Origin of the sequence: Vibrio sp. NFR (assembly GCF_027587095.1) — a bacterium.
GTDB classification, from domain to species: Bacteria; Pseudomonadota; Gammaproteobacteria; order Enterobacterales; family Vibrionaceae; genus Vibrio; species Vibrio harveyi.
This window is the reverse complement of sequence record NZ_JAPPTN010000001.1, coordinates 403,701-461,371: the sequence shown is the minus strand read 5'-3', so window position 1 is coordinate 461,371 and position 57,671 is coordinate 403,701. Positions and strand designations below refer to the sequence as shown.

Annotated in this window: 42 protein-coding genes and 1 pseudogene (2 of these 43 cut by a window edge); 18 read left to right on the top strand and 25 right to left on the bottom strand. The window is 45.8% G+C overall.

Annotated elements, in window-relative coordinates:
• Window positions 1-336: the beginning of a methyl-accepting chemotaxis protein gene (locus tag OH463_RS02060; protein WP_154203801.1), read on the bottom strand. It extends 1,305 nt beyond the left edge of the window; only the first 336 of its 1,641 coding nucleotides appear in the window; it begins with the start codon at window positions 334-336; its stop codon lies off the left edge, out of view.
• A 508-nt stretch (window positions 337-844) separates the two neighbouring features.
• Between OH463_RS02060 and OH463_RS02055 the strand changes: the two genes are divergently transcribed.
• Window positions 845-2,173, top strand: a complete 1,329-nt coding sequence (locus tag OH463_RS02055; protein ID WP_269990389.1) for a sphingomyelin phosphodiesterase — start codon at window positions 845-847, stop codon at window positions 2,171-2,173.
• Window positions 2,170-3,129 carry a hypothetical protein gene (locus tag OH463_RS02050; RefSeq protein WP_049535727.1) on the top strand — a complete coding sequence of 320 codons (960 nt, stop codon included), beginning with the start codon at window positions 2,170-2,172 and terminating at the stop codon, window positions 3,127-3,129. The genes OH463_RS02055 and OH463_RS02050 overlap by 4 nt, the downstream gene beginning before the upstream one ends.
• Window positions 3,130-3,314: 185 nt before the next feature.
• Here the strand turns inward: OH463_RS02050 and OH463_RS02045 are convergent, their stop codons facing one another.
• Window positions 3,315-3,869 carry a hypothetical protein gene (locus tag OH463_RS02045; RefSeq protein ID WP_009699822.1) on the bottom strand — a complete coding sequence of 185 codons (555 nt, stop codon included), beginning with the start codon at window positions 3,867-3,869 and terminating at the stop codon, window positions 3,315-3,317.
• A gap of 194 nt (window positions 3,870-4,063) precedes the next feature.
• Window positions 4,064-5,086, bottom strand: a complete 1,023-nt coding sequence (gene trpS / locus OH463_RS02040) for a tryptophan--tRNA ligase (protein ID WP_009698207.1) — start codon at window positions 5,084-5,086, stop codon at window positions 4,064-4,066.
• Window positions 5,087-5,882: 796 nt separating this feature from the next.
• Here trpS and katG point away from each other — a divergent pair.
• From katG to OH463_RS02025, 3 genes are all read left to right on the top strand, one after another.
• Window positions 5,883-8,063: a catalase/peroxidase HPI gene (gene katG / locus OH463_RS02035; protein WP_269990387.1), complete on the top strand. Its 2,181-nt coding sequence runs from the start codon at window positions 5,883-5,885 to the stop codon at window positions 8,061-8,063.
• A gap of 421 nt (window positions 8,064-8,484) precedes the next feature.
• On the top strand, window positions 8,485-9,363 hold the full coding sequence (locus tag OH463_RS02030; protein ID WP_045488142.1) for an NAD(P)-dependent oxidoreductase: 879 nt from the start codon (window positions 8,485-8,487) through the stop codon (window positions 9,361-9,363).
• 535 nt (window positions 9,364-9,898) lie between these two features.
• Complete coding sequence (locus OH463_RS02025; protein ID WP_269990385.1) at window positions 9,899-10,216, top strand: lipase; 318 nt, start codon at window positions 9,899-9,901, stop codon at window positions 10,214-10,216.
• 70 nt (window positions 10,217-10,286) lie between these two features.
• Here the strand turns inward: OH463_RS02025 and OH463_RS02020 are convergent, their stop codons facing one another.
• The 4 genes from OH463_RS02020 to OH463_RS02005 all read right to left on the bottom strand — a co-directional run bounded on the left by OH463_RS02020 (window position 10,287) and on the right by OH463_RS02005 (window position 14,666).
• The gene (locus OH463_RS02020; RefSeq protein WP_005450846.1) at window positions 10,287-12,044 is read right to left on the bottom strand and encodes a sodium:solute symporter family transporter; all 1,758 of its coding nucleotides are present in this window, start codon (window positions 12,042-12,044) and stop codon (window positions 10,287-10,289) included.
• 617 nt (window positions 12,045-12,661) lie between these two features.
• Complete coding sequence (locus tag OH463_RS02015; protein ID WP_005388506.1) at window positions 12,662-13,285, bottom strand: bifunctional 4-hydroxy-2-oxoglutarate aldolase/2-dehydro-3-deoxy-phosphogluconate aldolase; 624 nt, start codon at window positions 13,283-13,285, stop codon at window positions 12,662-12,664.
• A 78-nt stretch (window positions 13,286-13,363) separates the two neighbouring features.
• Entirely contained in the window at window positions 13,364-14,296 is a 933-nt protein-coding gene (locus OH463_RS02010; protein WP_269990384.1) for a sugar kinase, read from the bottom strand.
• Between the two features lie 34 nt (window positions 14,297-14,330).
• Window positions 14,331-14,666: a cupin domain-containing protein gene (locus OH463_RS02005; protein WP_005450851.1), complete on the bottom strand. Its 336-nt coding sequence runs from the start codon at window positions 14,664-14,666 to the stop codon at window positions 14,331-14,333.
• Between the two features lie 421 nt (window positions 14,667-15,087).
• On the opposite strand from OH463_RS02005, the gene OH463_RS02000 reads away from it, so the two are divergent.
• Together OH463_RS02000 and OH463_RS01995 are read left to right on the top strand one after the other, a co-directional pair.
• Window positions 15,088-17,253 carry a heparinase II/III domain-containing protein gene (locus OH463_RS02000; RefSeq protein ID WP_269990383.1) on the top strand — a complete coding sequence of 722 codons (2,166 nt, stop codon included), beginning with the start codon at window positions 15,088-15,090 and terminating at the stop codon, window positions 17,251-17,253.
• A 2-nt stretch (window positions 17,254-17,255) separates the two neighbouring features.
• Complete coding sequence (locus OH463_RS01995) at window positions 17,256-19,421, top strand: heparinase II/III domain-containing protein (RefSeq protein ID WP_269990382.1); 2,166 nt, start codon at window positions 17,256-17,258, stop codon at window positions 19,419-19,421.
• A gap of 477 nt (window positions 19,422-19,898) precedes the next feature.
• On the opposite strand, the gene OH463_RS01990 is transcribed toward OH463_RS01995, so the two are convergent.
• The 3 genes from OH463_RS01990 to OH463_RS01980 all read right to left on the bottom strand — a co-directional run bounded on the left by OH463_RS01990 (window position 19,899) and on the right by OH463_RS01980 (window position 22,988).
• Window positions 19,899-21,188 (bottom strand): MATE family efflux transporter, encoded by a 1,290-nt coding sequence (locus tag OH463_RS01990; protein ID WP_017188222.1) that lies wholly within the window; start codon window positions 21,186-21,188, stop codon window positions 19,899-19,901.
• Window positions 21,189-21,375: 187 nt separating this feature from the next.
• Window positions 21,376-22,092, bottom strand: coding sequence for a FadR/GntR family transcriptional regulator (locus OH463_RS01985; protein WP_005450855.1), 717 nt, complete (start codon window positions 22,090-22,092; stop codon window positions 21,376-21,378).
• A gap of 119 nt (window positions 22,093-22,211) precedes the next feature.
• Window positions 22,212-22,988 (bottom strand): SDR family NAD(P)-dependent oxidoreductase, encoded by a 777-nt coding sequence (locus OH463_RS01980; protein WP_005450856.1) that lies wholly within the window; start codon window positions 22,986-22,988, stop codon window positions 22,212-22,214.
• A gap of 368 nt (window positions 22,989-23,356) precedes the next feature.
• On the opposite strand from OH463_RS01980, the gene OH463_RS01975 reads away from it, so the two are divergent.
• The 4 genes and pseudogenes from OH463_RS01975 to OH463_RS01960 all read left to right on the top strand — a co-directional run.
• Complete coding sequence (locus OH463_RS01975) at window positions 23,357-24,076, top strand: FadR/GntR family transcriptional regulator (RefSeq protein WP_005450857.1); 720 nt, start codon at window positions 23,357-23,359, stop codon at window positions 24,074-24,076.
• 177 nt (window positions 24,077-24,253) lie between these two features.
• Window positions 24,254-26,116 (top strand): putative nucleotidyltransferase substrate binding domain-containing protein, encoded by a 1,863-nt coding sequence (locus OH463_RS01970; protein ID WP_049535736.1) that lies wholly within the window; start codon window positions 24,254-24,256, stop codon window positions 26,114-26,116.
• Window positions 26,116-26,832: a 3'-5' exonuclease gene (locus OH463_RS01965; protein WP_047513402.1), complete on the top strand. Its 717-nt coding sequence runs from the start codon at window positions 26,116-26,118 to the stop codon at window positions 26,830-26,832. Before OH463_RS01970 ends, OH463_RS01965 begins: the two co-directional genes overlap by 1 nt.
• Before the next feature lie 18 nt (window positions 26,833-26,850).
• Window positions 26,851-26,997: pseudogene (locus tag OH463_RS01960) on the top strand (DMT family transporter); the annotation flags it as partial.
• Window positions 26,998-27,146: 149 nt separating this feature from the next.
• On the opposite strand, the gene OH463_RS01955 reads toward OH463_RS01960, so the two are convergent.
• A complete protein-coding gene (locus OH463_RS01955) occupies window positions 27,147-27,863 on the bottom strand; it encodes an oligogalacturonate-specific porin KdgM family protein (protein ID WP_005450860.1) in 717 nt (238 codons plus the stop codon).
• 69 nt (window positions 27,864-27,932) lie between these two features.
• Window positions 27,933-29,192 (bottom strand): alginate lyase family protein, encoded by a 1,260-nt coding sequence (locus tag OH463_RS01950; RefSeq protein ID WP_005450861.1) that lies wholly within the window; start codon window positions 29,190-29,192, stop codon window positions 27,933-27,935.
• A 1,414-nt stretch (window positions 29,193-30,606) separates the two neighbouring features.
• Here OH463_RS01950 and OH463_RS01945 point away from each other — a divergent pair.
• The 4 genes from OH463_RS01945 (at window position 30,607) to OH463_RS01930 (ending at window position 36,100) form a co-directional block, all read left to right on the top strand.
• Window positions 30,607-32,385 carry a sodium:solute symporter family protein gene (locus tag OH463_RS01945; protein ID WP_005450862.1) on the top strand — a complete coding sequence of 593 codons (1,779 nt, stop codon included), beginning with the start codon at window positions 30,607-30,609 and terminating at the stop codon, window positions 32,383-32,385.
• A gap of 65 nt (window positions 32,386-32,450) precedes the next feature.
• Complete coding sequence (locus tag OH463_RS01940; protein ID WP_269990381.1) at window positions 32,451-34,067, top strand: polysaccharide lyase 6 family protein; 1,617 nt, start codon at window positions 32,451-32,453, stop codon at window positions 34,065-34,067.
• 179 nt (window positions 34,068-34,246) lie between these two features.
• Entirely contained in the window at window positions 34,247-35,203 is a 957-nt protein-coding gene (locus OH463_RS01935) for an AEC family transporter (RefSeq protein ID WP_009698219.1), read from the top strand.
• An 87-nt stretch (window positions 35,204-35,290) separates the two neighbouring features.
• On the top strand, window positions 35,291-36,100 hold the full coding sequence (locus OH463_RS01930; protein ID WP_017819114.1) for a fumarylacetoacetate hydrolase family protein: 810 nt from the start codon (window positions 35,291-35,293) through the stop codon (window positions 36,098-36,100).
• A 64-nt stretch (window positions 36,101-36,164) separates the two neighbouring features.
• Here OH463_RS01930 and OH463_RS01925 read toward each other — a convergent pair whose 3' ends face one another.
• The 3 genes from OH463_RS01925 to OH463_RS01915 all read right to left on the bottom strand — a co-directional run bounded on the left by OH463_RS01925 (window position 36,165) and on the right by OH463_RS01915 (window position 39,661).
• Window positions 36,165-36,866 carry a DUF1028 domain-containing protein gene (locus OH463_RS01925; RefSeq protein ID WP_239923842.1) on the bottom strand — a complete coding sequence of 234 codons (702 nt, stop codon included), beginning with the start codon at window positions 36,864-36,866 and terminating at the stop codon, window positions 36,165-36,167.
• 22 nt (window positions 36,867-36,888) lie between these two features.
• Window positions 36,889-38,280: a YfcC family protein gene (locus tag OH463_RS01920; RefSeq protein WP_009698222.1), complete on the bottom strand. Its 1,392-nt coding sequence runs from the start codon at window positions 38,278-38,280 to the stop codon at window positions 36,889-36,891.
• Window positions 38,281-38,413: 133 nt separating this feature from the next.
• On the bottom strand, window positions 38,414-39,661 hold the full coding sequence (locus OH463_RS01915) for a M20 family metallo-hydrolase (protein WP_269990378.1): 1,248 nt from the start codon (window positions 39,659-39,661) through the stop codon (window positions 38,414-38,416).
• A 517-nt stretch (window positions 39,662-40,178) separates the two neighbouring features.
• Here OH463_RS01915 and OH463_RS01910 point away from each other — a divergent pair.
• The gene (locus OH463_RS01910; protein WP_050935199.1) at window positions 40,179-40,925 is read left to right on the top strand and encodes a FadR/GntR family transcriptional regulator; all 747 of its coding nucleotides are present in this window, start codon (window positions 40,179-40,181) and stop codon (window positions 40,923-40,925) included.
• A gap of 28 nt (window positions 40,926-40,953) precedes the next feature.
• Here the strand turns inward: OH463_RS01910 and OH463_RS01905 are convergent, their stop codons facing one another.
• The 3 genes from OH463_RS01905 to OH463_RS01895 all read right to left on the bottom strand — a co-directional run bounded on the left by OH463_RS01905 (window position 40,954) and on the right by OH463_RS01895 (window position 46,873).
• The gene (locus OH463_RS01905) at window positions 40,954-41,406 is read right to left on the bottom strand and encodes a MarR family winged helix-turn-helix transcriptional regulator (protein ID WP_005446725.1); all 453 of its coding nucleotides are present in this window, start codon (window positions 41,404-41,406) and stop codon (window positions 40,954-40,956) included.
• A gap of 1,166 nt (window positions 41,407-42,572) precedes the next feature.
• Window positions 42,573-45,734 carry an efflux RND transporter permease subunit gene (locus OH463_RS01900; RefSeq protein WP_017188233.1) on the bottom strand — a complete coding sequence of 1,054 codons (3,162 nt, stop codon included), beginning with the start codon at window positions 45,732-45,734 and terminating at the stop codon, window positions 42,573-42,575.
• Between the two features lie 2 nt (window positions 45,735-45,736).
• Window positions 45,737-46,873: an efflux RND transporter periplasmic adaptor subunit gene (locus tag OH463_RS01895; RefSeq protein ID WP_017188234.1), complete on the bottom strand. Its 1,137-nt coding sequence runs from the start codon at window positions 46,871-46,873 to the stop codon at window positions 45,737-45,739.
• A gap of 498 nt (window positions 46,874-47,371) precedes the next feature.
• On the opposite strand from OH463_RS01895, the gene OH463_RS01890 reads away from it, so the two are divergent.
• Both OH463_RS01890 and OH463_RS01885 read left to right on the top strand, forming a co-directional pair.
• A complete protein-coding gene (locus OH463_RS01890; RefSeq protein WP_253650206.1) occupies window positions 47,372-47,998 on the top strand; it encodes a winged helix-turn-helix domain-containing protein in 627 nt (208 codons plus the stop codon).
• Window positions 47,952-48,374: a hypothetical protein gene (locus OH463_RS01885; RefSeq protein WP_050923014.1), complete on the top strand. Its 423-nt coding sequence runs from the start codon at window positions 47,952-47,954 to the stop codon at window positions 48,372-48,374. Before OH463_RS01890 ends, OH463_RS01885 begins: the two co-directional genes overlap by 47 nt.
• Before the next feature lie 62 nt (window positions 48,375-48,436).
• On the opposite strand, the gene OH463_RS01880 is transcribed toward OH463_RS01885, so the two are convergent.
• The 7 genes from OH463_RS01880 to OH463_RS01850 form a co-directional block, all read right to left on the bottom strand.
• Window positions 48,437-49,333 carry an alpha/beta hydrolase gene (locus OH463_RS01880; RefSeq protein ID WP_154203061.1) on the bottom strand — a complete coding sequence of 299 codons (897 nt, stop codon included), beginning with the start codon at window positions 49,331-49,333 and terminating at the stop codon, window positions 48,437-48,439.
• 17 nt (window positions 49,334-49,350) lie between these two features.
• A complete protein-coding gene (locus OH463_RS01875; RefSeq protein ID WP_269990375.1) occupies window positions 49,351-51,270 on the bottom strand; it encodes a TonB-dependent receptor domain-containing protein in 1,920 nt (639 codons plus the stop codon).
• A gap of 145 nt (window positions 51,271-51,415) precedes the next feature.
• On the bottom strand, window positions 51,416-52,354 hold the full coding sequence (locus tag OH463_RS01870) for a LysR family transcriptional regulator (protein ID WP_020195661.1): 939 nt from the start codon (window positions 52,352-52,354) through the stop codon (window positions 51,416-51,418).
• Between the two features lie 196 nt (window positions 52,355-52,550).
• Window positions 52,551-54,188, bottom strand: coding sequence for a methyl-accepting chemotaxis protein (locus OH463_RS01865; protein ID WP_017819109.1), 1,638 nt, complete (start codon window positions 54,186-54,188; stop codon window positions 52,551-52,553).
• A gap of 183 nt (window positions 54,189-54,371) precedes the next feature.
• Window positions 54,372-54,848 (bottom strand): hypothetical protein, encoded by a 477-nt coding sequence (locus tag OH463_RS01860; RefSeq protein ID WP_269990373.1) that lies wholly within the window; start codon window positions 54,846-54,848, stop codon window positions 54,372-54,374.
• Between the two features lie 163 nt (window positions 54,849-55,011).
• Entirely contained in the window at window positions 55,012-56,775 is a 1,764-nt protein-coding gene (locus OH463_RS01855) for an ABC transporter permease subunit (RefSeq protein ID WP_422455902.1), read from the bottom strand.
• Window positions 56,776-56,779: 4 nt separating this feature from the next.
• Window positions 56,780-57,671, bottom strand: partial view of an ABC transporter substrate-binding protein gene (locus OH463_RS01850; protein WP_269990370.1) — the 3' portion only. 623 nt of this gene lie beyond the right edge of the window; only the last 892 of its 1,515 coding nucleotides appear in the window; the start codon falls outside the window, past its right edge — the gene reads right to left on this strand; it ends in the stop codon at window positions 56,780-56,782.

Sequence of the window (57,671 nt, the reverse complement as noted above, 5' to 3'; positions counted from 1 at the left end):
AGGAACATCACTTGCCATCATGCTTTGCATCTGTTGTTCAGACTCGCGATAAAACGCTTCCAGACGTTTGATTTCCTCTTCAAAGGCGCGCATTTCTTCCACATTTCGCGCCATTGCAACATCTCTAATTGCAATCGCACGGTCATGAACACTACCTCGATAGTTAATGGCATAGCGCTGCTTCACAGAGTTGACATCCGTAACCTCAGATAAGGTCATATCAATAAAGTTAACTTTCTGAATTCCGACAACCGTAAGTATCGCCATAAGCGCCACTAATGTACCGAAGCCAAGCGCCAAACGGGTTCTCACTTTTAACTGAGCAAGGGACTGCATTTCGTTCTCCTGATAGCAAACGAGATAAGTGAGGCAACTTCGCTGGTTACCTCTCATTTTAATTTTGTGCGAAAGAGAACAGACCTTGTTGTTCTGACAAAAATTCCAAACTAAATGAGAATTCATCACAGGCATGTTCTATACGCTATCCCGATCACATATTTGAGTTTGAATAAGCAGTGGAATCAGAAGGTTAAGTTCAATACTTTATTATGCGAAACAGAATGGTTTGCGGGATTATTACAACCTAACCTGTCAACGTCTAATCGGTTGCATCAATAAAAGCGATAGGTACCATCGAACAATAAAGATAAGAAATAATTGTTGTTTAACAAGTGCTTAATAAATGTCTGATTCGGTCACCTCATATTTTCCAATTTCCACTTGGAATCTGGATCACAACTCATCAACAAATTCGGTCAAAAGATAATCTGTCATCCATATTTAACGTGCTAGTCATATTTATAAATAAGAATTATTGCTCTAACACAACTTATGGATAAACAAGATGAAATTTACGCAGTGGAGTCTTTTGCTAAGCGGTTTAGTGGCATTACCAAGCTTGGCAGATACGGACGTATACCTCACTAATAACTCGGACCAACCGTTAACCATTCAAGTGAAGCACGAAGGCAGCGATTTACTGAAATACGGAGAGGAATGGCAGCAACATGTGCAAGTGCTTGGTCCTTGGGAAACCAAATCCGTACTCAGCTTTAACCGCTGGGAAGGGGTTAAGTCTGGTCAGAATTATCGCTTCGAGACTGTGGTGTCTAACCCGCAAGGTGAAAGCGTTACGCTTAACCAAGTCATGGAAGGTCATTGGTACAACTCGACCATTGAGTACGGTTTATCTGCAGCAGATGTGGATTTAACGCTGAAAGATGATCGTAATATTCACCGTTCTAGCACTAGTGCCTTTGGGTCTCGCCCTTCTGAATTGGCTTTTAAATCCGCAAGCACTGCGCGCTATGACGATTTGTACTACACCATTACTCCAAACAAAATCGATGAAGTCGTCGATACTGATGAACAAAATCTCAAGTTGATGACTTATAACATTTGGGCGCTGCCTGCAATTGCTTCACATATTGGTGACCGTTTTGAACTCATTCCCGATTATGTCAAAGGTTATGACGTGTTAGCACTGCAAGAAGTGTTTGCCAGTGGTCGCGATGCTTTCTTACGCGAACTCGCCAAAGAATATCCTTACCAAACTAAGATGCTGGATAAAGATGGCTTCAACATTTACGACGGTGGCGTGATCATTGTGAGCCGTTACCCTATCGTTAATCAGGCTCAATACGTCTTCCCAGATTGCTCCGGAACAGATTGCTTCGCAGACAAAGGAGTGAATTACGCAGAGATCATTAAAGGTGGTCAGGCATATCACGTATTCGCTACGCATACAGCCTCTTTCGATACTGATACTGCACGCGAATACCGACAGCGTCAGTTCAAGCAAATGCGCACAATGGCGCAATCTCTCAATATTCCGAGCAATGAAACGGTGGTTTACAGCGGCGATTTCAATGTGAACAAATTGAAGTTCCCTGGCGATTACCAGCAAATGATCGCCAACCTAAGCGCGATAGAACCGCAATACTCTGGTTATACCGCTTCGACGTTTGATCCTCGCATCAACAACTTTGCTGGAGAAGCCCTATCCGGGGGTGAATATGTGGAATATCTAGATTATGTAATGGTGAGTAATGAATATGGCGTGAAGTCGTTTAACGATAACCGTGTCGACATTCCACGCTCAACAGCGGAGAGTTTGTGGAAGCATTACAATCTGTCGGATCACTTCCCTGTTAGCGCTGTGATCAAACCATGAAGCGTATTGCGTTAGTTACTGTGTCCGCCGTTGTGGCGGGCACGATTTGGTTCTCAAGCAAAGGCGAAAAGAGCGAGAGCTTTCTGCCGTTTTCTTCCGTATTGGAGAGTGCGACGAATCCCCAAGTCGCTGCATCTACGTCTTCCACAACCAATCAAACTGCAAACAAAACAATCGTACCAAAAGCGAAGGATACCCCCTCTCCACTCAAAGCAATTGCAGGACGGTTAAGTGATGCCAAAGGCAGAGTATTAAAGGATGAGATAGAAGCGTTTTGGCACTCATGTATGTCCGACCATAACTGTGAATCCAAGCTTGCTGAGTTAGAGAGCTACATGGCAGAAGAACGTTTTGCTCTGCTGGCGAATTACCACCAGCTCAATAGCTTATGGCAACAAAGTGTTGGTAATTTAATGTTTGATGAGCATCAGCCTCTTGCCTCTCGCATCGCACTTCTCAAGGCAGAAGCGAGGAAGATATGGGGGGAACTAGCAGACGTAATTTTTGCCGATGAGTTTGCACTCTATGACTTCAGTTTGCAGGCAGAGCAGTTGGATTCGACTTCACCTCAAGACTATGTGCAAACCTTTGAGAAGTTAGTCCAAGATTGGCAAGGCAATCAAGAAGCATTGGGATTGGTCGGCGAACAAGCGAAATATGAACGCGCTGTTGAACTGATACCGAAAGACATGGGTCATGCGGAGCGCAAGGCTTTGGTTGAGAAGCTTCAACAAACTTACCTTTCTGAGCAAGAGAGTGAGGAGATACACGCTCGTGAGCAACAGGTCGCGCAGCAAAAGCGGCAAGTGCGCGATTATCAGAGCGAGTTGCAACAGCTTGAATCTAAATTAGCAACGCAAAGAGCCACCAGTCACGCGGGTTTGTCGGACTCGGATTGGCAACGTTATTATCAACAAGCGGTAGCCGATTTTCGCCGTGAGTTCTTCGCGGGTTAATCGCTCACTTGTTTATTAAGAAATAAGGATAACCAAGAGATTCCGTACTCGCTCAAAACTTAAACTAGGTCATTCCAGCAAGCCTAGGCGCGACTAGGAATCTGGTTCCCGCGAATGCTTGATACAAGAAGGTCGCTCACTTAAAGCGACCTTTTGTTATTCATTCTGTTGGTACAACTCAAGAGTTACAGCACGCGCAAGCACTCTTCTGGTGGCAAACTTAGAAGCGTGTTCGCAAAATTAATCTTCTCATCACGCCATTTCAGTGCTGCTTCTCGGCTGTCTTGCGAGTGACGATCTGCTTCAAAATAGCTTTTCCTTGGTAAACCATTTGCTGGTGTCATCACCATAGATTGTTCATTCAAACGAATCGTAAATAAGAACTGACCACGTTGTCCTGTCTGCGCCGCTGGGTGATGCAACGTCGTATCGCAACAATAACGCTTATCACGTAACGCACGACACGTGTACTCAAATGCATCTTGTGCACCACGCCCCGGAAAAGCGGTATACACACTGATGCCATCACGTTGCAAAGACTGATCACCCGCCGCTAATTGCACTGCATACTGGATCATTCTAAAGCCCAGTACCACACCACCAATGCTATTTAATCCACTAAATTGAATCGCCCCTTCTAAACTCAGACGAAGTTTATCTTCACCTTCATAGAGAAAGAGGTCAGGCGCCGCCCAATCACTTTTTGGAATAAGCAGTTGAGTAATATCCGTGTGTTCCATGTTGGTCTCCGCAACAATATGTGTATTTGAGACCATTAAAATAATGTAATGAGAATTATTATCAATAAAATTCAACAAAAAATGAGAGAAGAAAAAGACACAACGCCATGAAAAACGTTGTGCCTTTAACGAAATAATCTGTCACCGTAGCCCAAATTGAATTCGTTTAGCGAGGTAGGTATTCGATGGTCGTCTCAGAACAGATTCAAACCAAACACTCCTTTCACATCAAACAACACTTGCTCGGTTTTCTCACGGGAAAGCTGACTGCCTTGTTTTAGGATGTCGATAAGCTGTGCTTTATCATCAAGGAACATGGCGCGTTTTTCTCGAATAGGACGAAGCATCTCTTGCAGACACTCTTCCAATACTTTCTTGGTTGTTCCATCGCCTAATCCACCACGGCGGTAAAGCATTTTGAGTTCTTCTACATAATCTTTGTCGGTATGAAACGCATCAAGGTATGTGAATACAATATTTCCTTCAACCTGACCTGGGTCTTCAATGCGTAGGTGGTTTGGGTCGGTGTACATCGATTTCACTGCCGCAGAGATTTCTTTCTCTGTTGCTCCAAGGTTGATTGCATTGCCCATGCTTTTTGACATCTTGTTTTTACCGTCAGTGCTTGGCAAGCGTGGTGCGTCACTGAGCAATGGACGACACTCTTTCAAGATGGCTTTTCCGCCAAGGTGATTTATCTTTCTAACGATCTCATTGGTCTGTTCTAGCATCGGTAATTGGTCATCTCCGACAGGCACGAGAGTCGCGTGAAAACCTGTGATGTCCGCGGCTTGAGAAATTGGGTAAGTCAGAAACCCAGCCGGAATGGAACGCTCAAACCCTTTGCTTTGAATTTCATTTTTCACCGTCGGGTTACGCTCCAAGCGTGCGATAGAAACCAAGTTACTGTAGTACATAGTCAACTCGGCAAGAGCCGGGACTTGAGACTGCAAACAAATGGTAGTTTGGGTTGGGTCAATCCCGACGGCAAGGTAATCCGCGACCACATTTAAAATGTTAGACGAGACCTTAGAGGGATTATGCGCGTTATCGGTTAAGCCCTGCATATCGGCAACCAAAATGGTTTGCTCATGTTGAGTTTGTAGAGCAACACGTTGTTGTAGTGAACCAACGTAATGACCCAGATGCAAAGGACCTGTAGCTCGATCACCAGTTAAAATGATTTCGCGTTCTTGAGTATCGTGTGAGGTGTTCATAACTTATCTCCAAAGAAAAATAGATCGCTACTGGAGATAAAAAAGACATGACATTCTCAGCTACCGTCCAGCAGCGTAAGAATGTAAAGATTCCGCGCCGCTCTAATTAGAGCGCCACCAGAAGAAGTTTGATGAAGGAGTAAATGTCGTTTTCATGTTTTTAAAACTAACAAGGAGCAGGGCTGAAAACAACCCTACTCCTTGCACAATTTGATTTTTCAATTTTGGTGGCTTTGCCATACACGCATCAAATTTGAATATACATAGCGATAACGAGCGCCGCGCCAAATACACTCCCTGACACAAACGCGAGTAATACCGCTTTGTTCTGTTTACTTCTCATCCTTTGTTTCTCGACTCTCAATTTACGTGAGCTATCGCTCGGCTCAGTACTCGTAATCAATGGGACAGTAATCAATCCTTTTCGGTGAGCCAATACTGCGAATACCCCTCAGCTCACTCTGTTGCACACAGCGTTACGATTTTTGGCACAAACTTAAACCACTTAGCCCTAGAAATGTGATGACCTTAGAACAAGTTCAATGAAATCCGACATGGATTACAAAGGTACGTATTTTGAAAAATCACGTTTAGATACTTCTTTTAGGATGCTTTTATTTAGATGTTTAATGGATAAAAATTTGAGTTATTTAGCATCAAATACTGTTTATCAAAAGAAGAATGACACCGATCATCTTTTGACCAAAACCTTGAAAAATATAACCAAACCATGAGGGCGAAATAGCTAACCAATAACTAAACTTTCAGGACACTAACCCCAGTTAGGGAGCAAAAGATGAGCGACAACAACAATCACTCCAAATGTCCTGTCATGCATGGAGCGAATACCAACCAACAAGCCACAGAGTTCATTTGGTGGCCGAAAACCCTCAACCTCGATATCCTACATCAACACGATCACAAAACTGACCCAATGGGCGCAGACTTCAACTACGCTGATGCCTTTAACTCTCTTGACTTAGAGGAAGTCAAAAAAGACCTGAAAGATCTGATGACCGATAGCCAAGATTGGTGGCCAGCGGATTGGGGTCATTACGGTGGTTTGATGATTCGGATGGCGTGGCACTCGGCAGGTACGTATCGAATTGCCGATGGTCGTGGTGGTGCAAGTCGAGGCAACCAGCGTTTTGCTCCCCTCAACAGTTGGCCAGATAACGGTAACCTCGACAAAGCCCGTCGCCTTTTATGGCCGGTCAAAAGAAAATACGGTAACAAGCTATCCTGGGCGGATTTAATGATTCTTGCTGGCAACATGGCTTATGAGTCAATGGGCTTCAAGACGTTCGGTTTTGCCGGCGGTCGAGAAGACATTTGGCATCCAGAAAAAGACATTTATTGGGGCGCAGAAAAAGAGTGGCTGCAACCAAGTGGCGGTGAAAACAACCGATACTCTGGCGAACGTGATCTTGAGAATCCGCTTGCAGCAGTGATGATGGGCCTGATTTACGTAAACCCAGAAGGGGTCGACGGTAAACCCGATCCCATCAAAACCGCACACGACATGCGTGTAACATTTGCCCGTATGGCAATGAACGATGAAGAAACCGTTGCATTAACAGCCGGTGGTCACACTGTTGGTAAAGCACACGGCAACGGCGACGCTTCATTACTTGGTCCTGAACCTGAAGGCGCTGAAATTGAAGACCAAGGTTTCGGTTGGCTAAATAAAACTTCTCGTGGCATAGGACGTGATACCGTCACTAGTGGCATCGAAGGCGCATGGACAACCAACCCAACCAAGTGGGATAACGGCTACTTCCATTTGTTGTTCACCTACGACTGGTGGGTAACGAAGAGCCCAGCAGGCGCAGAGCAATGGGAACCAATCAACATCAAAGAAGAAGACATGCCTGTGGATGTGGAAGACCCAAGCATCCGCCGCAATCCGATGATGACCGATGCGGATATGGCACTGAAGTTTGACCCAGAGTACCGCAAAATCGCCGAGCGTTTCCGCGACGACCCTAAGTACTTTGAGGATTGCTTTGCTCGAGCTTGGTTTAAACTGACTCACCGCGATTTAGGACCTAAATCTCGTTATCTCGGCCCTGATGTGCCAGCCGAGGATTTGATTTGGCAAGATCCGGTACCACCGGTGTCTTATCACTTATCTGAAGACAATATCGATGCACTCAAGATGGCGATTCTTAACAGCGAGCTAAGTATCGCAGAATTAGTCTCAACCGCATGGGACAGCGCGCGAACATTCCGTGGTTCAGACCGCCGAGGTGGAGCAAACGGTGCGCGTATCCGCCTTGCACCGCAAAAAGATTGGGTAGGTAACGAACCGGAAAGATTGCAGAAAGTGCTCAACACGCTCGATTCAATTCGCACCACCCACAACTCCCCTATCAGCATGGCGGATTTGATTGTGCTTGCTGGCGGAGTGGGTATTGAGAAAGCAGCATCGAATGCGGGCATGAATATTTCTGTGCCATTTAGCCAAGGTCGTGGTGACTCAACCGATGCAATGACTGACGCCGAATCCTTCGATGTACTCGAGCCGATCCATGATGGATTCCGTAACTGGCTAAAATCAGATTACGTTGTGACGGCAGAAGAACTATTGCTTGAAAGAAGCCAATTGATGCAACTAACCGCAGTCGAAATGACCGTATTAGTTGGTGGCATGCGCGTGCTTGGTACCAACTACGGCGGCGCTGCGCATGGTGTGTTCACTGATAATGTCGGCGCGTTAACGAATGACTTCTTCGTAAACCTCACTGATATGAGCTACACCTGGCATCCAACCAGTGATAATGAATACGAAATCCGCGAGCGAGCTTCTGGTCAAACAAGATGGACAGCATCACGTGTTGACTTGGTGTTCGGTTCAAACTCCGTGCTCCGCTCTTATGCCGAGGTTTACGCACAAGACGACAACAAAGAGAAGTTTGTGCACGATTTTGTTGCTGCGTGGGTAAAAGTAATGAACAACGACCGCTTTGACCTTTAATCGCCTAACTTAATCAAGCTTTAACCATTGAGAGAAGAGCCAAACATTATGGCTCTTCTCTTTCTTACCTTTCTTTTATTTCTGGTTTCTCTATTCCTCGTTCTCTCCTCTCTTTGGCTTAGATTCTTTTACTGAAGATTAACCGCCCGATATTGTCATACAATTAACCATATTCAGAAGGCAAACGTATCTCAATCAAATACCCATTTTTTGCTTATACCTTCTCGTTTTCGTGACCTCCTTCCGAAGACATAAAAATCACTCAAAGCCAATAAAAATCGTATCAATAGGCTAACCAACCTCTCATTTTTATCAAAAACCAGTGGCAAATCGCCTTTCGTCTCATTTTCCGATTGCAAATTCAAAATGAGGAATTAAGATAAAAGCATATAATCATACAATACGATATTTGGAGTTTGATATGACAAAACCTGTCATTGGTTTCATCGGCCTTGGTCTGATGGGTGGAAACATGGTTGAGAACCTTCAAAACCGTGGTTACGAACTAAACGTAATGGATCTGAATAAAGACGCAGTAGCAGCATGTGTTGCTCGCGGCGCAAAAGAAGCAAGCTCACCTAAAGCACTGGCTGAAGCAAGTGACATCGTGATGCTATGTCTAACAACATCTGAAGTTGTTGAGAAAATCGTTTATGGTGAAGAAGGTATCCTAGCGGGTATTCAAGAAGGCGCGACACTGATTGACTTCGGTACGTCTATCCCTGCTTCTACTCGTAAGATCGGTGCAGACCTTGCAGCTAAAGGTGCAGGTATGATCGATGCGCCTCTAGGTCGTACGCCTGCTCACGCAAAAGATGGTCTTTTGAACATCATGGCTGCAGGTGACATCGAAACATTCAACAAGGTGAAGCCTGTACTGGACGATCAAGGTGAAAACGTATTCCACCTTGGTGCGCTAGGTTCTGGTCATGTGACTAAGCTAGTAAACAACTTCATGGGTATGACAACAGTAGCGACCATGTCTCAGGCATTTGCGGTTGCTAAACGTGCTGGCGTTGATGGTCAACAACTATTCGACATCATGTCAGCTGGTCCATCAAACTCACCATTCATGCAGTTCTGTAAGTTCTACGCTGTAGATGGCGAAGAAAAGCTTGGTTTCTCTATTGCAAACGCAAACAAAGACCTTGGTTACTTCTTAGAGATGGTAAAAGACCTAGGCACTGAGTCTCTTATCGCAGAAGGGACTTCTAAGAGCCTACAAGCTGCAGTGGACCAAGGTCTTGGTCAAAACGACGTACCAGTGATCTTTGATTACTTCGCAGAGCTAGAAGGTTAATACCTTACTCAACTGCGCTTCCAAAGCCTTGCTAACCCCGTAGCAAGGCTTTTTTTGTGCTTTCTTTTCTCCTCTTAAATTCACTCCTTCTCCCTCTTTGAGATCCACACCCCACGTTCAAACTGTATATGTACTCAAGCAGCTTCAAGATGCAGGATTCAGAATGTTGCCATCGACTCCCTGTTTACCAAAAATATGCAAAGATTAGAACACCGTGCGATAACAAGGTTTGTCCAAGTGGTTTGACACCGCCATTGGTTTAATAAAAAACCGAGTTCATGACACGCCCCCAACGGATATTCTTGGCAAATGGTAAGTGGATTGGCTTGTATACTTTGTTGGCGATTATTGATTGAACTCTACGAAACCTTTAAATCACCGCCACGTCTACAAACCAAGTCATTCTCACTAAATCAAGCATCACAAGGTTACTTGGGTATAGACATGACATTATGTTTGTACATTATTCCGCGGATATTTTCTTTTTACAGTTAAAGAGTGACCGATTATCTTGAGACTGGTTTTTGAGTACTAGTTGAAGAATTCCAAGTTAATGGGAAGCTTTGCCCTTCGTTACAAACCATCGGTGAACTACCCAGAACAACCATTATCACCGCAGAACATGGCCCACGGCGTGATGATTATCGATGACTACAGCTCAAGGCGTGGGAGCACACTGCAAGCGTTATCTGGGTGTTATTCATGGCTTTTTGTCATTCTCTGGGCTGAATGGTTTAGCAACGCGCTCTACTGCAACGTTTTCAAAGCAGCGCAAACATCCGTCATGGCGCACTTTCAGAATCGTTCACTGCAAGTTCCTTGGAATGATAAAGATCGTTTGTGGCTCGATTAATGACACCATAAACAAAAAAATCCCACGGTATTGACCGTGGGATTTTTCATAGAGAGTTTGTTAATTGCGGTTAGCTTTTCGCGTTAGCTAACTTTGGGCTTTTAGGTCCTCGCGCCGCGTTCACTAACAGAACACCAACCGAGAGAACAATCGCACCACACAAGATGAACAGCAGTCGACCTGTTGGCTCGTTTGGAATCAGAGCCATCGCTAGGATACCGAAGCCTGCTACGCTAATAAGCTTACCAAGCATGCCACGCTGTTTTGTATCTAGGTTTTGTTGCTCTTCACTATCAGCGACAAGCGGTGTGTTCCAGTTCTCGAACAATTGGTCCACTTCTTTTTCACGCTCAGGCGTCAAGCCTTTGTAGAAGCGTGTTGTTAGTAAGAAGAAACCACCAGTGAAGACAACGTGCGCCGCTAAGCTCAAGCCAACTTTGAGGTCAGCCCACTCACGTGCTGTTAGAGCTTGTTCTAGTCCGAATAGGTGCTCAACATCTTGTGCTTGTAGAGAGATACCGAAGATGTAAGAAACAAAGCCACCTACAACGAGTGTTGCCCAACCAGCCCAGTCTGGCGTCTTACGAATCCACATACCAAGTAACACAGGAATCAACATTGGGAAACCAATCAACGCACCTACGTTTAGTACGATATCAAACAAGCTCAGGTGACGTAGTGAGTTAATAAACAAACCAATACCGATGATGATGAAGCCCATCATAATGGTCGTCACTTTACTCACGATAACCAGCTCTTTCTGTGACGCTTGCGGGCGTACAATAGGGCTGTAGAAGTTCATCACAAAGATACCTGCGTTACGGTTTAGACCAGAGTCCATTGAAGACATGGTCGCCGCAAACATTGCTGACATCAGAAGACCCACCATACCCGCCGGCATTACGTTTTGTACGAACGCTAAGTAAGCTGCATCACCACCTACTGAGCCGTACTGCTCTGCGAAGTCAGGCATAAATGCCGCTACGTACCAAGGAGGTAGGAACCAAATGATAGGACCAACAATCATCAACACACATGCAAGACCTGCAGCTTTACGCGCATTCTCACTGTCTTTTGCACATAGGTAGCGGTAAGCGTTGATGCTGTTGTTCATTACACCGAACTGCTTAACAAAGATGAACACCACCCAAAGGACAAATATACTGATGTAGTTCAGGTTATTACCCAGCATGAAGTCGCCGTGGAAATTCGACACGATGTTACCAATACCGCCGCCGTGGAAGTAAGCCGCCACCGCACAAGTAATGGTTACCGCCATGATAACCAGCATCTGCATGAAGTCAGAAGCAACAACCGCCCAAGAGCCGCCCGTTACCGCCATCAACATCAGAACCAAACCAGTTACGATAATGGTCGCTTCCATCGGAATATTGAACACCGCAGCCACGAAGATTGCGAGACCATTCAACCAGATACCAGCTGAGATCAAGCTGTCTGGCATACCAGCCCAAGTGAAGAACTGCTCTGACGTTTTACCAAAACGCTGACGAATTGCTTCGATTGCCGTTACTACACGTAGCTGGCGGAACTTTGGAGCAAAGTAGAGATAGTTCAAGAAGTAGCCAAATGCGTTGGCTAAGAATAGGATTACAACAACGAAACCGTCGTTGAACGCGCGTCCTGCGGCACCTGTAAACGTCCATGCTGAAAATTGCGTCATGAAGGCGGTAGCACCTACCATCCACCATAACATCTTACCGCCCCCTCGGAAGTAGTCACTGGTCGACGTCGTGAACTTACGGAACATCCAACCAATGGCAACTAGGAAGAAGAAGTAGGCAAGAACAACAAAAGTATCAATAGTCATTTTTTCAGCCTTTCGAGTTTGATCATTTTCTACTGCCTAGATTACTCCGTTCATATTTTTATTTGTACTACAATAAGCTTTAATTGTGATCTAAAGCATAAGTTATTCGACGAAGAAAACGCACTAAAAGCCTTTATTTTCTTGGATCTTTGGGATTTAAAGGAATAATCACCACGTAAGCCATTGCGCTATATTGTAATACAAATAATATATTGGAAATCCATTAAAGTATGGAATATTTTTCTTTCTTGTGCTTTGTCTGAAGATCAAAAATGCGTGGCATTTATTTGTAGGAAACGTAATGAGATGTTTCAGATGAACTGGATCGCAAGCGCGATTATAGATGAATACAAAAATTGAGATTCCCGACTCGCTCCTTCGTCGCTCTCGAGAATGACGCGGAGTAGGTTCTGCGCATTTCTATTCCCAGCTCTCAAACCTCATGCTTCTCCTCTCAGCTTTTCCCCTACTCCTTACCGTCATTTCCTAGAAGGAGGACGACTGAGTAGGAAATCTCTTTTCTGGTTCCTTTATCTCGCCTCTTTCAAACACAAAAAAGCGAGCACTAAGGCTCGCTTTACATTCTTTTCGCTAATTTTATCGGGGCGCTACTGCACTTATGCTACGTGAGCGACGGCGTCACGAACCAATGTACCTAGTTCATCCCACTTGCCTTCATCGATAAGTTTTGTTGGAACCATCCAAGTACCGCCACATGCCAGCACTGAAGGAATAGACAAGTACTCATCTACGTTACCTAGGCTCACACCACCTGTTGGCATGAATTTTACTGGGTAAACTGCCGTTAGTGCTTTAAGCATACCAACACCGCCAGATGGCTCAGCAGGGAAGAACTTAAGTGTACGCAGACCCATTTCCATCGCTTGCTCAACAAGGCTTGGATTGTTTACGCCAGGTACAATAGCTACGCCCTTGTCTAGGCAGTATTGAACCGTACGAGGGTTAAAGCCTGGGCTAACAATAAAGTCCACACCGGCTTCAATCGCTTGGTCAACTTGTTCATTAGTTAAGATTGTACCCGCACCAATCAACATTTCTGGGAACTCAGCGCGCATAGCACGAATCGCTTCTGCAGCACACTCTGTGCGGAACGTGATTTCAGCGCAAGGCATACCGTTTTCAACCAAAGTGCGACCTAGAGGAATCGCATCTTCTGCTTTGTTGATGGCAATAACAGGAATTACTTTTAGGTTTGCTAATTGTTCGTTTAATGTCGTCATAAGAGTGTACTCATCGTCGTTAACTTGAGTTCAATAAATCACTGCGGAGCGCCGATTATTCAACACTCCGCAAAAGAATTACAAAGGAAGATCGGGCATCACTTCACGTGGAATGATGGCACCTTTGTGCTGAATAACCTCACCAGCCATACAATGACCAGAGTAAGCCGATTCAGCCGCGTTACCACCAGTCAAACGCTTCGCCAAAAAGCCTGCACTGAAAGAGTCACCTGCTGCCGTCGTATCAATCACGCTATCGACTTTGTTTGGTGCCACGTATTGCGCTTCACTATTCGCCACAACTAAACAATCTTTGCTGCCACGTTTAATGATGATTTCATCCACGCCCAGTGCAGAGGTTCTCTCAATGCACTGTTCTAGATGCTCGTCACCATACAGCATTTGCTCATCTTCAAATGTGAGTAGAGCAATATCGGTAAACTTAAGAATCTTAAGGTACCAAGACATGGCATTCTCTCGGCTTTCCCACAATTTAGGACGATAGTTATTATCGAAAATAACCTTGCCGCCTTGCGCTTTAAAGCGTTCGAGGAATGCAAACAACTGCGTCTTACCTTCTTCAGTAAGAATCGCTAATGTAATGCCACTCAGGTAAACCGCATCATAAGAATAAAGCGTGTCGACTAGTGCCGAAGATTCGTTCTGTTCAAACAAAAACTTTGCTGCTGCTTCATTACGCCAATAGTGGAAGTAACGCTCGCCTGTCTCATCCGTTTCGATGTAGTAAATACCCGGCTGTTTACCATTAACAGTCAACACTAAGCTGGTATCAATGCCCTCTTCTTGCCATGCTGAAAGCATTTCTTGGCTAAAAGGATCATTACCCAGGGCAGTTACATAGCTAGTTTTGATATCGTGAGCTTTCGTCAAACGGGATAAGTAAAGAGCGGTATTCAACGTGTCACCACCGAATGACTGACGCAACTGACCTTCCTTTTTCTGTAGCTCAACCATACATTCGCCAATGATCGCGATATTTAATGATTTCATACTGTCACCTTAGCAACTGAGGTTGCGCTATACGTTACTTTAAGAAGTCTTCACGAGCTGGGTTGAAGATATCCAGAAGAATGCTGTCTTGCTCTAGTGCAACCGCACCATGCATCATGTGCTTACGAGCAAAGTACGCGTCACCCTCTTTCAGTACTTTCTTTTCGCCTTCGATTTCTGCTTCAAAGCTGCCACGTACTACGTAACCGATTTGATCGTGAATCTCATGCGTATGTGGAGCACCAATCGCACCTTTGTCAAAACATAGGTGAACAGCCATCAGATCATCTGTGTAAGCAACAATTTTACGCTTGATACCGCCGCCTAACTCTTCCCACGGGTTCTCATCTAATACAAAGAAAGAATTCATCGTCATACTCCTAAAAAGTCTCTATTAAAGCGAACCCTACTGCACTTCATTCTTAACCATGCTTTCACAAGAAGGTTCTCTTAAAAAACCGTCATGTTGATAAAAGTGAAACACGAAACGAAAGGGTCTGCTGTCGAATTGGTAAAGAGCATATCCGATCCACTTCAATTGTCATACAATATATCTAAAAATATGTGATATCCATCAAATGGAGAGACCTAAAGCATTCCACTCAACGATTGATAACGTAGAAATATCAGCCACAAAAAGGATTTTCACCGTATTTAAAATCAACAAGTTAACTAAAATCGCGTGATTTCACTCTCTCTTTTTGCCACAAAAACTACACCCAAACTTAATATTGTATTACTTTATAGAAAGTTTAAGAAAACAACACACTTCATCTGAGGGTGGTAAAGAAATGACTACACAACCGATTTTGTTGACTGAAGCAGAAGTCGAACTACTAAGAAAGGAAGTCGGAAAGCCAAGCTTAATGGGCAAATCCATTGAAGCGAATCGCAAGGAACTTGAAGCCTTTATGCGTCTGCCTCTAGACGTACCAGGTCACGGCGAAGCGGGTGGCTACGAGCACAACCGCCACAAACAAAACTATACCTACATGAACTTAGCGGGTCGTTTGTTCTTGATCACTCAAGAAGAAAAGTACGCGCAGTTCGTTAAAGATCTTCTCGCTATTTACGCAGAGAAGTACCTCACCTTTGATTTCCACGTACAGAAAAACACTAACCCTACAGGTCGTCTTTTCCACCAGATCCTTAATGAACACTGTTGGTTAATGTTTACTAGTCTTGCCTACTCTTGCGTGGCATCAGTGATGACAGAAGAAGAGCGCACTGCGGTTGTTGAGCGCATTTTCGAACCAATGCTAGACATGTTCACCGTGAAATACGCGCACGATTTCGACCGTATTCACAACCACGGTATCTGGGCAGTGGCGGCTGTTGGTATTTGTGGTCTAGCTATTGGCAAACCTGAATATCTAGAGATGTCTGTGTATGGTCAAGATCGTGATGATACTGGCGGCTTCCTAGCGCAAATCTCACAACTGTTCGCACCTTCTGGTTACTACATGGAAGGTCCGTACTACCATCGTTATGCGATTCGTCCAACTTGTGTATTTGCAGAAGTGGTACACCGTCACATGCCTGAAGTAGACATCTACAACTACAAAGACAAAGTGATTGGCAACACAGTACAGGCGATGCTGGCAACAGCTTACCCGAATGGTGAGTTCCCTGCCCTAAACGACGCATCTCGTACCATGAGCATTACCGATATGGGTGTTCAAGTTGCAGTGAGCGTTTACAGCAAGCACTACGACTTGGATGACAACATTCTAGGCATGGCGAAGATTCAAAACGCCGTTTGGATGCACCCATGCGGTCTAGAGCTTTCTCAAGCTTACGATAAAGCAATCGCAGACCGTGAAATCGGCATGCCTTTCTGGCCAAGTGTGGAACTTAACGAAGGTCCAACTGGCAACAACGGTGCACAAGGCTTTATCCGTATGCAGGATAAAACCGGTGATGTGTCACAGCTTGTGATGAACTACGGTCAACACGGCATGGGACATGGTAACTTCGATACGCTTGGCATTACCTTCTTCAACCGTGGTCAAGAAGTGCTGCGTGAATACGGCTTCTGTCGCTGGGTAAACGTTGAGCCTAAATTCGGCGGTCGTTACCTAGACGAAAACAAATCGTACGCACGTCAAACTATCGCGCATAACGCGGTAACGATTGATGAGCAATGTCAGAATGGTTTCGATGTAGACCGCGCTGATTCAGTGCACGGTTTGCCTCACTTCTTCAAAGTGGAAGGCACTGAAATCAACGGTATGAGCGCGTTTGCGAACGACCACTACCCGAACACAGACATGCAGCGCAGTGTGTTCATGCTTAACCTAGATGAGCTTGAAGCACCGCTATTGCTAGACCTTTACCGCATCGAAGGTGAAGGCGAGCATCAGTACGACTACTCTCATCAATACGATGGTCAAATCGTACGTACTAACTTCGATTACCAAAGCTTTGGTGAACTGAACACGCTTGGCGATGACTTCGGTTACCAACACCTTTGGAAAGTAGCAAGCGGCAAAGTGCAAGATATGGCGCTAGTTAGCTGGCTACAAAACAGCACCTACTACACTTGGTTAGGCACAAGCAGCAGCGCGAAACAGAACGGCGATAATGAAGTGATCTTCACTCGCACTGGCGCCAATGACCCAAGCTTTAACCTACGTAGCGAACCTGCATTCATTCTACGCAGCAAGGGCGAATCGACGCTATTTGCTTCTGTGCTAGAAACACACGGCTACTTCAATGAAGAGTTTGAGCAATCGGTGAATGCACGTGGTCAGGTGAAAGATATCCGCGTCGTGGGTTACAACGCCGTTGGTAGCATCGTAGAAATCACGACTGAAAAATCACTGGTTACTGTGATGATCAGCAATGTGCTAGGCGCTGACGACCAAACCCCACACCAAGTAGAATTGAACGGTAAAACCTACAGCTGGAATGGCTTCTACTCTCTAGAAGTGAACGCATTCGGGCAGGAGAAATAATAATGAGCTACCAAACCCAGTCTTACCAACCGCTATTAATGAACTTCGAAGAAGCGGCAGAACTAAGCAAAGCACTTGGCACGGATAGCCTATTAGGAAACGCATTAGCACGTGACATCAAACAAACTGACGCTTACATGGCAGAAGTAGGTATTGAAGTTCCAGGTCACGGCGAAGGAGGCGGTTACGAGCATAACCGCCACAAGCAAAACTACATCCACATTGATCTAGCGGGTCGCCTATTCCTTATCACTGGCGAACAGAAATACCGCGATTACATCGTGGACATGCTAACGGCTTACGCGAAGGTATACCCGACGCTAGAGAGCAACACCAGCCGTGACTCTAACCCTCCGGGTAAGATCTTCCACCAAACTCTGAACGAGAACATGTGGATGCTATACGCCTCTTGTGCGTACAGCTGCATTTACCACACATTGGAAGAAGAGCAAAAAACACTGATTGAAAACGATCTGTTCAAACAAATGATTGAGCTGTTCGTAGTCACTTACGGTCACGACTTCGACATCGTACACAACCACGGTCTGTGGGCTGTAGCAGCAGTCGGTATCTGTGGTTACGCAATTAACGATCAAGATGCAGTAGACAAAGCGCTTTACGGCTTGAAACTGGATAAAGTGAGCGGCGGCTTCCTAGCTCAGTTAGACCAGTTGTTCTCGCCAGACGGCTACTACATGGAAGGTCCTTACTACCACCGTTTCTCGCTGCGTCCAATCTACCTATTTGCAGAAGCGATTGAACGTCGTCAGCCTGAGCTTGGTATTTACGAATTTAACAACTCGGTCATCAAGACCACGTCTTACGCAGTATTTAAGACGGCATTCCCAGATGGTACTTTGCCAGCACTGAACGATTCATCGAAGACGATTTCGATTAACGATGAAGGCGTAATCATGGCTACGTCAGTGTGCTTCCACCGTTACGAGCAGTCTGAAACGCTACTTGGCATGGCAGACCACCAGCAAGACGTTTGGGTTCATATCTCAGGTAAAACATTGTCTGACGCAGTTGCAGCCGCAGATAACATCAAACCGTTCAACTGGGGTAGCCTATTCGTAACAGACGGTCCAGAGGGCGAAAAAGGCGGCGTAAGCATTCTTCGTCACCGTGACGAGCAAGACGACGACACAATGGCGCTTATCTGGTTTGGTCAACACGGCTCCGATCATCAGTACCACTCAGCGCTAGACCACGGTCACTACGATGGTTTACACCTGAGCGTGTTTAACCGCGGTCATGAAGTGCTGCACGATTACGGCTTTGGTCGCTGGGTAAACGTTGAGCCTAAATTTGGCGGTCGTTACATCCCAGAGAACAAGTCTTACTGTAAGCAGACGGTCGCACACAACACAGTAACGGTTGACCAAAAGACACAAAACAACTTCGACACAGCGCTAGCAGAAACCAAGTTCGGTTCTAAGCACTTCTTCAAAGCTGATGACGAAAAACTGCAAGGCATGAGCGGTCGCATCTCTAGTTATTACAACGGCGTAGACATGCAGCGCAGCATCATTCTTGCTGAGTTGCCAGAATTTGAAAAACCGCTTGTGATTGATGTTTACCGCATCGAAGCAGATCAAGAACACCAATACGACCTGCCAGTGCACTACTCTGGTCAAATCATCCGTACGGATTTTGAATACGATGTAGAAAGCACGCTGCGTCCAATGGGCGAAGACAACGGCTACCAGCACCTATGGAACATCGGTTCTGGTCAAGTCGAAGGCAGTTCACTGGTAAGCTGGTTGCACGACAACAGCTACTACTCGCTAATCACAAGCGCAACTAACGGCGGCAAAGTGTTCTTCACCCGCACAGGCGCAAATGATCCAGACTTCAACTTGAAGAGCGAACCAGCACTTATTCTACGTCAATCAGGTCAGAACCACGTGTTTGCCTCAGTGCTAGAAACACACGGTTACTTCAACGAGTCTATCGAAGCATCGGTTGGCGCTCGTGGTCTAGTTGAGTCAGTAACCGTCGTTGGCAACAACGAAGTGGGTACTGTGATTCGTCTGCAAACCACAACAGGCAACGCTTATCTGTTCGCTATTTGCAACTTAGATGAAGACAAGCAAAACGCTGCACATCGCGTTGAATTCGACGGTGTGGCTTACACTTGGGAAGGCGCATTCGCACAAATTTAATCTTTAGATAGCCACTAGAAATTAATGTAAAAAATCGGGAACTAATTCAAAGCCGGACGTCATGTTCGGCTTTTTTTCTTTCAATTCAAATCACTAAGTCTCTCTCAGTTTTATCAAAACAAATCGTTTGTACGTGTTTTATTGAAGGCACAAAAAGCACCTAACCACAGGACTCTGCTGATTAGGGATGTTTGAAATTAATCATTAGCTATCAGGTTACTTGCGGTTTAGCTTTAACTTAGAGAACAAAACTCTACCAACTTGACCAATGTTTCGGGCTTTTCAAAGCGAGGGCTTCTTGTTCTTTCTTGAATCTGACCTATCACTTAAAACGCCCCTTTCACTGAGAGTACCTTATCCGCAGAAATCGGTACTAAAAGCCCCTCTCATCGGTTGTCTCCCTTCCATAGTGAGCAAGCAACTGCCATAAAAAAGCCCTCGTCGTTGAGGGCTTTTAATCGGATGACAACTTACTTATTAATCATACATAAGCTTCTCTGCTTTCTTTAAATCAAACTCATTAAGGGATTTACGCGCCAAATGCCTAAACGGTAGCGCTTTTACTATCTCCTCAAATGGCATAACGGCGAACGCCCAGAAAAAAGAAAGGTCCCAATGCAGAATGATCAACGCACATAACGGGATAGACACGATCCACTGACCAGTGAAGTTAATCTTGAATACTTCCGTTGTCTTACCTAATGCACGTAAAACATGCCCATGCACCGTGTTATAGCCACGCACAATTGGCAACAAAATGTACAGCGGGGCAATGGAAGCAAGTGCAACGTATGTAGTCGGGTCCAAATCTGGATACAAATCTGGAAGAACGAAACTCAACGCAAGGAAAAAGGCAGCGGATACAAACGAGATCATCACTGCCATGTCGATGCTGATATCAACGTTCTTGCGTAACTCATCCATTTGTCGTGACCCGATAGCTTGACTGATCGTAATCGCCGACGAGTGTGCCCAAGCGGTGATGAACTGTGTACCTGCTTTAATCCAAGGCATCACAATGGTCATAGCTACGTAGGCGTTCAAGGTAAGCTGCGAGTACAACAACATGTAAATGGTCGCACCGGTTTGCAGCATGGTCACGTTTGCTGCAACAGGGAAAATCTCTTTAAAGTGATTGAGTGTGTTTCTCTTCAGTGAAGCATCCAGATTTTTAGTCGACAAGACAATGGAGTCATCTAACTTGATACAGAGAGTCAAATACGACAGTCGAATGGTGATCGCGATTAAGCTGCCTGCCGCTGCACCTTGCACACCAATCCCCTCAAAGCCTGCTAATCCGTGAATCAGCACATAAGACATTGCCATGTTCACTGGCAACTCAATCAAGTAACCTTTAAACGGCACTTTGGTTCGACCAAGTGCATTAAACAAAGCGATCATCACTTGAGTAATTGCGTTGAAAATAATGATGAACTTAGCAACAGCAAGGTAGCGTTCAGTCTCTGCATAAAGGGCGACATTATCGGTTAACTTACTGATCAGCGCTTTGTCGAAGGCGGTAATTAATGTCCAAAACAAGACCGCGACCAAAACGTTGATAATTAAGCCCGCCCAGAAGCCTTTGTTGAGCGACAAATGTTGCCCAGATCCGACCGCACGGCTAAGTACCAACTGTGAACCGTTCGCCAACGCCATTTGTATACCTAAAACAAAGGAGACGATAGTGGTAGCAATACCCATGGCAGCAAGAGAAACTTCACCGAGCGGTGATACGAGGAAGGTGTCGATCATTAACATCGACTGCATTAACAGTGCGTTCAAGGCCAGAGGCCAAGCGAGGGACAGATTTTTTCTTATATAGGGTTGGGAAGACATGCTAGACCTTTCAAAGTTGTCACAGAGAACCGCAAACACAACAAGCGGTTGTCATTAAAACCTTGGCTATGCCCCCCTTTTCATATTCATGGAGCAAAGCCAAACATATGTTGATTCATCAACCGTTAACGACCTGGGACAGTTTTTGGTTTTCGTCATTCAGCAAAGTGTGCGACGCTAACCGAGCTTGATCGCCATTGCCCGCCATGATGGCGTCATAAATTTCACGATGCTCTTCAATGCAGAATCGACCACCTTCAGCTGAATGATCGATAAACAGCTTAAAGATGGTCGAGAGAATATTGCCAAACGGAATATAGAATTGGTTACCCGTGGACAAGAAAATTGTCTGGTGAAACAGGTGGTCGTTGACCGTCCAATCGTCATAGTCATAGCGACTGGCTGCCATGGTCATACGCTGAAAAATGACCGACAATTCCTTTCTTTGCTCTGCCGTTGCGTTACTTGCAGCCAAGGCACATGCCTCAGGCTCAATCGCTTTACGTAGCCCCAAAAACTGAGCCAGAAACGGCTCGGTATCTTCTAAATCTTGAATCCATTCCAAGAGTTGTGGATCGAGAAAATGCCAATTATTACGCGCACGAACTGTTGTCCCTACTTTTGGCTTAGACTCGATCAACCCTTTTGCTGAAAGCAGTTTGGTTGATTCGCGCAATGCCGTACGACTCACCCCAAATGCGTCACAGAGTTCCATTTCATTCGGTAGCCTTTCATTTTGATTTAGCTCACCTGACAGTATTTTGCGGGCGATTTGTCTGGCAACTTGCACATGAATCTTGCGGTGTGAATCTTCCACAAGAGAAAATTTTGCCATTTGACGCTCCTTATAATTATGTTTCCAGTGCTTTGGCACTCAATAAATGATCAAAAAAAGCCAGACGAAGCTGGCTTTTTGAGGTCAGTGTATTCGTCTGAAACGAAATGGGTCAGCGCTTATGGCGCCATTTGACCACCATTTACATCCAGAACTTGACCAGTGATGTAACCCGCACATGCATGTGAAGCGAAGAAAGCAAATGTTGGTGCAACTTCGTCGATTCGACCAAAGCGTCCCATTGGAATGCCATTTGCGATCGCCGCTTTCAACTCATCAGACTTACCATCGTGGAATGCTGTGTCGATTGTGCCCGGTGAAACGATGTTGAAACGGATATTGTCTTTAGTGAACTCTTTCACCCAGTTACGGTGAATGTCATGCAACCACGCTTTTGATGCTGCGTAGATACCTGCACCAACACCACCACCTTCGCGAGCAGCGATAGAACCAGTACTAATCACACAAGCAGTTTCACCAGATTCTGCAGCCGACGTACGTAGGTGTGGGATTGAATATTTGGTTGTCATTAACGCTGAACGTGCGTTCAGATCCATTACACGGTTGTAAAACTCATCATCAATGTTTTCTAGGTTTTCACGACCGCCAAGACCACCAGCGTTGTTGATTAGCACGTCCATGCCACCGAAATGATCAGTGAACTCCTTAACCAGTTTTTCGCAATCAGCGGTCACCATAAGATTCGCTTGGAAAAACTTCACATCACCACCAAGTGCGGTAAGCTCGGTTACCGCAGCATCGGCATCCGGACCAGCTTGATGACTGTTGATGCCGATTTTTGCGCCGTATTTTGCAAACACGCGTGCAGCCGCTAAGCCCATACCTGCTGTAGAGCCAGTGATAAGTACGCGTTTACCTTTCAAATCGTTAAACATTACGGTTTACCTATGTTAGTTATTCGTGCCGAACGAATAAATCATACAATAAGATCTTTCTCCTGCAAGCGTATTTACTATCAATTGAGTGAGAACTGGCAAAATTCGCCATTTTTGAACCGCAATTGTGCTTCTGGTCACAGTGTGCTGGATTTTTGAGCTATTATTTGTATGAATAATTTAACAAGTTGATAGCGTTCAAAACGATTGAGAGAATAGGCTGAAGTCAACGCAAACATTGATTGTGCCTGCTGCAAAGAAAGGTTCTGTGACCCCTCTTATATTACGTTAACATCCGCTTGGTACAGGGGTGTAGGAGTGCTATAGTACGGCTTAAATAATACATATTTAGCAATTAAGTGAAGATTATGTCTGGCGAATTTCATTCTATCTCAGGCTCGAAGCGAAGCCTTCATGTGCAAGTTGCACGTGAAATCGCTCGTGGCATTTTGTCTGGTAAGCTCCCTCAAGGTTCTATCCTACCCGGTGAAATGGTTCTTTGTGAGCAATTTGGCATTAGCCGCACCGCATTACGTGAAGCAGTAAAATTGCTGACGTCGAAGGGTCTGTTAGAGTCTCGTCCTAAAGTTGGTACGCGTGTTATCAACCGCGCTTACTGGAACTTTTTGGATCCTCAATTAATTGAATGGATGGACGGACTTGCTGACACTGACCAATTCTGTAGTCAGTTCCTAGGTTTACGCCGAGCTATCGAACCGGAAGCCTGTGCACTCGCAGCTATCCACGCGACAGCAGAGCAACGAATTGAATTATCGGAAACTTTCCAACAAATGGTTGAAGTGGCAGAAGCCGAAGAATTTGACCAAGCACGTTGGATGGAAGTCGATACCCGTTTCCACAGCCTAATCTTCAATGCGACAGGTAACGATTTCTACCTCCCGTTTGGCAATATTCTGACGACCATGTTCGTGAACTTCATTGCCCACTCTTCGGAAGAAGGTAGCACGTGTATCAAAGAACACCGCCAAATTTACGATGCAATCATGGCAGGTAACCCGGATAAGGCTCGCCAAGCTTCGGCAAACCACCTACTCGATTCAAAACACCGCCTGACCGCAGTCAACTAAAGCACTTTCAAGATCTGACATTAAAAAGCACGCCCTAGCGCGTGCTTTTTTGTCTACTCTTTCCTTCTTATCCTCTCAGAATCCCTTCGACCTTCACAAAAATTTTCCTAATCAATGATACTTTGCATGGTTTTAGATATATAATAATACAAATTAAATCATCTAATGTGCCGTGTTATGACTGAATCTCTGCTGCCAAACATCTTGCAATTTATTGGGCAAATCGACCCATTCGACAAAATTCCAAAACCGGCTTTGCGTGAACTCGCATCGCACGTGCAGATTACTTACCTTGGCAAAGGTGAAGTCATTGACCAATGCGTGACCGGGCAAGAGAAATCACTCTATATCATCCGCACAGGCTCCATGGAACAAAGAAAGTCTGATGGTGTACTGCGCGCGAAACTGGGTCCTGAAGACATTTTCGGTTTTACTTTTCTTGGTAGGCAAATAGACAGCAATAAGGGCTATCGAGCCATCGCTATCGAGAACTCGCTGGTGTACGTAATTCCTAATTCTGCTCTCAAAAAATTGTTTGAATCGCATCCTGAATGTGCGGAGCATTTTGCTTCACAGGCACAGGTTCGTTTGAAATCAGCACTGGATGTCGTTTGGTCCAACAAAGAGAAAGGTTTGTTCATTCGCCGAGTTGGTGAAGTCGCCAGTGGTCGCGTTGCTGTAGTGACAGCCGACCAGTCGATTCAAGCCGTTGCCAACGAAATGCTAACTAAGTGCTCGCCTTGTGCCGTGGTTTATGAGAATGACAAAATCGTCGGTTTAATTACCGACCGCGATATGACCAAGCGTGTTATCGCGCAAGGGGTAAGTACCGACAGCCCTATTTCAGAGGTCATGACGCACGATCCACAGACCATCAAACCGGATGACCTAGTTTTACACGCTGCATCTATGATGATGCAACACAATATCCGCAATCTACCGCTGGTCGAGAGCAATAAGGTCGTAGGTGTTCTTACTACGACTCACCTTGTACAAAATCACCGCGTACAAGCGATCTTCTTAATCGAAAAAATCAAATATGCGGGCAGCGTAAAATCACTGTCGAGCTTCACACCAGAGCGCCAAGCTATCTTTGAAGCTCTGGTTGATGGGCACGTTTCACCGGAAGTCATCGGTAAAGTGATGACGATGATCATGGACGCTTACACGCGCCGCTTGATTCAAATCGCGATTGATAAACTTGGACCTCCACCATGTAAGTTCTCATGGATTGTGGCAGGTTCGCACGCTCGCAACGAAGTCCATATGCTGTCGGATCAAGACAGTGCGATTGTCCTTGCTGACCACGCGACGGAGAATGACCGAATTTACTTCAAGCATCTTGCTATGATCGTCAGTAACGGCCTTGCGAGTTGTGATTATCCTTTGTGTCCTGGCAAATTTATGGCCGCAACGCCAAAGTGGTGCCAACCTTTGAGTGTCTGGAAGAAGTACTACAAGAAATGGGTTGCCAACCCAGAGTACGAACGTTTACTGAACATCAGTGTGTTCTTGGAAATTCGTACCCTTTATGGCAATAAAGATTACGAAAGTATCTTGCGAGATGAACTGCACACCAACATTCGCAGTAACCGTGAATTCCTTTCCATGCTGGTGAATGATGCGGTAAACACGAACCCTCCGCTTGGCATCTTCAACAGTTTAGTCTTGGAGAAATCCGGCGAGAATAAGAAGACGCTAGACGTGAAAAAGTACGCCATCAACCTAATCATTGATTTGGCGCGCATTTACGGTTTAGCAGTTGAGTGTGATTTAACCGCGACCGACGAGCGCTTCAAAGCCGCCAATGAAGCGGGTGTATTGAGTGAAGATGCGTACAAGAACATCCTGAACGCGTACCAGTTCATCTTATCGTTCCGTTTTGGTCATCAGTTAGAGGCGCTTAAACGCGGTGAAGAGCCAAATAACCACATCGACCCAAACACGTTCGGTAGCTTTGAACGCCAACACCTGAAAGACGCCTTCCGTATTATTGCGGATTTGCAAGAAGCCGCGAAAGTGCGCTTTGGGAGCCGTTAATGAAGCGGATCTTAGACCACTTTCATCCTTGCTCACGCCTGAATCGAAAGCGTGAGCAATACGCGAAGCAAACAACAATGCCAGAGCACATCAAAGCGTTGGTTCAAACGCCATATTTGGACGCCACGCAATTCGCTCAGGATGCCAGCTATATTGTATTGGATTTGGAAACGACAGGATTAGACAGCGAAGAAGATTTGATTTTATCAATCGGCTGGGTCGACATTGTTCATGGCAAAGTAGATCTTGCCACCAGTCAGCACATGTACATTAATAGCGATTCGCAAATCAAGCCAGAAACTGCCGTGATCAACCATATTACGCCGCAAATGCTGTCTGAAGGCGTTTCTATCCATGATGCAATGCGTGCATTCTTCTGCGCAGCCAAAGGCAAGATTTTAGTCGCTCACGCTTGTGTCGTCGAAACTCAGTTCATCAATCAGTATCTTCAGCGCGTATTTAAACTCAGCGAGCCGCCCTTGGTTTGGCTCGACACTATGTGCATTGAAAAGCACTTACAAAAAGCGATCAATCCTCGTGACGAAATTGATGTCACCCTGTCAGGCACTCGCGCTCGTTATGGCTTGCCTGAGTACAACGGACATAATGCGTTAGCGGACGCGGTCGCGACAGCAGAGTTGTTGTTGGCACAAAAAACTCGAATTACACCTCAAGGAAAAACTACCATCGGTACCCTTTATCGATTGAGTCTCTAGCTCACTATACATTCGAATATGAAAAAATCTGACGTATCTAGCGCCAGCTTCCTTTTGGTGACGGCGAACTTGGTTGCGTCTCTTTCGAACGTGTCACTCAAAATGCTCAATGGCGAAGTTCCCACTTTTCAATACGTCTTTATTTGCCAGTTAATCCGACAAGTTACCAATCTAAGTGGATTAAACATAGATCATGCAGACGTTTTTAGGTTCATGTTGATATGCTCTTGTACTGTAATCATGCGAAAGCCATACAAAAATAGCCCGCTTCGGGGCGGGCTATTGGAAAGACTCTAAATTTGTATTCGCTTGGATTAGAAGCTGTACGTGACACCAACACGGCTACGTAGCTGGCGCGATGAGCTGTCATCACAAGAGCTGTTACACTGAACGTTGCCGAACTCAACGTATGGACGCCAATCCCAACCTTTCTCTTTGTAACCCACTTTTAGGTTGTAATCCCACTCGTATTTACCGTCACGGTTGCCAAGCTTCCACTCATTACTGAAGAAATCTTCTTTGTAGTTCGCTTCAAAGCCAAATTGCCATGCGTTCCAGTTGTAATCGATATTACCTGTGATCTTGCCTGCGTTTAGTGAATCATGTTGCTGACCATCTAAGCCCGTTGAAGTTTTACCCGATGCGTAGTTGCGGAATTCGTGACGGTAGCGAAGCTTCGTTGTGATACCAGAATCGAATTTGTATTGAACGCGAACCTGAGGTTTGTATGTTACGGCTTCATCACCAAACGTAATTGGCATCGAAGTAGTAATACGCCAGTGGTCATCCAATTTGAAGTGGTAACCATATTCAAACTCACTGTCACCGCGCTGAAGTTCACTTAGGTTGCCTGTGTGCTTCATTTCAACGCCGTAGTAATGATTGCCAGTGCTACCACTGATCTTAATACGACCTGCCCATTGTTCTGAATCGTGTTTGTATTCTTCACGGAAGTCTAGTGATGCGGCTGAAATACTGCCTGCAAAAAGGGTGGTCGCGATCGCTAAAGCAATTTGTTTTTTAGATGTCATAGTAGTGTTCCACTGTAGATAAATAGTTTTTCAAAGTGGCGACGCATTACACGCCGCCCTTCTAGGGTTTTATTGTTTTGGATAAAGCAATTCGATATCGCGCTGAGCCCAAACTTCTGCCAAATTCTTCTTCACTGTGAATTGGCTAAAGTCGGTTTCTGTTGCCAGTTTCACCCATTCAGGTTTCTCCATCGCCACACCTGCTTTTAGGTAAATTGGTGTCATGCGTTCTACTCGGCGTGGATTGTCTTTTGCGGTGTATGGCCAGTCAGACGCTGGATCTTGATAAGTCGCCATTAGCTGAATACCTTGTGCTAACGAGCCACCTTTCTTGTTTTGGTAGTGCCAGAGGTCGATGCCCACTTTGTCACCGATTTGAGCGATGCCGACCAATGGATCTAAGCTGAAGTAGTGGTAGTGGTAAGCACGAGTGCGTTCGATTTCATGAGGTTGAGAACCGTCTTTTTCAAACTGAGTGTCTACACGCATCTTGCCCTTTTGAACCATCTGTTTTGCTAGAGGCTCATTACCTAAGAAGTAAGCAATACTCGCGACTTGGAAGTCATACCAAGTGCCGTGGTTGTTCGCCGCTGCCGCTTCGCCTTTCGGACCACCTGATAAGTCATCAACAATCAACCAATCTAAGTACTCGCCGTACCATTGTGTGATTTGCTGTTCGTCTTTATCCGTCCAAGCTGGAGAAAGCGATAGGATGGCAATGGAATCCAGCATGCGATCTGCCAGCGTACGTGTATCAATGATGCCGCCACGACGTCCTTCTGCTCGTCCAGGAACACCCTGCCCGTAATTCACGTTCGGGTTCATCTTGGTTTCGTCATTCATAAACCAAGTGCGAACATACTCAATACCTTGGTTTGCGTATTTCTCGTCTTGACTGAAGTAATAAGCCAATGCAAGTGCACGAACAGAGCGCGTGAAATGACCTATGCGTTTAGAATCTGTTTCCGCCGTTTTCGAAGCTGGGTTAGTTTTGCCATCATGGCGGACCCAAGGAAGACCATCTTCTTTGGATTCATCTGGCCACCAGTAAGGGCTTATACTCATGTAATCGTTTTTGCTACCGCTTGGTGGAGTCATGCCTTTCGCGGTAACCGTGAACGGGCCATCTTTCATTGCCAGTTCTGCTTCTTCAATCAGACGATCGTACGCGTCTTTCATTGAATCGCTCGCTTTATCTGACTGTAAAACAGCGCGATTTTGTTCAAGCGTTGCTTCATCAAGAAACACAAAGTCTGCAGCAAGAGTGTTAGCACTGAAAAGAATGGTGCTGAGGCAGGTTGCTAGATGTAGAGGTCGTAGGGATTTCATTATTATCGGCCTTTATCTTGAGTTAAAATACTACAAATATAGTACCTAGCCGATGTTGAGCGATCTGTGAATTAGATCTAATTGTATGATTTATCCACATTATAAAGCTTTATTACAACTTCCACTTAATTAAATAAAATATTGATATTAAATGCATTAAGACTGTTTCACTGTTTTTAATTGTCTTAATATTTAGGGCAAAAGTGTGCTCTACCGCATATTTTTACACCAACTTAGTTTACCTTTATTTATCATACAATATAATCATTTGGAGATTTTGAGACACAGAACATAAAGTTACTGTTGACGTGTGCTTTTCGCCATGATCTTTCCTACATAGAGTCAAATTACAGGTTAAGCATCCTTGGTTTTTAGAGGTGAAATGAAGAGGGCTCGACGCAACAGAAGCGAAGATCACTTATGTAAGGCTGAGACATAAGTAGATAGAAAGGTGAGCAAGCAGCAGAAATAGCCAATAGAGGCAAAGCAAAGCGAGCAGGATGGATTCACCCGGTGAAAATTTCAACATTGAAGAATACTGTTTTGTCATCCCTACTCACTTTTGCTCAAGTTTTAATGGTCCTGAGCAGCTTGTTGTTACTCCCTACCGTTGTCGTCCTCATCGGACTTAAGTGGGTGTAGAGATTGTTCTTTTTGTCGCCACGCCCCATCTCGACCAGTGACCAGCGACCAGTTTAGGCTTGCTATTGACGGACAATAAGCCAATGAAAACGCTTTATTCGTCAGTAATCATTAATTAAGTGGAGAAAGTTAAGCGGAGATCGTTAATACCAATCGGCATAAGTAAAGCGCCGAGATCGATCAGACGAGGATGATGACTTGTGTCGATTGGTATAGTTGCTCCCATATCATAACAACACTTTACAGAGCCTAGCTTTGTTGAACTTTGCAATGATTGTCGAAGATCTTACAGCGTAACGTGCTTAGCAGCGATGAGAGATATACCCCTCGAGTATCTTTCAGCTACATCCAGAACCGCGTTTCACTGTTCTATTGCAATCCAACAGAGCTATTGGCTCAGACGGTATCAATACCGTTTTTCGCCCACGCATTACAGGCATGTCGTGGGCGTTTTTTTATCTGAAATAGTCATACAAATATAATAATACTTCCTACCTTCTTACACCGTTATACCCTTTGATATCTAAACCTAGAAATCCCACTGAACGTACCTCGTACACATCCAATTTATTGATAGATTAATGTGATGTTGTAGTAGTTTTCTTTTCCCTTTTTGAGTGCAATGTCAATATTCGATCACGATCACTTGTATGATTATTGAAATAACCCATTCCGGATCATTCGTCACGCTTTTGAGTTATTGTACTACAAATAAACAGACTGATAGTTAGTATTACCTCAAGACATTAAATAACTATCAAAAGGTCTAAAGATGGAACTCAATACCCTTATTGTAGGCATCTACTTTCTATTCTTAATTGCAATAGGTTGGATGTTCAGAACGTTTACCAGTACCACCAGTGACTACTTCCGAGGCGGCGGCAGCATGCTTTGGTGGATGGTAGGTGCAACCGCATTTATGACGCAGTTCAGTGCATGGACGTTTACTGGTGCAGCTGGTAAAGCCTATGCTGATGGCTTTGCGGTGGCCGTCATCTTCTTAGCTAACGCATTCGGTTACCTAATGAACTACCTCTACTTTGCGCCTAAGTTCCGTCAGCTACGCGTCGTGACGGTTATAGAGGCAATTCGTATGCGTTTCGGTAAGTTCAACGAGCAAGTGTTTACTTGGTCTGGCATGCCAAACAGCGTAATCTCAGCAGGTATCTGGTTGAATGGTCTGGCAATCATCGCGTCGGGCATATTCGGCTTCGATATGACCACCACAATCATAGTGACAGGTCTTGTTGTACTTGTAATGTCGGTAACGGGCGGCTCTTGGGCAGTTATCGCTTCTGACTTCATGCAGATGGTCATCATTATGGCAGTAACGGTAACCTGTGCGGTTGTGGCGATCGTTCAAGGCGGTGGCGTTACAGAGATCATCAATAATTTCCCTGTAGAAGAAGGCGCATCATTTGTTTCAGGTAACAACCTGAATTACCTAAGCATCTTCGGTATTTGGGCATTCTTTATCTTCTTTAAGCAGTTCAGTATCACCAACAACATGCTGAACTCTTACCGCTACCTTGCAGCAAAAGACTCTAAGAACGCGAAAAAAGCAGCTCTATTGGCTTGTTTATTAATGACAATGGGTCCACTAATTTGGTTCATGCCTTCTTGGTTCATTGCAGGTCAAGGTATTGACCTAGCAGCACAATACCCAGATGCAGGTTCTAAAGCTGGTGACTTCGCGTACCTTTACTTCGTACAAGAGTACATGCCAGCAGGTATGGTGGGTCTACTGATTGCCGCCATGTTTGCAGCGACCATGTCTTCTATGGACTCTGGTCTAAACCGCAACTCAGGCATCTTCGTTAAGAACTTCTACGAGCCAATCCTTCGCCCTCAAGCAACAGAAAAAGAGCTGGTGGTGGTATCTAAGCTGACCTCAACGTTCTTTGGTGTTGCCATCATATTGGTTGCTCTGTTCATCAACTCACTGAAGGGGCTAAGCCTGTTCGACACCATGATGTATGTGGGCGCGTTAATTGGCTTCCCAATGACCATCCCTGCGTTCTGCGGCTTCTTTATTAAGAAAACGCCAGACTGGGCTGGCTGGGGCACGCTAGTCATGGGTGGTATCGTCTCTTACTTTGTTGGCTTCGTCATCACAGCAGACATGGTTCAAAACTGGTTTAACCTAGAGCCGTTAACAGGTCGCGAATGGTCTGACTTGAAAGTTGCTATCGGTCTGATCGCTCACCTAGTCTTCACCGCTGGCTTCTTCATGATGTCGACATTGTTCTACAAGCCGCTTTCAGAAGAACGTCAAAAGAACGTAGACAAATTCTTCGAAAACCTAGCGACACCACTTGTATCTGAGTCTACAGAACAGAAGAAACTGGATAACAAACAACGCCGCATGCTTGGCTCACTGATTGCAGTCGCAGGTGTTGGCGTGATGACCATGTTCGTTCTGCCTAACCCAATGTGGGGACGCCTAATCTTCGTCTTCTGTGGTGTGATTGTTCTTGCTGTTGGTCTACTGCTTGTAAAAGCGGTTGACGACAAAGTAGAGCAAGCTTCAGAAACGGTTACAGAAAGCTAGATTCCTCCCTTCTCTAATTAAGCGGTCGTCTTCCGACCGCTTTCTACTTAAAAAAGATCATGACTATGAAAAAAACAATGCTTGCTGGCGTGGTTGCCGCGTCCATTTCTGCCCTAACCCTAGTAGGTTGTAACACTTCACCTTCTCAAACCACGGAAGCCGCGGCTCCCGCTGTTGTTGAAACCGCAGTGAATGACCTCACTCGCGATTACTTGCTTGCTACGGATCGCTTAAACACAGTGGATGGCAGCGCACTTCAAGCGCAATCCGCAGACACCGTGCAAGCATTGAAACAACAAATGGAGAACGCCGCAGACGGTACAACAATTACGATTCCTGCGGGTAAATACGCGGATCTTGATATCGTCACGGTAAAAGCCAACGACATTACCATCAAGGCGGAGCAACCTGGCAGCGTTTGGCTAACGGGTTTGGCTCAGCTTCGTCTTGAAGGTAACAACATCACTGTCGACGGTTTGGTGTTTACCAAAGGCGGTCCTGCTGAACGTTTCGGTGGTGTGCGTATGATGGGTAACAACAACACTTTACAAAACTCTACGTTCTACTACTTCAACCACGCTTACGAATACCAACCGGACGAACGTCGCTCGGAATACCCGAAATACTTGTGGGTTTCACTTTGGGGTAAAGATGGCAAGGTGATCAATAACCGTTTTGAAGGTAAGCAAAAGCGCGGCACTTTGATTGGTGTACAAAAAGATGACACACCAGATAACCACCTTATTGCTAACAACATTTTCTTGGACCAAAAGCCAAATCAGTTCAATGAATTCGACATCAAAGATGCGATTCGTTACAACGGCAACAGCTGGGAAGCGATTCGAATTGGTGATTCAAAATCTTCTCAGTGGGCATCAAACTCTAAGTTCACCAATAACCTACTGATTGATATGGATGGTGAACGCGAGCTGATTTCGATTAAGTCAGGTGGCAATGAAATCTCTGGCAATACTATCTTTGAAAGTGCGTCTCTGATTTCTCTTCGTCACGGTAAAGCGAACGTAGTGAAAGACAACGTGATTCTAGGTAACGAAAAACTACTTACTGGCGGTATGCGTATTTACGATGAAGACCACGTGATAGAGAACAACTACATCACTGGCACGCGTGGTCGTGATGGCAAAATTGAAGGCAATGCGGATCTACGTGGCGGCATCGTAATCAATACGGGCATCATTGATGTGGCAAACGGCGAGAAGCTCGACCAAGCAGTGAAAGGCAAAGAGCTCAACAAGCAATGGACACCAAAGAACATCACCATTCGTAACAACACCCTTGTAGATACGGAATGGGGCATTGTCTACGGCAACCAAACGCACCGTGTGAGCCTGTTCAACAACAGTGAAGTGAAAAACATTTTCGCTGGCGTAGATGTTCATTTCGATAGTAACGTGGTTGATAACCATCAGCAAAAGCAATTCGTCAGTGTACGTGCGACAGAAGAGTTACCGCTGGTCAATCCTACCTACAACAACGAAGTGTACGTTGGCACGGTGACTAACGCAGAGCAAATCGCTTCTTACTCAGTAGAACTACCGAAGAGCGAGCAAGCAAAAGGCTTTACCCAATACCAAGGCGTTGGTGCGGATACGAGCAAGCTGTCTGTAGTAACGGCAGAAACAGCTGGTCCTGATTACCTCCTTGCAAATACCCAAAAGTAATTCTGCTTTAGAGTTTGCTTCCAGTCTGGTGATACAAGCCAGACTGGTTTCCCTCTCCTTTCACCAGTAACCCCACAATAACTGAAGAAAATTTCACCACCCTACTGTCTCCCAAGATTGAGTTGTGGTTTAATTGTATGACAATTATAAAACTCTTTTCTTTTGCTGCGGATACACTCATGGATGCTGTTTTACATCAGTTGCAATTCTCGTTATCGATCACTGGTCCCATCTGCTTAATGCTGGTTTTGGGCGTTGTCTTCAAACGCATAGGACTTATCAACGACAACTTTATCGAAATCGGCTCTAAACTGGTGTTTCAGGTCACGCTGCCTGCGATGTTGTTCTTAAGTATCGTCGTCTCCGAGCACGATTTCTCCGCGGCTAGCGGCTTCGTCAATTACGGTATTGTTGCCAGCATCGCGTTTTTCATTTTCACCTATGTTTCCGTCAAGCTGTTCTTCAAATCGTCACCCGATCAAGGCGTTTTAATCCAAGGTGGCTTTCGCGCCAATACGGGCATCATCGGCATTGCGTATGTGGCGAATGCTTACGGTTCACAAGGTGTGGCGCTGGCTGCACTTTATGTTGCGGTAACCACCTTTATCTATAACGTACAAGCGGTAATTTGTTTGTCTCCAAAAGGCGCAACGTCTGGATCTCAAGCCGCCAAAATGATGGTGAGAACCTTAACTCGCAACCCGCTGATCATCGCGATCGTCTCTGGCATGGTGTTCTACCTTCTGTCGATTCCTGTTCCAGATGTAGCGATTGATGCTGGTAACTACCTATCGAAGATGACGCTTCCCCTCGCCCTCTTGTGTACCGGTGGCTCACTCGATTTAAGTTTGATGAAGAAAGAGAAAGGGCCGTCTTGGTTTGCCAGCAGCTACAAACTGGTCGTCGCCCCTATCGTGATTACCACAGGTGCATATTTAGTTGGCTTTCGAGGGATTGAGCTTGGCATTTTGTTCTTTATGAACGCTTCTCCCGTTGCGGCGGCAAGTTATGTCATGGCACGCTCTATGGGAGGTAATTCTGTCTTAGCGGCAAACATCATCGCTTTAACGACCGTACTCTCAACAATTACCTGTACATTGGGTATCGTCATTCTTAAGAGTTACAACCTAATTTAATCGGGACATAACCCCAAGTAGGAGAGATCGGCATACGCTTCCCAGCAATTAACCGATATAATGCGCTAAAAAATAAGGATTTCTATAATGAAACTCATCGCATTATGTTTGGGCGTGTGTTTAAGTGTGGTCAGCCTAACGGCAAATGCAGCTTCAACGACTTATGTTCGCTATCAGCACCTCGGGAAAATCAGTTACGGCAAGTTAGTAGAAGACTCAATCTATCCTCTTAAGGGGGACATTTTCTCCGATTCATCACTCTCACCTCGTCAAGTTTCCGTTGATGATGTCAGTCTGCTGCTTCCGACTAAGCCAGAAAAAGTGTTCATCGTTCAAGCGAAAAAACAAGCAGATAAGGCGAAGAAAAGTGATTATCAGTTTTTCTTTAAACTGCCTTCAGCGTTAATTTCTACCGGCGCTCCAATCCAAGTGCCATCTGATGCCGATAACATCGAGTATTCAAGCTCCCTCGTGGTCGTGATAGGAAAGCAAAGTAAGAACATCGATACTAAGCAAGCGTCAGCCGCTATATTTGGACTCACCGTTGGGGGCGATCTTACGGAAACAAACTGGCTGCAGCATGATGCCCATTCGCTAAGAGCAAAAAGTGCAGACGGTTTTGCCCCAATTGCGAATGAGATCGTTCGCGGACTCGATTTCACCCAGATTCATGTTTCTTCGCAAATCAACGGTAAAGCCATTAACAATGACGCCTTTGCTGAAATTACCTATTCTCCAGCAGAAATCGTGAGTGAACTCAGTCAGTATTTCACACTCAAACCGGGCGATTTAATTTACATCGACTTACCAACTCACACAGTTGAAGTGAAAGATAACGATGTCATTTCTGTTTCACTCAATGGCATCATTAAAGTTGAAAACAAAATTATGTTTTAACCAATACAAAAAAGCCGAACTGCAGTCACTGTTCGGCTTTTTATTTTGCGCGACATGAATCCTCTTACTGATTCGGCACGCCATTAAGAAACTCTTGAAAGCTCGGTGCTCGTACTCGGCTCAGTACCTTCCTCATGTCTTCCATCAAGCTGTCATCAGACCAATCGACACGAATATCGATCGGCGCATGAGTATAACTTTCTATACGAAGAGAGGCAGAATAGGTACCGCGCTTATCCCCTCCCGCTTCCAATGCGGCTTCTAGTGCAGAAATAAGCACTTCTGCTAGCGTTGCCTCATAGTTATCACGATATTGCGGTTTGCCCCCGGCTCTCACTTGCTCAGCATTGAGCACAGTCTGAGCTAGGAACGAATCTGCAAACGCCTCAATAACCGCATCACTTTCAAGCATGTTTCCGGCAACCGCCAAATCTTGAAGTGCTATAGAGCCGACGTACGCGATGTTCTCTTCGCCGTTTATAAACGCGGTATGGCCATGTTTGTCCATTACCATACATTGGCGCTTGGCGAATTCCGTATCACCTTCTTTCAAACGGTCAATCACCTCATGACAAGACAGTCCTTGAGATAACCATCGCTTGGCATTGTCTGCATACCAAGGATTGGTAAACAAACCTTGAGTTGCACAGGCGCCAATTCCACGCCAACTGTGGTTCACATAACCACCAACGGCAACGCCGCCAGTGGCTGTGATGGAAGCCGATAATCCCGTTTCAGGATTAACATGAATAAGTGAAATCGTCATAGATTCTCGATATAAAAAGACGTTAGTAGCCGACCATTTGTCCAATAAACAGCGCCAACCAACACAAGGCGTAAACAAATACCATGAATGGCATAATTGCCTTTAACCACTGCTCGTAAGAGACGCGACCCAGCGCCAACATGGCTAGCGTACCACCAGAAGTTGGTACAATAAGGTTGGTAAGACCATCACCAACTTGAAATGCAGTGATCATAAGCTGACGGCTCATGCCAGTAAGATCTGCAACAGGAATTAGGATCGGCATGGTCACCATCGCTTGACCAGAACCCGATGGCACAAATAGGTTGATCACACCTTGCACCACACTTGCGACAATCGCAGAGATAGCAATCGGCATATCTTGGATAAGTGAGCTTAGCGCGTTAACGATGGTATCGATGATTTGCGCTTGGTCGAGAATGATTTGAATCGACGCCGCAACACCAATCACCAATGCACCTGCGGTTACACCCGATGCACCTTCCATCATTTGCTTCACAATGCCATTCGCACTTAAACCGTTCACCGCACCGATCACAATCGCCATCAATAAGAACAAGCCTGCGATCTCGTTGATGTACCAACCATTGGCAAATACGCCGTAGAGCATCACTCCTAGGCCCGCTAGGAATACGCCCAGCGTCAGTTTGTCTTTCTTCTCTAGGTGGTATTCTGAAAGATCTTTACTTAAGCCCTCTGCTGAATCTGGCTCTTTAAACTCCATCTTAGCCACACGAGTACAGATGTAGTAAGACAGCAATGCAAGAGAGGAAATTACCATCGCTGCACGCAACCAAGCGCCCGAGAAAGTAGGCAGTTCAGCAATACCTTGAGCCACACCTACGGTATAAGGGTTGATTGGTGACAGTGCAAAGCCTACACCGATACCGCCCACTGCCATTACCGTACCAACAAGGCTGGAGTAACCAACCGCAGCAGAAATCAGAACCGCAACCGGAACGAGTGCGATGTTGTTCTCAAAGCCTACCGCCACGCCAAAGAAACCGTAGATAAAGGTGCCGATTGTGATGATCAGATTACGGTTCTTCACGCCGGCTTTGTTTACCGCCACACCAATCGCGTTCTCAAGCGCACCAGTGCGTTGCAAGATGTGGAACAAACCACCTGCAATAAATACGATGAACAGGTAAGGTGCCGCGCTGATCAAACCTTTCGGAATCGCGACAAAAATGTCAAAGAAATGCACCGCAGGTACATCACTCAGATAAGCAAATGAGTTAGGGACAACGGTAGTACGACCGTCCACCACAACACGTGAGAACTCCCCGGCAGGCACAACAAAAGTCAGTAGATACGTTGCCACCAAAATCATAAAGATCAGGACCATTGGGTCCGGCATACTCTTGTACCAAGCCTTCTTCTCTGTTGTCTCCATCTTTTTTGTCATATCCATAACAAAATCTCTCCTTAGTATAGGAATGAAAACCCATTGGTATGAGCCTTCACGTTCACAAGCTAAAACCAAGTCTTGGTTTTGAAAGTAAAAAAGAGGATGAACCCCCACCCTCTCTTGTGTTATTTCGCTTTTATTGGTGTTTCATCAGCATGCAGAAATGGTTCAGAACCTCGACTGCTGCTACTAGGTCTTGTTGTAAAATCGCTTCATCAGGATGATGGCTAACCCCGCCCGTACAACGCATAAACAACATCGCAATATCCGTCAGCTCACACACAGCCAGACCATCATGACCCGCGCCACTGAATAGATGTTTGGTGTCAATATTGGATAGTGCGATCGCTTGAGTAAGTGCCGAAGAAAGTGAATCAGAACAGGTGACAGCAGCTTGCTCATAAGTTTGTTCGTGGTGATACGCGAGGTTGTATTGCGCCATCAAGGTTTGAATGTTCTCCAGCATTTCTTTTCGTGCGGCAATGCGAGAGGCATCATTTGGAGAGCGCAGTTCGATAGTGATGTCCGTCTGCTGAGGAATCACATTCACACCATTTGGGAAGTTGGCGATTTTACCTACGACGCCCACTAGGTCGTCTTCACGTTTGCACAGTTGGTCAAACATATGAATGACCTGAGCTGCCCCAACTAGCGCATCTTGACGCATGTCCATTGGCACTGTGCCTGCGTGTCCGGCTTTGCCAACAATCGACAAAGTATGACGCTCAATCCCAGTGATGGCAGTAACCACACCGACCGGCAAGTTCGCTTGTTCAAGCTGTGGCCCTTGCTCAATATGCAGTTCCACAAAGCCCAACACCTCTTCTTTGTCGTAAGCGTCTTTTCCGATCTGATCTGGATGGCAACCAAACGACGTTAACGCTTCACGCATGGTCACGCCGTGGGCATCTCGCGCATCCAGCACACTTGGGTCAAACGTCCCAGATATCGCTTTTGAGCCAAGCAGTGTCGATTGGAATCGAGTGCCCTCTTCATCGCTAAAGGCAATCACATCAATATTGAATGGGAATTCGAATTTCTGTTGATGAAAATAGTGAATCAACGCAACTGGTAGAATCACACCCAAAATGCCATCGTATTTACCACCATTTGGCACCGTGTCTTGGTGAGAGCCAAAAATCAGTGTCTGGGCATTTGGATTTGGGCTATGGTAGCGACCAATAAGATTTGCAGCATTGTCCATGCGCACTTCCATACCAGACAGCAACATCCACTCACGCAGTTTTTCATTCGCGTTTGCGTGCTCTTCACTGGCACACAAGCGAGTAACACCTTCGCTATCTGGGTCTTGGGTTTGGCTGCATTGAGCAATATCTTCCAACCACTCCCACGCTAGGCTGGCAGTTTCTACAAATTTTTCCATCTTGAATCGCTCTTTTTCTAACCATGTTCATTTTTAATTTATCATGATAAATATCAAATGAAAGACATTTATCATGATAAATAGACTTTTTTGTGAGAGCGATTCGATCGATAATCGGATGGTTTCATAATCAACAACCCGTACTTTTTCCAAAAAAAGAAACGTAGAAAACAGGTGACATCCTTTGAATTTCCTTCAGAATTCAATAGGGTCTGTTAACCTTTCGTGCTGATTTTTTCAGCGAATTGTTGGGTGTTTATACAAGGCAGAGACTTTGATGTGTAGTTAGCCTACATGAGCAGTCGATAACAAAGTAGAAATGGCCAACAAACGCTGCCCAAAGGGTTCGGGCTAGGCGCCCCCGCAAAATCGTTTTATGCTTTGTTAAGGAGTATTTGCTTAGAGTGACTAGGCGGCACACTCCTTGCCTCGCCTAAAACGACTTTATCTCGAACAAAATTTAACCACGAAAGATCAACAGACCCTAGATACCGCGAGAAAAACCAGCGAGGATAATGTGGCAAGCAGCGCAAAAGGACGTAGAACTCAACAATTAGCCGAATCGATCAAAGCATGGATTGTCGATCAAGCTTTACAACCCGGCGATCGTCTCCCAAGCGAAATTGACGTGATGGAAACTTTTGATGCGTCAAAAAGCACAGTACGTGAAAGCATGCGTATCTTAGAGGCTCAAGGTATTCTCTCGACCAAGACTGGGCCAAAAGGCGGTGTGTTTGTTAGCGAAATGAGTGAGAACAAAGCTCAGGCACTACTGAGTAACTACCTGTTCTTCAAAGACGTTTCAATTTCTGATCTGTACCAGATCCGCTTATCTCTGGAACCAGAGATCGCAGCATCATTGGCGGGCACATTGACCGATGAGCAACTTGCTCGTCTCGATCAGCAGATCGATAAGTACCAGACGCCACCGGAAGATGTGTATCAAGAGCGCGAACACCACATTGCATCGATTGAGTTTCACAGCCTCTTAGCGAGCTATTCTGGCAACGAGCTGCTGAAGTTTGTGGTTCGCTTTACTGCGCAAATGCTTACCGAGCTAACGATTTATCGCAAACTGTATGAACCGGGCAACCACAAGCTGTGGCAAACGGGTGTGCAAAGCCAACGTGCACTGGTTGAAGCATTGCGTAAAAGTGACGCATCAAAAGCCAAGCAAGTGATGGAACAACACATGCTGACCGCGCATCAATTGATGAAGAAACAAGAAGCTGAAGTGGCGAACCGTTTTCTCACAGAAAGCTAATTGGCTCGCCATCGTTTGAAATGCTGAATTAAGCGTGATTGGCTAAGGTCATTTTACGCACCAAACGGAAGAATTCATCGGATTCTTCTTCCGTCAGGCAAGAGAAGAAATCTTGCTTGAGGTTAGTCATGATGCGGTGCACTTTGCGTACCGCTTCTACCCCTTCTTTTGTGAGTGTTAGAATCTTTAATCTCTGATTGGTTTCGCTCTTAGAGACTTGTACAAAGCCACGCTTTTCTAAGTTGTCCACCATGCGTTTTGCGACACTTCGCTCTGTTAGTACCGCATCCGCCAATTCTTGCTGACTCATCGGTTGAAACTCTTCCAACGCGGCCAAGGCACTCGCCATTTCCAACGTCATCAAGTTCTGACGCGATAACTCTGCTTGTGCACGATTACGGAATGTTCGATGCATCACACCACACACAAACATTGGGCTTTGATCCAACACGGATATCGGAGAAATCTTCTGATCTTTCATATTGCCTGTTCTACTTTCGGCTTTTTTTCAATTGGATAGTCTGGTGTTTGCAAGAGATTCCCGACTGCGCTCCTTCGTCGCTTTCGGGAATGACGAGAAACATAACCGAGAGAGCAACACCCCGTCATTCCGACGAGCCTAAGCGAGATCAGGAATCTAATTGCCGCACGCTCTTGGCTCAATATTTCTCATCAAGCCACAATACTCGGTAAGCAGATTCTAAATCACACTCGTCCCTCGCTATTCAGAATGACGAGAAACATAACCGAGAGAGCAACATCCCGTCATTCCGACGAGCCTAGGCGAGATCAGGAATCTAATTGCCGCACGCTCTTGGCTCAATATTTCTCATCAAGCCACAGCACTCGGTGAGCAGATTCTGAATCACACTCGTCCCTCGCTGTTCAGAATGACGAGAAACATAACCGAGAGAGCAACACCCCGTCATTCCGACGAGCCTAAACGAGATCAGGAATCTAACGGCCACACGCTCTCACTCAATATTTCACATCAAGTCACAGCACTCGGTGAGCAGATTCTGAATCACGCTCGTCCCTCGCTGTTCAGAATGACGAGAAACATAACCGAGAGAGCAACACCCCGTCATTCCGACGAGCCTAAACGAGATCAGGAATCTAACGGCCACACGCTCTCACTAAATATTTCACATCAAGTCACAGCACTCGGTGAGCAGATTCTGAATCACGCTCGTCCCTCGCTGTTCAGAATGACGAGAAACGTAACCGAGAGAGCAACATCCCGTCATTCCGACGAGCCTAAGCGAGATCAGGAATCTAACGGCCACACGCTCTTGGCTCAATATTTCTCATCAAGCCACAGCACTCGGTGAGCAGATTATGAATCATGCTCGTCCCTCGCAGTTCAGAATGACGAGAAACATAACCGAGAGAGCAACACCCCGTCATTCCGACGAGCCTAGGCGAGATCAGGAATCTAATTGCCACACGCTCTCACTCAATATTTCACGTCAAGCTAAGGCTCTCGGTGAGCAAATTCTGAATCACGCTCGTTCCTCGCTGTTCAGAATGACGTAAAAATTAAACTTAAAACCCAAACTATCCAATTGAATCCAAAAATAAAGGACGCCGAAGCGCCCTTTTCTGTACTTATTAGCAATAGTATAACTTAGTCTTTAGCGCTAAGTCCTACTCTTGGCTTGCCGTTGGCTGTGAAGTAGATTCCACTTGCTCTTTTTGAGCCTCTTTTCTTGCGCGGCGGTCGAACAAACGCTCAACCACAACGAAGAACACAGGCACGAAGAAGATACCAAGCAAGGTCGCACTTACCATACCACCAAGTACACCCGTACCTACCGCGTTCTGACCCGCAGAGCCTACGCCCGCACTGATCGCTAGTGGCACTACACCAAGACCAAACGCAAGCGAGGTCATGATGATAGGACGAAGACGAACACGTACCGCGTGCAGCGTTGCTTCAATCAAGCCTGCGCCTTTCTCGTAGTATTCCTTGGCAAATTCGACGATAAGGATCGCGTTCTTCGTTGCCAGACCAACAGTGGTCAACAAGCTAACTTGGAAGAATACGTCGTTATCCATACCGCGAGTCATTACTGCAAGTACCGCACCTAGCACACCTAGAGGCACTACAAGCACAACCGCGAATGGTACTGACCAGCTCTCGTACAGTGCTGCTAGTACAAGGAAGACAACCAGAATCGACAGCGCGTAAAGCATTGGCGCTTGGTTACCAGACAGACGTTCCTCGTAAGAGATACCGTTCCAGTTCACCGTAAAGCCAGGAGGCAGTTTTTCTACCATGGCTTCGATTTCTGCCATCGCTTCACCAGTACTTACGCCTGGAGCCGCGCCACCTTGGATGTTCATCGCTGGTAGACCGTTAAAGCGTTGCAATAGCGGAGAACCGTAAGTCCACTCGCCCGTTGCGAATGCCGAGAATGGCACCATTTCACCCTGTGAGTTACGCACGTACCATGAGTCGAAGTCTTTCGGCTGCATGCGGTGTTCAGCATCACTTTGCACCATTACCTTTTTCACGCGTCCGCGGTCGATGTAATCGTTGATGTACGCACCACCCCATGCCGAAGCTAGGATTTGGTTTACATCGTTAATGCTCACATCAAGCGCTCGCAATTTCACGTGGTCGATATGCACTTGGTACATCGGTGCATCTGCCTGACCGTTTGGACGCACACCCACCAGTTTCGGGTTTTGTGCTGCCATACCTAGGATTTGGTATTGAGCCGCTACAAGCGCTTCATGACCGTTACCGGTTGAGTCTTGTAGATAGAAGTCGAAACCGGTCGCGTTACCCAACTCTTGAATCGCCGGTGGCGCAAATGCAAACACCATTGCTTCTTTAATGGTTGAGAAGTACCCCATCGCACGACCTGTTAGCGAAGCCGCATCCGAACCCGGTGCTTCACGTTCTGACCAATCTTTCAGACCGATAAACGCCATACCCATGTTCTGACCTTGACCCGCGAAGCTGAAGCCCGCAACCGAGAAGACAGATTTAACATTGTCTTTCTCTTCTTCAAGGAAGTAGTTACGGACTTTTTCTAGTGTCTTTTCAGTCTGCTCTTGAGTCGAGTTCGGTGGCAAAATTGCCATTGAGAACACGGTACCTTGGTCTTCATCCGGTAGGAACGACGTCGGTAGGTTCATGAACAACCAACCTGCGCCGGCACTCATTGCCGCGAATACCAACAGCATACGACCAGTGCGTTTCAGCATTTTCGCTACGCCCGCTTCGTAACCCGCCGTTGCTGCATCAAACTTACGGTTGAACCAGCCAAAGAAGCCTTTCTTATCCGAAAATTCTGCATCGCCTTTCTTCAGTAAACTCGCACAAAGTGCCGGAGTAAGAATGATCGCCACCAATACCGATAGCGTCATCGCCGCTACGATGGTGATAGAGAACTGACGGTAGATAACACCAGTTGAGCCAGACATGAACGCCATCGGTACGAATACCGCAGACAGCGTCAAACCAACACCCACGAGTGCGCCAGTGATCTGCCCCATTGACTTCTTCGTTGCTTCTTTTGGATCGAGACCGTCTTCGTGCATTACACGTTCCACGTTCTCTACCACAACGATCGCATCGTCCACCAGCAAGCCGATTGCCAGAACCATCGCAAACATGGTTAAGGTGTTAACACTAAAGCCTGTCGCGTAAAGGATCGCAAACGTACCCAGCAATACCACTGGAACCGCAATCGTTGGGATGATCGTCGCACGGAAGTTCTGCAAGAACAGGTACATGATCAAGAATACCAACACGATCGCTTCAAGCAGTGTCTTGATTACCTCTTTGATCGACGCATCAACGAATGGCGTTGTCTCAAACGGGTAAGCGATCTTCAAGCCATCAGGGAAAGTCGCACTTAGCTGACCAAGACGTTCTTTTACTGCTTCTGCCGTTTCTAGCGCGTTCGCACCAGTACCAAGCGAGATACCAAGACCTGCCGCTGGGAAACCGTTGTACTGACCTTTGATGTCGTAGCTTTCTGCGCCGCGCTCAACACGTGCCACGTCTTTCAGGTAAACGTTTGAGCCGTTCGCTTCTGATTTCAGAATGATGTTTCTGAATTCAGCCACGCTGGTTAAACGGCTTGCTGAAGAAATGGTTGCGTTAAGCAACTGACCTTTTTGCGCAGGCGCTGCACCCAACTGACCAGAAGAAACCTGTGCGTTCTGTTCACGAATAGCGTTCGCGACGTCGATTGCAGTAAGGTTGAACTGAGTCAGTTTGAATGGGTCTAGCCAAACACGCATTGCGTATTGAGAACCAAACGCTTGCACTTGACCTACGCCCGTTACACGGCTGATCGGATCTTGAATATTAGTAACAACAAAGTCACCGATGTCGTTTTCTGTAAAGTCCGGGTCTTCAGAGTAAACCGCCACAACCATCAAGAATGAGGTGTTAGATTTGTTTACAACGATACCTTGGCTTTGTACTTCCATCGGAAGAGATGTCATCGCCAATTGCAGTTTATTCTGCACCTGAACTTGCGCGATATCTGGATCGGCTTCGCTATCAAAGGTCAGCGTGATGGTGGCATTACCAAACGCATCACTGCTTGAGTTTAGGTAGCGCAGGTAGTCCAGACCCGTCATGTTTTGCTCGATAACCTGAGTTACTGAGTCTTCTACGGTTTTCGCAGAAGCACCAGGGTAACGAGCACTGATTGAGATCGTGGTAGGTGAAATCGTTGGATATTGAGAAACTGGCAAGTTGAACAAAGACATTACGCCCGCCAACATAGTCAGAATCGCAAGTACCCAAGCAAATACCGGACGATCGATAAAGAATCGTGCCATGATTAAGCCTGCTCACCTGATTGAATAGTTACTGGATTACCCGGTTGGATCATCTGTAGACCGGTTGTGATGACTTTATCACCCACTTTCAGACCGTCAGTAATACGCCACTGGTTACCAATAGACTCCGCCGTTGTTACCGGAGTTATTGTTACCTTGTTGTCCGCACCCACTGTCATTACTGAGGCTTTGCCCGTTGCGTCACGCGTAACTGTGTTCTGCGGGATAAGAATCGCCACTGGGTCCACACCTACTGTTACCGTTGCGCGCACAAACATACCCGGTAGCAATAAGCCATCTGGGTTCGCGAATTCTGCACGTAGCGTTACGCTGCCAGTACTTTCATCTACATTCACTTCGGTAAACTTCATAATACCTTTATGCGCATACGTCGAACCGTCTTCAAGCGTTAGTGTTACTTGAGCGGATTCGTCTTTTTGCAAGTGACCTTGTGACATCGCTGCTTTCAAACGGAGTAGCTGAGCAGAAGATTGCACGATATCAACATTGATTGGGTCTAGCTGTTGGATAGTCGTTAGCGTCGCCGCTTGGTTTGCCGTTACTAGCGCACCCGCCGTTACGTTAGACTTGCTGATCACACCGCTGATTGGCGCTTTCACTTGTGCGTAAGAAAGATTGATCTTCGCTGTATTGATCTTCGCTTTCGCTACCAACACTTGCGCTTTCGCTTCTTTGTACGCTGCTTCTGCTTCATCGAGATCTTGTTGGCTGATCGATTTCTTCGTAATCAACGCGCGGTAACGACGAACTGTTGAGTACGTCGATTCTTCCGAAGCTTGAGCACGGATCAATTCCGCTTCTGCACTTAATAGGTCTGCTTGGAACGTAGAATCGTCGATCTGGTAAAGCGATTGACCTTTCTCAACCACACCACCCTCTTCAAAATTGCGCTCAGAAATAATACCCGTTACCTGTGGGCGAACTTCTGCCTCTTTAAACGCTCGGCTACGACCAGGCAATTCTACCGTTAACGCTTGGCGAACCGGTTCAACCGTCATTACCGTCACTTCTGGTGTCGGCGCTGGACCACCTTGTGCTTGTCCTTCTTGGCTCTGTTCACACCCGACCAATAATAGGCTCGACGCAATCAAGAGCGATAGCGTGGTTCTACGTGTCATGAAAATTCTCTCTTCCTAACTAAAAAACGTGACTCAATAAAAAGTCAGCAAATATTAGTCGGGATGATAATTACTCAATGTTGTACATACAACAAAATTTACCGCTCTTTACGATAGACAAAAATGTTTGTTCTAAAGCTGTTATTGATCTCTCAATTTGAGCGCTTTTCTATTGGAAAAATAAATTTTCTGTGAGCAATTGAAATTGGATTTTTCTTAAGAAAAACAGGAGAAAAGAGTAGACAAAACCAGAGAATTCGTGACAAAGAAAGTCAACAAAAAATCATATTGGAGAGAAATTAATATAAGCAGAGCATAAACTGAAATGATAACAAAATGGCATTGAATTTCATTTACAACTGATTAACATTGAATCATAAGCTGAACATTTACGCTTCGCTTTGTGTAATTATCTTTCAAATATAACCATTGATTTCCTTTTTTAAATCCCTATAATTCGCTCCCCCTACACACCCTAACATACGAAACACGTTGGTTATGAGTAACAATAACTCTTTAGTATTAGGGAATTACCTTTGGGACAGGACGACTCACTATTTACACCCATCTCCTTTGAATGGCAAAACAGAAGAACAAGAGACGGTTAAGCTAACTAATAAGCAAAAAGCGTTGTTAAATTGCCTTGTTGATGCGTATCCAAACACGATCAGCAATAAAGAGATTATTCAGCAGGTTTGGGGCTATGAGCATATCTCACAAGAGAGCTTGCCGCAGCTGATTAATCGCACCCGACGCACATTAGAAGATAACGAAAAGACCATTCTGGTTAATACCCCTGGGGTTGGCTACTCCCTCAGTTTTGAATTTGCTCCAGACGAGCCAGTTTCACAGCCAATGACCAAGCCAGAAGAGTGCGAACTCAAACCCGTCAGCAAGCAAAACACAAAACTATGGAATGCGCTTTTTATAGTAATGCTGTTAGTCACCCTCTTTAACCTTTGGGAAACCGGGAATGCTCTTTATTACAAGCACGACTTTGAGCAGGTACTAAAAGCCAAAGCTTACCCAGAAATAAAACGTTCCGATGACGGAAAAACAATAGTGACAATTAACAACCATGAATGCATTTATCACAAAGATCAGCTTTTACTTCAATGCCCGTAAATTCAAAGTATTGATAGCATTAGTTGTGTTCAACGGCATTCTCTTGTTCACTGCACATCAATCAAAAGTACAACTGTTTGGCAAAGTAGAAGCGATGCAATACAGGTGGACGACCTATACTCTACTCTATAAGGACTACCTTGAGAGCCGTCTTCATTACTCTGCTATTGATGCCGCGGAAACAAAGTTTCAGGCAATGGACTATAAGTACGAATATTCAAAGTCTAAGGGAAACGAGTACATCGTATTGGGCTATGAAGAGCCGGTGACCATACGCCACAATCGTGTTTTCTATCTGGATGATCAATGCAGTCTGGTTTTCTTTGGTAAGGCAAAACGAACCTTAAAAAATATGACATTCCGCTGCTTATACTGAGAAGATTGCAATCGCTGTTAGAGCATAAAAACCGAGCTGAATAATTTCAGCTCGGTTTTCTTTTATTTCGAAACAACAGGAAAGTGTTTGTTAAGAAACGCCATCACGTGCGGAACATACTTCTGGGAATCAAATATCGGCGCACTATGCCCCACTCCTTCTTCAATCCACAACTGGTTCTCAATGTTATTCTCATCCAATTTAGCTTTGAGTAGTTCGCTTTGTGACAAAGGAACACGCTTATCTATCGTTCCATGTAACTGGATAAACGGCGGCGTTTTGTCGTTAACATAGGTCGTTGATGATGCCTGCTTGGCGATTTCAGGAATGGCACTTGGCGTGTCACCTAAAAAGCGAGACACCGATGATTTCTTACTCGCACTCTTTCCCCCCTTACTGCCTAGCGCTAACAAATCAGTGGGACCAAAAAAACTCACAACCGCTTTCACCTGATATTTGGGCTTCACATAAAATGAGATGTCGCCGTGCGCATTCGTCGTTCCAATCAAGCCCGCTAAGTGTCCACCCGCAGAGCGCCCCATCATCACTACGTTATCTGCCGCAATATGGTATTGCTTCGCATGATCATGAAGGAAGTTAATAGCATCATTGATGTCTTGCACTGGCGCCGGAAATATAGCCTCGCCGCTCAAACGGTAATCGACTGAAGCAAGCGCATAACCTTTCTCGATGACTGATTGCAATAACAGTGGGTTCTTAGTAGGTATCGCATCCTTACTCCCGCGCTTCCAAGCACCACCATGAACCCAAACCAAAAGTGGATAAGGTTGCTCACTGTGCACTTTCGGTTTATAGAGATCGAGCTTAATCTCTCGACCTTTAACGGTTTTAAACACAATATCTTTGTCAACGACAGCACTTTCTAAGGTGTTTGCCTGTACATTTACCGTCAATATGCTGAGTGAAATTGCACTAAGCAAAGTCATGATTTTCTTCATTGATTTTAAGTCCACCATTAGAACGATGCTTCTGCAGCAACCCAGTATCGACGACCATCTTCAACATAGCCATATTCATCGTATGTTGTTTCCGCATCGAATAGGTTGTAGATACCTGCCATCAGCTTAAATTGGCGATTGATTTGCCAGTTACCACCAAAGTCAACATAAGTAATTGACGGAGCAGAGGCATTTCTTGAATCCACAGTAATTGGGTCGGATTCTTCGCTGCGATAAGACACACGAACCCACGAGTTAATATTGTCACGAATCGCCCAATCTGCGTTCAGCGCAACCAAATGCTCTGGAGCTTGTGTTAACGGCTGACCTTTATCTTCACCTGACTTTTTCTCACTATAGGTATAAGTGTAAGTGGCACCGACATTGATCGTTTCAGTCACGCCTTTGTTAATCGAGCCTTCCGCACCATACGTGATAGCATCTTCAATATTTACATACGTTGCATCGCATGCACGTCCAGTACAGCTTGGATCGAGGTTAATCGTGTCGATCTTGTCTTTAAAATCGTTGTAAAACACAGTCAAACTGGAGTTCAAATCATTCACTCCGGAGTAATACATGCCTAACTCAGTGTTGACGGAAGATTCAGGTTTCAAGTCTGCATTGCCATAAACTTCACATTTACCGTTACAGCTTTCTTGCACCCAATCTTCCTCCATTTCCGTCAAACTTGGTGCGCGATACCCCGTTGAAACACCACCTTTCATTGTCCATTCTGGATTAAGAGTCCAAACACCGTACACACGCGGACTAAAGTGTGAGTTAAACTGCTCGTTGTCGTCGTATCGTAAACCCAATGTGAGCGCAAAGTTGTCTGTCAGGTACCATTCATCTTCGGCAAATACCGACCATTGCGAGTTCTTAAAAACAAAATCACCGTTATCCAGTTCTTCACTTTCAAATGCAGCACCGATTGAAATGTAATGCATACCAAATGCCTTGGACCATTGAGTATTGGCGTTGATGTTTTGCACTTCTAAACCGCGCCCTATATTTTCAACCGTTTCAGTGCTGATGTATGAAGAACCAGTTACAGATTCATAGTTAGCATCATGTGCAATACCAACCGATTGACGGTTATTGTTGGTCGCAGAGCTCCTAGTCCTCGACTTTCCTTCCGTGTTCACTCGCTCTTGATCGTGATGAGTGTAATCAAGGGTGAATGTATCTTCTTCCGTTGGAGTGAAATACACAGATGCACGGTAGTTCTCAAGCGTTTTACCGCCGTTTGCATAAAGTATTTCGTCTTCAATACGCTCTTGAGACATCCCTGAAATCGCAGTGCTCACCAAGCCATCAATCAAAGGACCTGCGAGGTACATTTCTCCTTGATAGAAATTGCCTGACTTACTGTTTTCTTGTAGCGTTGCTTCCGCGCGCAGACTACCTGTCCACTCTGGAAAATCTTTGCGTGTAATAATGTTGATCACACCACCGATGGCATCTGAGCCATACAAAGTCGACATTGGACCACGCACTACCTCAATACGCTCAATCGCATTTAGCGGTGGTAACCAATCCTGCTCAAAGCCTCCCCCGCTACTAACCTGCGTTTCACGACCAGATTGCTTACGTCCGTCAACGAGAATTGCGGTGTAATCTGAAGGCATGCCACGCAAGGAGATCTCTTGGCGAGAACCGCCACCAGTGATAACAACACCCGGTATGTCTTTCAGGGCATCGGTTAGATCTTTATAAGAACGGTTTTCGATTTGCGCGCGGTCAATCACACTAATCGACGCAGGAGCTTCCAACGTAGATTGCTCATACCCAGAAGCCGTCACCACCATGGTTTCCATGATGGTGTGGTCTTCAGTTATTTGAGAATCAGCAAAAGAAACAAGAGGGAGTGCCGCTGAAATACCTGCGGTAACGTTTACCGCAGTGCGACAATTAAAAGGGATATTCTTGAGCATGTTTGATAACTAATTTTATTTACAACTGATAATTGTTATCAATTAAACTCTCATTACCCTATGCTTTCAATCAATACAGTATGCACGACATCGAATCTTACTATGCAGGATCTGCAACGTTGATTCACAATACTCAACCAAGCATTTATGCATGCATTTCGTTATCTTCGAACAACTCGTTGAATAACTCACGGATCCAAATACACATTGGGTCATCATGAAAACGCTTATGCCAATACAAATACACTTGTGAGAAATCCAAACGTAGTGGTTCTGGCACTTCGCGTGTGATTAGGCGTTCATCCTGACAAGCCGCTTCGGCGAATGGCGTCGGTAAATGAAAGATAATGTCCGTCTCCGCCGCAATACTCGGCGCTGATGTGAAGTTAGTAAGTTGTACTGGCGCCGACAAACGCTGCTTTTTATCTGCTAAGCCTAACTCAATGAACTTGTGCTCAAATGACAACGTTTTCTCTCCTTGTAGAGAGATTTGACCAAAATGGTAATCACGCAACTTCTCTGCCGTTAAGGCTTCATTGGCAAGTGGATGGTTTCTACTCATTAATAAACGAAAGTCTCGTTTAGCCACGACCTTGCGATAAATATTTTGTTCCGATGTCGGCGGCTCGTGGGAAGAAAGCGAGAAATGCACATCGCCAGACACCAGTTCCTCAAAATGGCGTTTCGGTGTTGTGTCGATACTGACCACAAGATTTGGTGCTCGCTCACGAATGGCAGCAACAAGCTTGGGCATCATAGTGTTGATCTGCGGCTGCAAACCATAGAATCGAACGGTGCCTTCCACCTTCTCTGGTTCGAATGAATTCTTATGCGATAACTTTTCAAGACTAATAATCAACGCAGATATATCTAACTTGATCGCTTCTGCCTTTGGGGTAAGTTCATAGCCAAAGCTCGTACGTACCAATAACTCATCATCAAAAAACACTCGCATCTTTTGCAGTGCTCGACTTACTGAAGACTGACTCGTATTGAGCAGCAAAGCAGTATTCGATACGTGCTTTTCTTCGAGAAGGTATTTAAGAATGTAGAGAGACGTTACGTCAATTTGAGGAATTTGCATAAGCGAAATCTGGCAGCGAAAAGTGAAATTGTAGAGCCAGATTATATGATCGATGTTGTCATGAGTAACAACTTTTCACCAGTTTCAATGATGAATAGAGACTTCCCGCCCCCCGAATAATGGTGCGGGTTCAAACACCTATAGACAAAAAAGCCCCAAACTAAAGGGGCTTTGAGTTACCTAATCTTCCACTTGATTAAACGCGGAACTGACTGACTTGCTTGTCTAACTGTTGCGTCTGTTCTGACAGCATAGACAGTGACTGTTGCGCTTGGCTCACCACATCAACAATCGACGTGCTGCTGTCTGCGATACCTTGAACGTTGCTGTTCACTTCATCACTCACTGAGCTTTGTTGACCTGCTGCTGTCGCAATGTGCGTGTTCATCTCGTTCATACGTGCGATCGCGTTAAGGATTTCAGCCAAAGATTCTGTCGCCAAACCTGCCGATTGAATGGTGTCTTCGCTGCTGGTTTTACTGCCCTGCATCACTTCCACCGCCTGAGCAGCGCCTGCTTGCAGCTTCTCAATCATCGATTGAATCTCGCCCGTGCTCTTTTGCGTGCGGCTCGCTAGGGAACGAACTTCATCTGCCACGACAGCAAAACCACGACCTTGCTCACCAGCACGCGCCGCTTCAATCGCCGCGTTCAATGCCAACAAGTTGGTCTGTTCTGCAATGCCACGGATAACGTCCAATACCGAAGCAATGTTGCTTACGTCATTATCTAGTGTATTGATAACTTGGCTTGCACTTTCAATCTCACCCGCAAGATCACGAATCGCTGCGACTGTTTGCTCCAAAATCACATTGGTATTCGACAGCTCTTCGTTCGCTGTTTGGCTTGCCAAAGCGGCTTCTGTAGCGCTGTCGCTCACGTTGCGACTGGTCACTTGCATTTCATGAACTGCTGCGGCAACAGCTTCGCTATCACGTTGTTGGTGAACTGTTGAATCTGCAATGGTTGAGGTCAACGAATTCAGGTTGTTCATTTCCTGACGCAATGTGTTTGCGCTTTCGACGACTTGTGACACTGTCGCTTGAATTTTAGTCACGAACTGGTTGAAGCCACCGGCAAGTTGACCAATTTCATCTTGTGAGTTGATGCTAATACGTTGGCTCAAATCCCCTTCTCCAGACGCAATTTGCACCATTGCTTCTTTGATGTCGTTGATTGGCTTCACAACAGTTTTTAGCAGTAATACCACCATACCAAGCGCAGCAATAATCACGATTGCGATGCCTGCTTCAAGAATAAGTTCTGCACGGAGCGCCGCTGCTGCGATATCCGTTTTTAGCGTCTTTTGTTTTGCTTCAATCGCATCTTTCACCACATTTAGTTGTTCACGTACCGCACCAAATTGGTGTTCAAATTCCGCTTTGTTTGACTCGTAATAACTTACCCACTGCGATTGTGGCTTGCTGATCATGGTTTCATAGCTTTGCAGCCATTTCTCACCTGTTGATACTAGCTTCTGCACCTCGCTACCATGACTGCGAGGCATTACCCCAGCATCGGACAGTGACATGACTTTTTTCATACGTGGCAGAGCTTTGTATGCGTTGTCTTTGTATTCAAATAGATGGTGGTCAATTTCCGCTTGAGACTGCGCCAGAGCTAAACCTTGAATCGCTGACGTCGCTTGATAAAGGTCGCGATACGCATCTTCAATGGTAAAAAGGCTTGGGGTAACCTGCTCGTTAAGCGTGTCGCTAAGCTCGGTTTGTTTCCACATCGTGAGAACATTCAATACTGAGCTTAAAGTCAGTAATACAATCATCAAAGATAGAGGGAGAACTATCTTTTGCTTGATAGAGAGGTTGCTGAACATGAATAGATACCTTTTGTTATATTGTTCAAATCGCGCCCAATTATAACAAAGAGAAAGCACAAGTAATTTCATATACAGTGCAACGTATTATAATAATTTTTATCTTTACGACTAATATTTTAGATTCAACAAATAATTGAATCTATTGGCTTATCTATAAGGGACCAAGGTCACAAAGACACATCAAGAACTTCTGTCAATACAAGTTGTTTCCCCTTGTTTTGGTTGGAAGATCTCTATCATGGGTTCAATTTGAACATTGCCCCACACGACAAAGCCAAAGCACAATAAGGGGAGCAAGAGATGAATAAGGGATTTGAACGTACCGAGCTTGCCGCGTTGAATCGCTGTGGGTCTGAATACTTTGACGCCTTTTGGTGGGAACTGACCTTCGATCAAACCACGTACGCCAAGTGGCAACATCAATACCGCAGAAAGTAAAAACACGGACAGTGGCATCCAAAAGAACAGTATGTGAACCAGAAGTTCTAATCCCTGCATACCGAACATTTGATAACATTCCGGCGCTTCGGCGACTGCTTGCAGCAGAGGCTCTCCCTTAAGCTTAAACAGCACACCAGCTAGAACGCAAAATACGCCAGCGATAGCGACTCTGATGATCTTTTCTTTTTTGCTGTACTGCGGCGCGTATTCTTTCATGCCCTTGCCTATCAAGATAAAACCGAGAAAGTCAGCTTAATAATGACACGCCAGAGCGCAAATGTATGGGTGACTTTTGGGACGCACAATGGCGAATAATGAAACAGAAAGAAAACAGCCTCAATATCGCTATTGAGGCTGTTGGAAAGTTCATGAGTCCGGTTTAATCGTCGAACAACAAGTTGATTGCAATTGCCATCAAAACTAAGCCTGAGATTGGCAGCAAGACACCCAGTGGTGAGCGCTCGATATAAGGCAGATTCTCTGCAATCAATAAGCCCCACTCAGGTTCTGGCGGCTTAACGCCAAGTCCGATAAAACTCAGAGAAGTCAGGCTGAGCGTAATGTATGGCAAACGTAGAAACGCGTGACGAATCAATGGCGGCAGTACGTAAGGCAACAAGTAGTAACGGAGTACTCGCCACTGACTGGTTCCCCAAATGGGCGCAAGATGTGTGTAAGGCTGCGCTTTGGCTTCCATCAACAAACTTGCACAGTGCGCTGCTAATGGTGCCCACGACACCATAACAATCGCAATCAAGGCGCTGTTTGGGTTCATCCCCGTTAGACCAGCGATCAGCAGACCCGCCACAATGTATGGCACACCTTTGGTGATCTCAATTAAGCCTTGGCTATAACGAGTCACGAAGCCGAGTAGCAAACCAATCACCAAACTTAGGAACGTCGCGATGATGCCCATTTTGATTGTCGACATCATACCGCCGCCAACGCGAGCAAGCAGATCTCGTCCAACCGCATCGGCACCAAACGGTGCAGCAAAGCTTGGCGATTCAAGGCGGGTAAATTGGATGGTGTAAGGATCGCGCATTAACGCCCATCCCGCACAACCAATCAGCAAGACAAAGATTGTCGCACTGACGATACGTTTGGTGGTGCTTTGGGTAAAACGGAACGTGCTGTGGCTGCTGATCAGCTTGCCACTTGTGACACTGTGCCCGAGTAGCCAGCGTTGCAATAAGATGCTCGCACTACTGATCAACATCGAGAACACCAGCAACACCAACAAGCCACCTTGCAGCATCGGCAGATCTTGTGACTTCGCTGCGCCTAAGATTAGTCGTCCGATACCCGGAATGGAGAACACCTGTTCCACAGCAACCGCTCCGCCGGTTAAGCCAATCACCGTCATTGCGATTTGAGGAATCAAGTTACTAACGGCACGCCACAAGGCAAAGCGTAAGATTTGAAACTTACTGACGTTCGCCGATAGCCAAGTGATCACCCAAGGCTCATCTAGTACACGCTTGAGACTGTCATTGAGCAAGCGCCCGAACAAGCCAGCAGCAGGCAATGCCATTGCCAAACTGGGTAGCCAGAGGTTTTGCACGCCTTGCCAACCATAGGGTGGGAACCAACCCAACCAGATGGAAAACACCATGATCAGCAATGAAGCAATCACATATTCCGGCAGTGAGACCAACACCGAACTGAGCGTGTCATGATGCCCCAGACCTTGAGTGACTAAACGATTCTGTTGCCAACGACGCACAGTGTAAAGCACGCTCGCCATGCACATTACAAATGCCATGCCTAACGCTGTAAGCATCAGTAATAGTGACGTTTTTGCGGTTTGTTGAACGCTCTCCATCACGGATGCTCCACTCACCCAAGAGACACCTAAGTCACCTTGCATGGCAAGCGTCAACCAATCCCACAGTCGCTCAGCAGCGCTGCGGTCAAGTTGAAGATCTTCTCGAATTGCTTGCAGAGCTTCTGCCGTCAGCAATTGTTGAGCACCCGCACGGGCACGGAGGATTGATTGGCTTGGGTCGATACCGGCAATATCCGGCATCAAACCCACCAGCACAACCACTATCCCGAGAGACTGGAAGCGCGACAAAAACCGCGTAAACCATTCAGGCATACAAGCGCTCCAACGAGAGCGCATGTTGGCAACAGACGACATCGAGTTAGTTTACCTCAGTAAACTGGTCGATCAGGCGACGCTCGCGTGGGTCACGTTGTGCATTCTTCACGCGGTCACTCTCACCTTGGATTACTCGCTCGTGCAGCAGTGGAATCACAGCGTATTGCTCAAGGATCTTGCTTTCTGCTTCGATGATCGCTTGTTGGCGTTTCTCACCCAAAGGCTGACGATCAGCGTGTTTCAATGCTGCGTCCACTTCTTCAGAGCAGAACTGACCTAGGTTGTAAGAACCTTTACAGCTAAAGTCACTTTGCATGTACGCCACTGGATCACCAGAATCCAGCACTGTTGCACGTGACAACAAGAACGCATCGAACTTACCTGCTAGTGCATCGTTTTCGATTTGTGCGTATTCACGAACGTCTAGTTCAACCACAAAACCAGCCGCTTCAAGTTGTTGCTTTAGCAGCACCGCCACTTCTGGCAACTCTGCACGGTCGGTAAACGTACCAATGGTGATCTTCTCACCATTCGCGTGGCGCATTTCCATAGTTTCCATACGAGGGTTCGCATCACGAAGTGGTTGAGCCCATGCCAATGCAGGACCTAACAAACCTTTCGCTGAGTCGGCGTGGTTCTCGTAAACCGTTTTGATGATTTGCTCACGGTTAACCGCTTGAGCCGCTGCTTTACGCAAACCGAACTGGCTAAACACATCTGATTTATTGTTTAGGTAAAGCGTGTTGGTACGTGGCATGGCGACTTCGTGCAGCTGTGAAGATTCCATCATCGCGATTTGCGAAACAGGAACGGCTTCAACTACATCCGCCTCACCGGTACGTAGTGCAGCAGCACGAGCAAAACCGTTTGGTACGTATTCAGCAAAGATACTGTCTACTTTTGCTTTTTCGCCCCAATAACCGTCAAAACGCTTC

Bases quoted from the DNA above. Each gene is read 5' to 3' on its own strand.
- OH463_RS02055 (WP_269990389.1), top strand. From the start codon at position 845: ATGAAATTTACGCAGTGGAGTCTTTTGCTAAGCGGTTTAGTGGCATTA.
- OH463_RS02050 (WP_049535727.1), top strand. From the start codon at position 2,170: ATGAAGCGTATTGCGTTAGTTACTGTGTCCGCCGTTGTGGCGGGCACG.
- OH463_RS02045 (WP_009699822.1), bottom strand. From the start codon at position 3,869: ATGGAACACACGGATATTACTCAACTGCTTATTCCAAAAAGTGATTGG.
- trpS (WP_009698207.1), bottom strand. From the start codon at position 5,086: ATGAACACCTCACACGATACTCAAGAACGCGAAATCATTTTAACTGGT.
- katG (WP_269990387.1), top strand. From the start codon at position 5,883: ATGAGCGACAACAACAATCACTCCAAATGTCCTGTCATGCATGGAGCG.
- OH463_RS02030 (WP_045488142.1), top strand. From the start codon at position 8,485: ATGACAAAACCTGTCATTGGTTTCATCGGCCTTGGTCTGATGGGTGGA.
- OH463_RS02020 (WP_005450846.1), bottom strand. From the start codon at position 12,044: ATGACTATTGATACTTTTGTTGTTCTTGCCTACTTCTTCTTCCTAGTT.
- OH463_RS02015 (WP_005388506.1), bottom strand. From the start codon at position 13,285: ATGACGACATTAAACGAACAATTAGCAAACCTAAAAGTAATTCCTGTT.
- OH463_RS02010 (WP_269990384.1), bottom strand. From the start codon at position 14,296: ATGAAATCATTAAATATCGCGATCATTGGCGAATGTATGGTTGAGCTA.
- OH463_RS02005 (WP_005450851.1), bottom strand. From the start codon at position 14,666: ATGAATTCTTTCTTTGTATTAGATGAGAACCCGTGGGAAGAGTTAGGC.
- OH463_RS02000 (WP_269990383.1), top strand. From the start codon at position 15,088: ATGACTACACAACCGATTTTGTTGACTGAAGCAGAAGTCGAACTACTA.
- OH463_RS01995 (WP_269990382.1), top strand. From the start codon at position 17,256: ATGAGCTACCAAACCCAGTCTTACCAACCGCTATTAATGAACTTCGAA.
- OH463_RS01990 (WP_017188222.1), bottom strand. From the start codon at position 21,188: ATGCAGTCGATGTTAATGATCGACACCTTCCTCGTATCACCGCTCGGT.
- OH463_RS01985 (WP_005450855.1), bottom strand. From the start codon at position 22,092: ATGGCAAAATTTTCTCTTGTGGAAGATTCACACCGCAAGATTCATGTG.
- OH463_RS01980 (WP_005450856.1), bottom strand. From the start codon at position 22,988: ATGTTTAACGATTTGAAAGGTAAACGCGTACTTATCACTGGCTCTACA.
- OH463_RS01975 (WP_005450857.1), top strand. From the start codon at position 23,357: ATGTCTGGCGAATTTCATTCTATCTCAGGCTCGAAGCGAAGCCTTCAT.
- OH463_RS01970 (WP_049535736.1), top strand. From the start codon at position 24,254: ATGACTGAATCTCTGCTGCCAAACATCTTGCAATTTATTGGGCAAATC.
- OH463_RS01965 (WP_047513402.1), top strand. From the start codon at position 26,116: ATGAAGCGGATCTTAGACCACTTTCATCCTTGCTCACGCCTGAATCGA.
- OH463_RS01955 (WP_005450860.1), bottom strand. From the start codon at position 27,863: ATGACATCTAAAAAACAAATTGCTTTAGCGATCGCGACCACCCTTTTT.
- OH463_RS01950 (WP_005450861.1), bottom strand. From the start codon at position 29,192: ATGAAATCCCTACGACCTCTACATCTAGCAACCTGCCTCAGCACCATT.
- OH463_RS01945 (WP_005450862.1), top strand. From the start codon at position 30,607: ATGGAACTCAATACCCTTATTGTAGGCATCTACTTTCTATTCTTAATT.
- OH463_RS01940 (WP_269990381.1), top strand. From the start codon at position 32,451: ATGAAAAAAACAATGCTTGCTGGCGTGGTTGCCGCGTCCATTTCTGCC.
- OH463_RS01935 (WP_009698219.1), top strand. From the start codon at position 34,247: ATGGATGCTGTTTTACATCAGTTGCAATTCTCGTTATCGATCACTGGT.
- OH463_RS01930 (WP_017819114.1), top strand. From the start codon at position 35,291: ATGAAACTCATCGCATTATGTTTGGGCGTGTGTTTAAGTGTGGTCAGC.
- OH463_RS01925 (WP_239923842.1), bottom strand. From the start codon at position 36,866: ATGACGATTTCACTTATTCATGTTAATCCTGAAACGGGATTATCGGCT.
- OH463_RS01920 (WP_009698222.1), bottom strand. From the start codon at position 38,280: ATGGATATGACAAAAAAGATGGAGACAACAGAGAAGAAGGCTTGGTAC.
- OH463_RS01915 (WP_269990378.1), bottom strand. From the start codon at position 39,661: ATGGAAAAATTTGTAGAAACTGCCAGCCTAGCGTGGGAGTGGTTGGAA.
- OH463_RS01905 (WP_005446725.1), bottom strand. From the start codon at position 41,406: ATGAAAGATCAGAAGATTTCTCCGATATCCGTGTTGGATCAAAGCCCA.
- OH463_RS01900 (WP_017188233.1), bottom strand. From the start codon at position 45,734: ATGGCACGATTCTTTATCGATCGTCCGGTATTTGCTTGGGTACTTGCG.
- OH463_RS01895 (WP_017188234.1), bottom strand. From the start codon at position 46,873: ATGACACGTAGAACCACGCTATCGCTCTTGATTGCGTCGAGCCTATTA.
- OH463_RS01890 (WP_253650206.1), top strand. From the start codon at position 47,372: ATGAGTAACAATAACTCTTTAGTATTAGGGAATTACCTTTGGGACAGG.
- OH463_RS01885 (WP_050923014.1), top strand. From the start codon at position 47,952: ATGAATGCATTTATCACAAAGATCAGCTTTTACTTCAATGCCCGTAAA.
- OH463_RS01880 (WP_154203061.1), bottom strand. From the start codon at position 49,333: ATGAAGAAAATCATGACTTTGCTTAGTGCAATTTCACTCAGCATATTG.
- OH463_RS01875 (WP_269990375.1), bottom strand. From the start codon at position 51,270: ATGCTCAAGAATATCCCTTTTAATTGTCGCACTGCGGTAAACGTTACC.
- OH463_RS01870 (WP_020195661.1), bottom strand. From the start codon at position 52,354: ATGCAAATTCCTCAAATTGACGTAACGTCTCTCTACATTCTTAAATAC.
- OH463_RS01865 (WP_017819109.1), bottom strand. From the start codon at position 54,188: ATGTTCAGCAACCTCTCTATCAAGCAAAAGATAGTTCTCCCTCTATCT.
- OH463_RS01860 (WP_269990373.1), bottom strand. From the start codon at position 54,848: ATGAAAGAATACGCGCCGCAGTACAGCAAAAAAGAAAAGATCATCAGA.
- OH463_RS01855 (WP_422455902.1), bottom strand. From the start codon at position 56,775: ATGTCGTCTGTTGCCAACATGCGCTCTCGTTGGAGCGCTTGTATGCCT.